This window comes from Streptomyces sp. NPDC058092, assembly GCF_042884935.1.
Taxonomy (GTDB): domain Bacteria; phylum Actinomycetota; class Actinomycetes; order Streptomycetales; family Streptomycetaceae; genus Streptomyces.
In genome coordinates, this window is record NZ_JBHVSY010000008.1 from 1 (window position 1) to 56,347 (window position 56,347).

The window sequence follows — 56,347 nt, forward strand, 5'->3', positions numbered from 1 at the left end:
CACACACCACGTGATCATTCCGGGGCCGTCGTCATGCCCGGAAGGCAGATCACGACCGTCACGCATCACGCATGATCAGCCACCCGACAGGCTCTCAGGCGCGGCGGCGACGGCGTCGTTGTAGACGTCGCCGGTGAACCAGCGGGCGGGTCCCTTGGCGGTGGTGATCGAGCTTCGGGTGATCTGCGCGGTCGCTTCCTTCTCCGTGAGCGTTTGGGCCGGTGAAACGCGGCTGGCCACTGGCTCGCCGAATGGTGAGGGCGGCGCGTGTTCCGGAGTAGCCGCGCCGGGGGTCAGGGCTTGAGGAGGGTCTTGATGGCGCGGCGTTCGTCCATGGCCTTGTAGCCCTCGGCGACCTGGCCGAGGGGCAGGGCGAGGGTGAAGTCCTTGCCCGGCTCGATGCGGCCCGACAGGACGCGGTCGATCAGGTCGGGGAGGAAGCGGCGTACGGGGGCGGGGCCCCCGCGCAGGCCGACGTGGGAGAAGAACTTCCTGTCCGTCGATGCCGACCTCGTGCGGGATGCCCACGAAGCCGATGTTGCCGCCGGGCCGGGCGGAGTGCAGGGCCTGCCGCATGGCCCGGGCTGTGCCTACGCATTCCAGCACGCTGTCGGCGCCGATGCCGTCGGAACCGGCCGGGCTTGACGGAGGTGACCTCGCTGCCGACCTCTTCCGCGAAGCCGACGTACTCGTGCCCCATGGGTGTGCGTGCTCGGTCGGCTCCGCGCCGCGGTAGCAGGGCGATTGCAAAATCTGATGCTCTTGGATGGGTGCCGGTCAGCTGAGTCCGAGGAGGGGCAGTGGCCGCTCGAAAGGGTAGAGGGACATCTCGCGGAGTCCGGCGGCGATGTTGATGCGGTCGGCAGCACGGAGATCAATTACCCTTCGCGCGGAGATCAATTACCGGTCCCGTAAAGATTCATAATGGCATCGCCGCAGCGCGGGAATGATCTATTTTTTGCGAGCAAGGGGCGGAATTCGCCATTCCAGTGAGGGCAATCAATCGCCGCGCCGACGACGGTTCCATGATGCATTGTCATGCCTCTGATCTGCTGTTTTAGCTCTACTTGGACAGAGTTCAAAAGGGATCATGGACTCCTCCGTGGTGCGAACGGAATTCCTCCCCCTTGACGGGGTGCGAGCGCTCTGCGATCGTCCTCGGCATTCCAGCGTTTGGATCTCGGGGGGAACATGTCGAGCAATGCGCGTGCGCGTTTCGCTGCGGAATCCGCTGCTCGGCCTGCGCCTTCCCCGATCGAACTTCCCACGCACTGGTACCACTTCCTGCCCGACCTTCCGGCCCCGCTGCCGCCCGTCAAGGACGAGGGCACGCCGTCGGCCGCCGACATCGCCCGGCAGGTGCGGCCGAAGGCCCTGCTCGACCAGGACCGGCCGGCCGAGCGGTGGGTGCCGATCCCCGAGCCGGTCGCCGACCGGCTGCGCCGGATCGGCCGCCCCACACCGCTGCACCGGGCGCGGGCGCTGGAGACCGAACTCGGCACGCGGGCCCGCATCTACCTCAAGCGTGAGGACGTCCTGCCGACCGGCAGCTTCAAACTCAACTCGGCCATCGCACAGGCGCACTACGCGGCCGAAGAGGGCCGGACGACCCTGGTCACCGAGACCGGCGCGGGCCAGTGGGGGATGAGTGTGGCGCTGGCCGCCTCCCTGCTCGGCCTCGACAGCGAGGTCTTCATGGTCCGCTGCTCGCTGGACCAGAAGCCCTACCGGCGCCACTACATGGAGCTGTTGGGCGCCACCGTCCGCGCGTCGCCGTCCCCGGACACGTCATTCGGCCGGGAGCTGCTCGCCCGCTCCCCCGATCACCCGGGGAGCCTGGGGACGGCCATCAGCGACGCCATCCGGTACGCGCTCGATCTCGGGCCCGGGGCCGCCTACCTGTCCGGCAGCGGGGTGCCCCACGTGTACCTGCACCAGACCCTGCTCGGCCTCGAGGTCCAGGCGCAGCTCGCGGCGCTGGATGAGCCGATCGGCGTCCCCGGGCGCGGCGACCACCTCATCGCGTGCTCGGGCGGCGGCAGCAATCTGTGCGGCCTCATCGGCCCCTTCCTCCGCTCGCTCGGCGACGGGAGCCGTGACCTGCGCCTGCTCGCCGCGGAGTCCACGGCCGCGCCGCGGCTGACGGCCGGGCGCTACCAGTACGGCCGCTCCGATCTCGCGGGACTCACCCCCGAGGTCCTCGGGTACTCCATGGGGCCCGACTACGTCCCGCCGCCGGTGCACACCGCCGGGCTGCGGAACCACCACAGTTCCAGCGTGGTCAGCCTGCTGCGTCACGAAGGCCTGCTCGACGCGGTGGCGATCGAGGAGAAGCGCGCGCTGGAGGCGGGACGCCTGCTCCTGCGGACCGAGGGACTGCTCCTCGCGCCCGAGTCCACACATGCGCTCGCGGCGGCCGTCGACGTGGCGGCGCGGGCCGAGGAGACCGCTGCGGACCCGGTGATCGTGGTGCTCGCCAGCGGTTCGGGACTGCTCGACCTGCAGAGCTACGACGAGGTGCTGTCGGGGAGCGTCCGATGAGCGCGGCCGCACGGCCGGCCGGCCGTCCCCGGGGCGCGATGCTCGGCGGCTTCCGGCCGGTGCCGGGCGTGCACTGCGAGACGACCATGCTCAACAACATGCTGCGGCACGCGGGCATCGACGTCTCGGAGGCTCTGGTCTTCGGCCTGGGGCAGGGGATCGACGCCCAGTTCTTCCCGCCCCCGCCGCACGTGCCGGCGCCCCCGATGCTGACGGGACGCGTCGGCCCGGGCCGTATCGCCGAGAACGCGTGCGCTGCCATGGGCCTGAGCCTGGCCACCGTGCAGGAGGCCGACGACGCCGGCGCCCACGCGCAGGCGGTCTCGGCGTTGTCGGCGGGTCAGGTCGTAGGGGTGACGGTCGACATCTTCCACCTGGACTACTTCGCCTCCCGCACCCACTTCTCGGCGCACTGCCTCGCCCTGCACGGGCTCGACGCGTCGACGGCGTACGTGGTCGACACCACACAGCAGGGTGGCGCCCAAAGGCTGCCGCTGGAGTCCTTCACCCGGGCGCGGGCCTCCGACGAGGGCTTCATGCCGTCCCCACGGCTGCACTGGCACCTCGACGGCGGCCGCGACCCGCTGACGGGCGGCGCGGCGGACCTCGTCCCACAGGTGTGGCCCGCCGTCCACGGCGCCGCCGCCCGCTGTCTGGACCGCGGGCGGGGCGACGACCGGGGGATACCCGCCCTGCGCCGGGCGGCCGAGGAGTTACCCGGCTGGCAGCAACTGCCCCGCAGCGAGGTGACGATCCCCGAGACCGCGAGGTTCTGGCGGTTCGCGGGGACCGGTGGCACCAACTTCCGGGGCCTGTACGCGGAGTTCCTCGCCGAGGCCCACGCCCTGACCGGCGACGCGGATCTGCTGCCGAGCCTGACCCGGTTCGAGGAGATCGTCACGGCGTGGACGGAACTCATCGACCACCTGACCGCCTACCCCGAGGCGCTGGACCGCGCCGCGCACCTGAAAGAGGCCGCCGCCCGGCTGCACGCCGTCGCGGACGCCGAGGAAGCCGTCTTCGGGCGGCTCCTGGAACTGTCCCGCGACCGGGTCGGGGCGGTGTGAGCGCGATGGGTCCCGGACGTACGACCACGGTGAAGACGGTGTGCCGGATGTGCCACGGAGGCTGCGGCGCGCTCGTGGAGCTGACCGACGGAGTGCCCACCGGGATCTCCGGCGACCCGGAGAACCCGACGAGTCACGGCTACTTCTGCATCAAGGGCAAGGCGTCCCTGGACCTTGTCAGCAGCCCGGACCGGCTCCGGAACCCGCTGGTCAGGACCGGGCCGCGCGGGAGCGGCTCGTTCCGCCCGGTCGGTTGGGAGGAGGCGCTCGACCAGGTGGCCCGCAACCTCCGGAACAGCATGGAGCGCTTCGGTCCCGAGTCGGTGGTCTTCGGCCAGGGCACCGACCGCAACTACCAGGAGTGGGTCTTTCGGCTCGCGAACGCCCTCGGCACGCCCAACGTGGTGGGACCGGCCCATGTGTGCTTCTACCCGCGCGTCATGGCGTCGATCCTCACCTACGGGGGCTTCACGTTCTGCGACTACGCCGGGGACCCGGAGGTGGCCCTGCTCTGGGGCAGCAACAAGCTCAACACGCACTCCGACGGCGTCATCGGCGTCGGTCTCATGCGCGCCCTGGAACGCGGCACCCGCCTGGTGGTCGTCGACCCCAGGCGAACCCGTACCGCCCGGCGTGCCGATCTCCACCTGCAGCTCAGGCCGGGCACCGACACCGCGCTCGCGCTCGGTCTCGTCCATCTGCTGATCGCCAACGGCTGGTACGACGCCGGGTTCGTCGCCCGGCACACCTCCGGCTTCGACGTGCTGGAGCGTCATGTCCGCGCGTACGACCCCAGGACGGTGGCCGGGATCACCGGGCTCGAACCGGACCTCATCGAGACCGCGGCCAGGATGTACGCGCAGGCGTCCCGCGCCTGCATCGAGGCCGGTACGGGCCTCTCGCAGTGCGACAACGCCTTCGACACCCACCGGACGATCGCCGTCCTGACCGCCCTGACCGGGAATCTCGACGCTCCCGGCGGGGACGTCATCTGGGACCCCATGCCCATCGAGGGCCGTCGGGGGTTCCCCCGGACCGACCTGCTGTCCGAGGAGCAGGCGGCCAAGCGCATCGGCGGCACCGCGCACAAGGTGCTCTCCATGACCGGCTGGGTGGCCCCGGCGGACCTCCAGGAGGCGATCCTGAGCGAGCGTCCCTACCGGGTCAGCTCCATGGTGGTCTTCGGCTCCAACCCGCTGGTCTCGCACGAGAATGCGACGGCCACCAGGGCGGCTCTCGCCAAGCTCGACTTCCTGGCCGTCGCCGACATGTTCATGACTCCCTCGGCGAAGCTGGCCGACGTCGTGCTCCCGGCCTCCTCCTGGCTGGAGCGCGACCAGATCGTGGAGTTCAACTCCTACCTCGCGGCCCGGCAGCGGGTGACGACCGTGGAGGGCGCCCGGTCCGACGAGGAGATGATCATCGGGCTGGCGCACCGCCTCGGCGTCGGGCACCACTTCTACCCGAGCCTCGAAGACGCGCTGGACGCCAAGTTGAGCGGCATCGGCCTGACATGGCGGCAGTTCAAGGAGGTCGGCCACCTCCCCAACACCAAGCAGTACCGCAAGTACGCGGACGCCGGCTTCCGCACCCGCTCCGGCCGGGTGGAACTCGCCCACCGAGGGCTCGAAGCCATGGGGTACGACGCGCTGCCGACCTTCCGGCCGCCACCCGCCACCACGGACGAGCTGCCGTTCGTCATGACCAGCGCGCACAACCTCCAGTTCTTCAACACCGAGTTCCGGCAGCTCCCCACCACGGCCCACCGCTACCGGGAACCGCGCGTGACGCTCCACCCCCGGGCCGCCGAGCGCCTGGAGGTGGCCGACGGGGACCAGGTGGAGATCTACCGGGACCCGGACCGTCCCGGCGTCGTGATGAGGGCCCAGGTGTCCGACGCGGTGGCCCCCGACGTGATCGTCGCGGACGCCGGCTGGTGGTACCCGGACGAGGACGACATCGACGCGGCCACCCGGTCGTCGATCAACCGGATCACGGACAGCGACCGCCGCGACCCGTACATGGGCAGCTCGATGCTGCGGGGTGTGCCCGTCGGGCTGTGCCGGGTCGCGGACCCACAGACGGAAGGGGGTGCCCATGGCAGGCATCCGGGGCACTGACCGAATCCACGAGACCGAGGACGGGCTGCAGGGACCCGCACTGGCACTCAAGTACGACGAGATGCAGCGTCACATCCGGGACCGCGGCTGGCTGCAGGAGAAGGTCGACAGCGTCCTGGACGCCGGCATCGACTCCGGGCGCGTGCTGGAGGCCGGCTGCGGCCCCGGCTACCTCGGCCTCGAATGGGTCATCCAGGCCACCGGCGACCGCACCCTGGTCGGCATCGACATCTCCCCGGCGATGCTCGACCGGGCGCGGACCAACGCCCGCGCCTACGGGGTGTCGTCCCGCACCGACTACACCGTCGCCGACGTCATGGACCTGCCGTTCCCCGACGCGTCCTTCGATCACGCCTTCAGCTCGGCGTCCCTGCACGAATGGTCCGACCCGGTAAGGGCGCTGCGCGAGATATACCGCCTCGTGCGCCCCGGCGGCGCGTTCTGCGTCTCCGATCTCCGCCGGGACATCGACCGGACCACGCTCCAGTTCATGAAGGCCAACATCGCCGTCGACATGCGTCCCGGGTTCCGCACGTCGGTCCGGTCCGCGTACACGGTCCCCGAGGCCGCCGATCTGCTCCGGCAAGCCGGAATCCGAGCCGACAGCGTGACGGCGGTGCAGATGGGGCTGGTGATCGCGGGACGGAAGGAGAAGGAGTCATGACCACAGCCACCGGCAGCCACCCCTCCGCCCACCGCGGTGAGGCGGGCACGTTCCCGACCGACCACGAGTTCCCGGCCGTATGGCGTGAACTGCTCGCCGAGTCCGCGGCCTGGACCCAGGTCGACTGCGCGTCGTACCTGCGCGCCTGGTGTGGTCGGTCGCCGGCGGATGTCGCCGCGCGGTTCGCGGGGGTGAACCACATCGGCGTCTATCTCGGCGACTACTCCTCCGACGAGGAGGTGTTCCGCTGGCACTCCTACCTGGAGGACCTACAGCGCACCGGGGAGCTGACCGCGGTCGAGATGGGCCCGTCCTACATCTCCCCCCGGCAGTACGGGACGCCCGGCTGGTGGCTGTCGGTGGCCCTGCCCGACGGCCGGGTGATCGAGACCTTCACCTGCCGGCACTTCGGCGCCTGGCCGAGCAGGCCCCTCCCCGAACGCCGGCGCCTGATGTCGCACGTCGCCCTGGAGGTGTCCACCGCCGAGGACGTCCAAGCGGTCCTCAGCGGACTGGAACGGGACATCGAGCACGTCGAGGCCATCGCCTACACCGAGGCCGACGACGTGGGACACACCTACGGGCACCTGCGCAACAACGCCACCCAGTCGGTGCTGGAAGTCGTCTACGACGCCGCGAAGAAGGAAGGCGTCGCGGCCACGGGGGAGGTCTGATGGTGAACTGGCTGTCCGGCGAGCACTGCGAATCGAGCGCCCTGGTCAACATGTTGCGCACCCGTGGCATCGACGTCAGCGAACCGCTGGTCTTCGGCCTGGGCCGCGGTCTGTCGTTCCTCTACTGGCACTCCAAGCAGATGCCGGCCCCGTTCCTCGGGGGCCGCGTCAAGCCCGACCACCTGATCCGGAACGCCACGCGCGCCCTCGCCGTCGAACTGCGCGAGAGCGAGACCACCTCGCAGGCCAAGGCCGAGCGGGAACTCCTCGCCGCCCTGGAGACCGGCGAGGTGGTCGGCCTCAAGCTGGACCGCTTCCACCTGGACTACGCCGAGGACAGCTACCACTTCGCGGCCCACTACCTGGCGTGCATCGGGTACGCGTCCGATACGTACAGCGTCGTCGAGACCAGCGGACTGGGGGTCCGCACCACCAGCCGGGAGAGCCTCGCCCGGGCCCGGGCGGCGAAGGGGCCGATGAGCTCGCGCAGCCTGGCGTTCCGCCTCGGCGGCTCCGACTTCGACCCGGCGGACCTGCCTGCCGCCTGCCGCGAGGCGGTCGCGGCGACCGCGCACGACTTCCTCAATCCGCCGATCACCAACATGGGGCACAAGGGCTTCCAGAAGGCCGCCCAGGCCGTACGCGGCTGGTGCGACACCCTCGACGACCCGGCGGCCGCGTTCACCTTCCTGTCCCACAGCATCGAGGACGGCGGCACCGGCGGCGGCTTCTTCCGCACCCTGTGGGCCGATTTCCTCGACGAGGCGGCCGAGCTGGCCGTCGAACCGGCCTACGCGGCCGCCGCCGACACCTACCGCGGACTGTCGGCCCGCTGGACCCGTATCGCGCACCTGCTGCGCGACGAGTCCGACCCGGCGGTGCTCCGCAAGGCCGCCGACGAGGTCGCCGCCACCCTGACCGACCTGGGACAGGCCGAACGCGACGCGATGACGAAGCTGGCGGACACGCCATGACGACGCCGACGGACCACCGGGCGACCCGGACGGAGCAGCTGCACGACGTGATCGCGGCCCGCCGCCAGGTAGCGCGCCGGGTCGCGGACGTGGCGTCCCTGGACCGCGAGGGGCTCAGCAGGTGGGCGGCGCTCGCCCTCGCGCGGACCGTGGCCCACGCGCACCGCAACTCGCCCTTCTACTCCGGCCGCATCGCCGGGTCAATCGTGGAGGCCGTGGCCGCTGACCCCGAGGCGTTCCGGTCGGTGCCCTTCACGACCCGGCAGGACCTCGCCGCGGCCTACCCGCTCGGTCTGCTGGCGGTCCCCCTGCGTGAGGTGACCCGGTTCGACGAGAGCTCGGGGACGGGCGACGGCAGCTCGATCGCCGCCTTCTTCTCCGCCGACGACTGGGTCGAGAACAACCTCATCGTGGCCCACCTCCTCTCCGCGGTGCTCGACGGCACCGACGTGGTCGCCGTCGCCGTCCCGTACGAGCTGGCGGGGGTCGGCCAGGACCTGGACCGTGCCCTGGAACTGCTCGGATGCACGATCGTGCCGCTCGGCGCGGCGTCGCCCGACTGCCCTCCGGAGCGCATGGTGCAGGCCCTGCGGCGCTCCGGGGCCACGACGCTGATCTGCTCGGGCACCCGCGCGCTGCTGCTCGGTGAGGTGGCGCGGCGCTGCGGACTCGACCCGGCCCGTGACCTCGCGGTCGACAAGATCCTTACCGCCGGCGAAGGGGCCTCGCCCGCCAAGAAGGCGCTGCTCGCCGGTCAGTGGGGCGCCTCCGTCTACTCGATGTTCGGCATGACCGAGACCAACACGCTCGCCATGTTCTGCGCCCGGCAGGACCTCCACCTGGTCGAGACGCGGACGTTCTTCGAGATTGTTGATCCCGCCACCGGACAGAGGCTCCCCGACGGCGAGACCGGCGAACTCGCCGTGACCACGCTCGCCAGCCGGGCGATGCCGCTGCTGCGCTACCGCACCGGCGACACCTGCCGGATCGAGGCCGAGCCGTGCCCGTGCGGCTCGCCGCTGCGCCGGCTGCGCCACCGCGGCAGGCTGGGGGACCGCATCGCGGTCGGCCGGGGCTGGGCCTCCCAGCTGGAGATCGAGGACGTCGTGCTCGGCGCACTGACCCGGGCCCCGTACTTCTTCGCGTTCGACGTCGACGGGCCCGTCCTCGACATCGCCCTGCCGCCCGACAGCGCGGCCGACAAGCGGACCCGGGACGCGATCACCGCGGAGGCCGCCCGGCGGTTCGGGGCCGACACCCGGTTCAGCGTCCTGGACGTCCCGGCCTTCGAGCACGCGCTGCGCACCTCCGCCAAGCCGACCATGCGGAACTTCCTGCGCGCCCCGGGGGAGCGGACGTCATGACAGAGGCCCCGCTCCCCAGCCGGCTGCCGCTGGAAGGCCGGTTCCACATCGACGACACCTGTATCGACTGCCAGCTCTGCCGCGACCTCGCCCCCGACAACTTCGAGAGCGACCCCGACAACGAGACCCACTACGTCCACAAGCAGCCCGACGCCGAGGACGAACTCGACCGCGTGCTCGACGCCTACGAGTCGTGCCCCAGCAACTCCATCCGCTACCTGCAAATCTCCACCGAGGAGTGACCGCGATGACCACGCAGGAGTCCCACGCGTGTCCGGTGCCCACCCTCGGGGTGAGCCCCGGGACACCGGCCGGCTGCCCCGGAGCCGACCTGCCCAGGAACGAGCTGGGGGCCATCGCGCCAAGCTACGACCACCTCCACCGGATCGACCTGATCACGGCGGCGAAGGAGAAGTGCCCCACCGAACCCGGCTCGTACGAGTCCACCGTCCGCGCGGTGTTCCAGGCGGCCGAGGTGTGTCTGCTCAACCTGGCCCGGCTGACCGGCCGGGCCCGGGAGGCGGTCGAGGCCCGTGACTTCGCCACCGCCTCCCGCTTCGTCCAGTGGAGCATGGGCTTCCACCGGCTGCTGCGGAGCCTCGGCGCGGTGTGCCAGGAGGCGCAGAGCCTCTGCGGGAGCACCACGCGCCCCGGGGTGCGCGCGGTGGACGTGGCCGAGACGGCCGGGTGCGAGGCCTACGTCGACGAGCTGCGCGCCTTCGACGACGAGGTCCGGTGCTCGCTTCTCGTCAGCGACCCGCTCACCGTGCGGGCCACCATCGCGACCGCCGGCATCGACGACGAGCTGTACCGGCTCCTGCACGGCATCCGGATCTGCAGCCACGACGCCACCAAGTGGGAGAGCGACCTCTCCGGGGTGCCGCTGCCCCTCGAAGGGGACCTGAACGAGATCCTGTCCACGGGGCTGCTCGCCGACGCCGTCGCCGCGACCGAACTCACCCCCAGCACGCTGCACGGTGAGTTCGTCGCCCTCCACCAGATCCCGGAGATCCTGACCGCGGAGTCGAACGACCACCTGGAGCTGGCGGTCCGCGACGTGCGGTCGCGCGCGCTCAGCCGCGCCGCGGCGCACCTGGCGGTCTGCGGCGCCGTCCTCGGCCCCGTGGTCGAGGCGCAGCGGATCATGGCGGAGCTGCTCGCCACCGGCGAGTACCACGGCTTCCGGGAGAACCTGGGCCCGGCCAGCGGCACCCACTCGCTGGCCATCAAGCAGCACATGTTCAAGGACCTCTTCAAGCACTTCTGGAACGACATCTCGAAGTGGCTGACCACGGACGGCGAGGGCTCCCTCGAAGGCACCACCCGGGCCATCGACGCCGACCGGCACACGGACTCCGACTCCTGGCTGCGTCATCAGGTGCTGCACCAGGCGTTCCGGCTCCACCACACGTACCAGGAGTGGCGGCACGAGCATCTGCACATGCCGCGCAACTGCCTGGGGAGCGGCGGGACCAAATCGATGATCGGCATCTCCGACGGACCCCAGGCGGTCTACAAGATGCGGGACGCCGCCAACGCCCAGCACTCGCTGAACGCGGTGCACAAGGCGCGGGGCGTCAAGTTGACCAGCCTCGTCGACCGCTCTCCGCTCACCGCCCTGCTCACCGATCCCGCCTCCGTGGACTCGGAGCTGATGCGCATCGTCGGTGAGGCGACCCGGGAGTACTTCCCCGAGGTCCAGGAGCAGGGCTACCAGCAGTTCACCACGGGTGCACCCGAACGGACGCCGTAGGAAGGCCGGGAATGCCGACATCAGAATCCGAGACCGCCGCGACGACCGCGACCCCGGCGGGTGACACCCGTCGCCCGCCGGGCCCGGGGGCGCACGACGGCCGGCCGGGCCTGGGGGCCCACGACGGCGCCTCCTTCGTCGCCAGCCTGGCCGACGACCGCGAGGTGTGGGTGGAGGGCAAGCGGGTCGACGTGACCACGCACCCCGACTTCCGGCCGATGCTGCGCACCCTCGCGGACCTGTACGACCGTCAGCGGTCACCCGAGCTGGTGCAGGAGATGACGTTCCGGTCCGACGCCGGCGGACACCCGGTCAGCCTGTCCTACCTGGCTCCGGAGTCGCCCGAGGACCTGGACCGCAAGTGGCTCAACTCCCGGCACTGGGTGGAGGGTTCGCACGGCCAGATCTCGCGCGTCCCGGACTTCATGGCCAACGTGGTGGTCGGGCTCCACGACTTCCGTCACGCGCTGGCGGAGGTCGACCCCGTGTTCGCGGAGAACGCCGAGAAGTACTACCTGCACTGCCGCGAGAACGACCTCGTCCTGACCCACGGCCTCGGCGACCCCCAGGTCGACCGGTCGGTCACGCCCACCCAGCGGCCCGAACTCGGCCTCCAGGTCGTGCACCGGGACGACAGCGGCATCGTGGTCCGCGGGGCCAAGCAGATCGCCACCCTCGCGCCGTACGCGCACGACGTCCTCATCTATCTGTCGCCCGCCAACTACCTGCGTGAGAACCCGGCGTACGTGTGCTGGTTCGGCGCCCGTCTCGACACCCCCGGGCTAAAGATCCTCTGCCGCCGCTCGTACCACGGGCAGCCCCACACCCTGGGCTCCCGGTTCGACGAGCAGGACGCCATGCTCGTCTTCGACGACGCCTTCATCCCCCGCGACCGCGTCTTCCTGCTCGACGACGCGAACACCGCGGTCAAGGGCTTCCACGCGCTGAACCGCTGGTCCCTGTACACCGGGCAGATCCGGCTCCACCACCGGCTCCGGGTGATGCTCGGCGTCGCGTCCCTGCTCGCCAGGTCCATCGGTATCGACAAATTCCGCGAGGTCGGCGCCATGCTCGGTGAGCTGGCCTCCTACGTGTCGGTGGTCGACCTCGCGCTCAAGTCGATCACCCGGGACGCCACCCGGACCAAGAGCGGCCTGCTGGCCCCGGGGACGACCGCCGCCCTGGACTCCATCGCCGGCCTGTTCTCGGAGCGGGCGTCGGCCATCGTCCGGCAGATCGGCGCCTCCGGGCTGATCATGCAGCCCGCCGAGGGGGATCTGGGCGCACCGGACCTGCGCAAGGCGCTTGACCTGTACATGGGTGGCCGTGACACGTCGGTCGAGGACAAGTCCCGGCTCTTCCGGCTGGCCGGCGATCTGGTCATCGACCGGTTCGGCATGCGGCAGGAGCTCTACGAGGCATGGAACCGCGGCGACCCCGCCCGGGTCCGCTCGGCGCTCTACACCACGTTCGTCGATCTTCCAGGCTGCGAAGCCGCGGCACGCGTCCTGGCCGACCTGTTGGAGCACCCGTGAACCACGACAGCATCGTCCTCGAGGGCGTCACGACCCACAACCTCAGGTCGGTCGACGTGACGCTGCCCAAGGGGAAGTTCATCGTCGCGGCCGGGGTCTCCGGGTCCGGCAAGTCCTCGCTGATCATCGACACGCTGTTCGAGCACTCCAAGTCGATCTACCTCGGGGCGCTCTCCAGCAGGTCCCTCGACCTGGGCGACGGCGACTACCAGTTCGACCGTATCGCCGGGACCCAGCCGCCCGTCGCGCTGCGCCAGCGCGAGGGCGGCTACAGCAACCCGCGCTCGACCGTGGGGACGTTGACCGGGATCGACGGGCTCTACCGCATCCTGTTCGGTGCCGCGTCCCACCCGGTGTGTCCGGCCTGCTTCGGCCCGACCGGCGCCGACCTGCTCTGTCCCGACTGCGGCATCTACACCGAACCGCACTCCGCCCAGCACTTCAGCCCGAACCGGCGCGAAGGCAAGTGCCTGCGCTGCGACGGGGTCGGCGAGATGGTCGGCTTCTCGCTCGACCGGATCATCCCCGACCCCTCCAGGACGCTGAAGGAGATCTGGGACGGCGCCGACTCCGGCACCTTCGCCGTGCCCAACTGCCGCAAGGTGTTCGAGGCCATGGCCGAGGACACCGGCATCCCGCTCGACCACCCCTTCGCGCGGCTCACCGACGGGCAGCGCGAGCGGGTTCTCCACGGCAGCGACACCGTCTACTCCATCAAGCTGAGCAAGGTCACCAACGACTTCAGGTTCGAGGGCATCCTCGGCTTCCTCGAACGGGCCTACCGCAACGCCAGCAGCCCCGCCCGGCGCAACGCCTTCTCGAACTACCTGCTCAGGGACGCCTGCCCGGCCTGCGACGGCGGCCGGCTGCGGACCGAGTCGCTGAAGGCCACCGTCGACGGACGCACCTTCCCGCAGTTTCAGCAGGACGAACTCTCCGCCTCGACCGAGCGGCTGCGGGACGCCCTGGCCGAGGGGCGGCTGCCGGGCCAGGTCCGGGAACTGGCCAAGGAGATCGTCAAGCAGTGCGCCAACATCGCGCAGGTCGGCCTCGGACACCTCCAGCTGCGGCGTCCCGTCGTCACCCTCTCGGGCGGCGAGCTGCAGCGGCTGCTGCTCGCCCAGCACCTGGCGAGCGACCTCACCGGTGTCATGTACGTCCTGGACGAACCCACGGCCGGCCTGCACGACGCGGAGACCGACAACATCCTCGCCTCGCTGCGGCGCCTGCGTGACCTGGGCAACACCGTCATCGCCATCGAGCACGACGAGGCCGTGATCGCCGCCGCCGACTGGGTGGTCGAGCTCGGACCGGGCGCCGGTTCCCGCGGCGGCGAAGTGGTCTTCGAGGGCCCCGTCGCGGAGCTGCTGAAGCAGCCCGACTCCCCGACGGCCAAGGCCCTGCACTCCCGGCCCGCCGCCCGGGAGACGGCCGACCTGGGTGACGCCGAGTGGCTCGATGTCCGGTCCCTCACACGCAACAACATCGAGGACCAGTCGGTACGGCTGCCGCTGCGGGGACTCACCTGCGTCACCGGGGTCTCCGGGGCAGGCAAGAGTTCCCTGGTCGCCGGCCTCCACGACAAGGTCAAGGCCGGTCTGAAGGACGCGGGCGCGGCCGGCGACATCGACGGCATCAAGCACCTCGACGACGTGACCTACGTCGAGAAGCGTCCCATCGGCCGCTCCAGCCGCAGCACGCTGGCGACCTACATCGGGATCGGCGACCACATCCGCGATGCCTTCGCGGGCAGCGAGGAGGCCGCCGAACGCAACCTCGGCCGGGCCGAGTTCAGCACCAACGTCGTCGGCGGCCGCTGCGAGGCGTGCAAGGGCCTCGGGCTGGCGGAGGTCGACATGACCCTCTTCCGCAGCGAACACGTCGTATGCGCGGAGTGCGACGGACGACGCTTCCAGGCCCATGTGCTGGAGGTGCGGCTCGACGACCGCAACATCCACGACGTCCTGTCGATGACGGTCGAGGACGCCCTGCCCTGGTTCGACCGCCTCGGCCACGCCAAGGTGGTCAAGGCGCTGACCGTCCTCGACGAGTTCGGTCTCGGCTATCTGCCGCTCGGCTCCTCCACCACCACCCTCTCCGGGGGCGAGGCCCAGCGCCTCAACCTGGCCAGTGAGCTGAACAAACAGCGGCGCAGGGGCACGCTGTTCATCTTCGACGAGCCCACCCGGGGACTGCACCCGGCGGACACCCGTCACCTCCTGGCCCTCTTCGAACGCCTCATCGCCTCCGGCAACACCATCGTCGCCATCGAGCACAACCTGCGCGTCGTCGCCGTGGCCGACTGGGTCATCGACGTCGGCCCGGGCGCGGGCCGCGCCGGCGGAAAGGTCATCCACTGCGGGACACCGGCGGAGCTGCGCGCGTCCGAGGAGTCGACTACCGCGCTCCATCTGCGCCGGGCGCTGGAGGGGCCCACCGCGGCCGCGACCCCGGCCGGGCGGCCGGCCAGGTCCGGTCCGCCGGCGAGCCCGCCGGCGGGGGCGAACGACGTGCTGCCGAGCGCGGTGGCCATCGTGACCGGCTGCGACGGTGACGCGGCGGCACCGCGCGGTCTCACCGTCGCCTCGCTCACGGCGGTCTCCGAGGAACCCGGCCTCATCGGGTTCCTGGTACAGGCGACGAGTTCCAGCTGGGCGAGCATCGCCTCGCGGCCGCACTTCTGCGTCAACATCCTCAGCGACGAGCAGCCGGACATCGCGCGGGTCTTCGCGCGGACCCGGCCCGATCTGCGCTTCGACGACGTGGCGTGGGTGGCGACGGCGAACGGATGCCCCCGTATCGAGGGCGCCTTCGGGCTCATCGAATGCCGGACGGCGGCCAGCTACCGGATGGGCGACCACCTCCTCGTCCTCGGGAAGGTCCTGCGGACCGAGACCGACGACGACCGCCGGCCGCTGCGACACGACGGACTCGGCCGGGACTCCGGCTACGGTTGGATTCTGGCCGACGAACCGGCCGAGGCGGGTGCTGCCACATGACACCCGTCACCGATCGGTTCGAGGCGTACTTCGACCAGTGGCTGCACACGCTGGAGGCCGACGCGCACCGCGGCCCGCCCGGCGGCACCGGCGCCCCGGCCGGCCCCGACGGGCTCCCGCGGCCCTCGGCGCCGGTGCGGTACGGCGAATGGGAGGGTCCCGACGGCGGCACCCACGCGGTCCGGATGAGCCGGCCGGAGTGGATGCTGAACCAGTTCGACACCGCCCTCGCCCTCGGCGACCTCCTCACCCCCGACGACGTGGTGGTCGTCGCCGCCCCCTACGAACTGTCCCTGGAGGGCGCGTCCGTCGAGCGGGCCGTCGAGTGGCTGGGCGCCTCGCTCATCAGCGTCGGGACCAGCAACACGATCTGCCCGGTCCCGCGCCTGCTCGACCTGATCCACCGGTACCGGGTGACGACGCTGGTGTGCCCGCCCCAGCTGGCCGCCGAACTCGCCGCACTCGACGAGGCGGCCGGACGGCGCCCCGCCGCGGCCGGCCTCACCACCCTCGTCGCGACCCGCCCGGCCGCGCCCGAGCGGCTGCGGCGCATCGCCGCAGCCTGGGGCGCGTCGGCGACCGTCCTGTTCGGCACCCCCTCCCGGCCCGCCACGGCCACGCCCTGCCGGCTCGGCCGGCTCCACCTGGTGGCGGACCGCTTCGAGGCGCGTCTCCGGTCGACGGCTCCGGGCCGTATCGACCCCGGCGGGACCCGCGGCGAACTCGTGCTCGACGTCCGCCACCCCGACGCGCCCGCGCCGGTGCCGCAGCCGACCGGAGAGCTCGTCGAGCTGCCTCCACCGGGCTCGCCCTGCACCTGCGGCTCCGAGCGGCAGCTCGTCGTCCCGCTCGGACGGGTGGCCGACGCCGTCGCCACTGCGCAGGGACCGATCACCCAAGTGGACGTCGAGCACTGCCTGTTCGCGTCCCCGCACCCCCAGGGACAGGTCACGAGCCGACTCGAAGGCGACCACCTGACGGTCGCCTGTGCCGTAGGGAGCGCCGGCGGGCGACATCTGCCGGCACTTCGGGAGCTGGTCCGGAGCCGGCTCGGCCCCGCGGTCGAGCTGACGCCGTTCGAGGAAGACCTGGCCGAAGGCGACACCCGTACGAGGAGAAGCTGATGAAGGTAGCGGTCGTACAGACGCGCTGGGCCGACGACCCGGCCGACGGACTGAAGAACGCCCACCTGGCCATCGAGGAAGCCACCGATTCCGGGGACGCCGACGTGATCTGCTTCCCGGAGTTCTTCCTCGGCCCGCCCTGGTACATGCCGGGCCAGAGCCACCTGCGGGGGCGCACCGACACGCGCATCCCCGGGCCGGTCGTCGAGACGTTCCAGAAGCTGGCGCAGAGCAAGAGCACCAACATCGTGCTCGGGTCGGTCGTCGAGGAGCTGGACGACGGCAAGTACAGCAACACCTCGCTGTTCCTCGACCGGAACGGCGAGATTGCCGGGCGGGCCGCCAAGGCGCACGTGTTCGGCAACGAGATGGTGGTGTGCCGCCCGGCCGAGTCGCTCGGCATCATCGAGACGGACTTCGGCCGGGTCGGACTCGCCGTCTGCTCCGATTTCTGGGTGCCCGAGGCCATCCGCGTCATGGCGTTGGCCGGGGTGCACACGGTGTTCGTACCGGGCGGGACCCTGCGCCAGAACCAGGCGCTCATGGTCAACGCCCTGCGCACCACCGCGTACCTCAACGGCGTCAACGTGGTGTACGCCAGCTCCGTCGGGCTGGTCGAGGGCCTCAGGGGCGACCGGGTGGTCCAGATCCACTTCGCGGGCACCAGCCTGGTGGTGTCGCCCGAGGGGGTGACGGCACAGGCCGGCAGTGGCCGGCCGCAGATCCTCCACGCCGACCTGGCCCCGCCGGAGCCGCACGGCGACGGCGAACGCTGGCTCGCCATGCGGCGCCCCGACGCCTACACCCCGCTGCTCGGGGCGTACGTGGGCATGCGCCGCGACCTCGCGGCCGAGCTGCGCGCCAACCTCGCCGAGAGCGACGCCGGCGGGCAGCCCGCCGACGTTCCCGCGACGACACCGGCGGGGGCGTGAGGATGAGCCAGATCTTCGTCGCCCAGTACCGCCGTCGCGCCGACGCGCAGAGCACGTTGGACGCGGTGATGACGCACCTCGACGCCGAGGTCACCGCACGTGCCGGGTTCGTCGTGCTCCCCGAGAACGCCCTCGCCGCCCCGGACGCGGGTCCGCTGCCCGCCGCGCTGCGGGACCAGGCGCTGACCCGGCTGGCCGAACTGGCCCGGCGGCACGGCGCGCACGTCCTCACCGGCTCGTGGGCCGAGGAGAGCGCGTCCGGCACGGGGCTCGACCAGGTCGCCCACCTCCTGGACCCCGCAGGCGAGGTCCAGGTCGTCGTCCGGCGCCCCGTCGACGACCGGGGCCGTACCGCCACCGGCGACGACTTCCCCGTCGTGGACACCGAGCACGGGCGGGTCGGGGTGCTGCTCGGCCCGGACTTCTGGCTGGTCGAGCCGCCCCGCATCCAGTGCCTCGCGGGGGCCGAGCTCCTGCTCGTGGCCGGTTCCACCAGCGGCGCGACCACCGACAGCCAGCATGCCGCCGTCTGGGGCATCGCCACGCTCAACACCGTCGGCGTCGCCGTGGCCAACGGGCTCGACCGACCCTCGGCGGGCGGCTCGGGCATCGCGGTTCCCGACGGCTTCCTGGCCTGGGCCGGCACCCGGGAGTCCGTGGTCAGCGCCGCCTGGGAACCTGACCACATCCGTCATCTGCGCCAGCCGGACCTGCGCTTCCAGGAGACCCTGTGGTTCGGCCTGTGGGCCCGGCGGCCGGAACTGTACGAGAGCCTCGTCGGCGGGCAGCGGCCGTCCGGCGCCGCCGACGGAACGGGGAGCTGACATGCGCCCCACCGGACTCCCCGAAACCGCGGTGCGCGAAGACATCGCCGCGGCTCTGGCCGAGGACATCCCCTGGCCCCGGGTGCTCAACTCCATCTGCACCGCCCCGCACCCGATCGCCGTCGAGGCGGCTCACGCCGCGGCGCACACCAACCTTGGCGACGTACGGATCTTCCGCGGCACCAAGCGGATCGAGCGCAAGGTGGTGGCCCTGCTCCTGGAGCTGCTCGGCCGTCCGCAGGGGGCGGGCAGCCTGGTCTCCGGCGGCACGGAGGCCAACCTCCTCGCCGTGCTCGCCGCCCGCCAGGACGCCCGGGCTGCCGGCCGGCTGACCGAGCACCCGGAAGTCGTCGTCGGAAGCACCGTCCACTTCTCCTTCGACAAGATCTTCTCCGCCCTGGGGATCACCCCCGTCCGGGTCCCCGTCGACGACGGTCTGCGCCTCGCGCCCGAGGCCGTGGAGAAGGCGGTGAGCGAGCACACCATCGCGGTGGTCGCCACCGCCGGGAGCAGCGAACTGGGCGTGGTGGACCGGGTGGACGCCATCGCCGCCGTCCTGGAGCCGCACGGGGTGTGGCTGCACGTGGACGCGGCCACGGGCGGCTTCATCATCCCGTTCGCCCGTGAACTGGGGTTACCGCTGCCGCAGTTCGACTTCAGCCTCGACGGCGTCCGGTCGATCACCATCGACCCCCACAAGTACGGCCTGGCCAACGTCCCCGCCGGGGCGATCCTGTTCCGCGCCCAGGAGGCCTACCAGGCCGACTCGTTCTTCCTGGACACCCCCGCGCACACCACCCTCCTGGGCACCCGCCCCGGCAGCGCGGCGGTGGCCACCTACGCCGTCCTGGAGCATCTCGGCCGGGAGGGGTTCGTCGAGATCACCCGCACCAACTACGAGAACACCCGCTACCTGACCGGCCGGCTCGCCGAGGCCGGGTACGGCCTGCTCATCGAGCCCGAGCTGAACATCGTGGTCGCCCGCGTGCCCCACGCCGCCGAGGTGTCACGTCTCCTCGACACCAGGGACTGGATCGTGTCCACCTCCAGGCGTTTCGACGATGCCGTCCGCATCGTCGTGACCAGGCACGTCACCCGGGACGTGATCGACGAGTTCATCCCCGCCCTGGTCAGGGCCGACCACGAGGTCCGGGCGGAGGTGGCCGCGCGTTGAGCCTGTTCCGGGGACAAGGACTCACCCTCGCCGCCGTCCAGTTGCAGATCGACGCCGGCCGGCGCGAGGAGAACCAGGCCCGTGCGGCGGAGCTGCTCGCCGACGTCGCCGGCCAGGGGGCCGATCTGGCCTGCCTGCCGGCGACGTTCGCCACCGGGCTGAACTTTCCGTCGATCCGCAAGGACGCGACCCCCCTCGACGGTCCCGTCACGGCCTTCCTCGCCGAGCAGGCGCGGACGCACGGGATGCACATCGCGGCCGGCGTCCTGCTGTCGGAGGGCCGGGAGATCTACGACGCCGCCGTCCTCATCGACCCGGCGGGGGACCTGCTCGGCCTCTACCGCAGGGCCTCGCTGTGGGAGGGGGAGCGGGAGTACCTGTCGGCCGGGGAGCCGCTCGACGCCGTCGCGACCCCGCTCGGCCGGATCGGCCTGCAGGTCAGCTACGACCTGCGCTTCCCCGAGGCGAGCAGGCGGTTCCTCGGGCAGGACGTCGACGTCATCGTGTGCGTCGCGAACCTGTTCACCGAGTTCTCCCACCACGTCAGATCCCTGGCGCGCGCCCGCGCCGCCGACAACCAGACCGCCCTGGTGCTGAGCAGCGGCTCCGGGGAGAACCGGTTCGTCGGCATGTCGTACCTGGGCCGGAGCTGCATCGTCGACGGACTGGTCCAGGGCGCCGACGTGGACGACGCCGACGTGCTCGCCGAGGTCCCGGCCCGCAGCCGCGAGGGAGTCGCGATCGCCACCGTGTACCCCCGCAGGCGGAGGAAGACCAGCGACGGGCTCCCGTTCCGTGCGGACACCGCGACGACCTGGCGCACCTCCTACATCTGGGAGGGACGATGACGGCGCCGACGTACAAGCGCGGTGACGCGCACGCGCCCCCGCAACGGCACCGGTTCCAGCTGTCGGAGTGGCTGGCCGACGTGTTCCGGCTGGTGGCCATGGACCTGCGCCAGTTCTTCGACAACAAGCTGTACTCCGTCTCCACCTTCCTCACCTCGGTGTCGATGGTGCTGGCCTTCGGCGCGGCCACGGACCAGATGGCCAGTCCCACCGCGGACGCGGCCAACTTCTTCGACTTCGTGTTCCCCGGCATCCTCGCCGCGGGCATCATGTTCAGCTGCACCTACACCGTCGGCTACACGATCATCGTGGACCGGAACCGGCGCACGATCGAGGACCTGATTCTCTCGCCGCTGTCGTACTCGGGATTCCTCGTGGCGCGGTTCGTCGGGGTGATCCTGAAGTGCCTGTTCCAGTTCGCCGCGGTTCTGGTGCTCGGCATCGTGGTGTTCGACGCCGCCGTCGAGTCCGTGCCGCTCGCGACCCTCGCCTTCGTCACCGGGTGCCTGGCGTTCGCCGGGCTCGGCGTCGTCGTGGCCACCTTCTCGACCGAGATCTCGTTCCCCGCGGTGGTCAACATCATCGTCATCCCGCTCATGTACTTCGCCGGCGTCTTCTTCCCCCTCCAGAACCTGGGGTGGGTCGGCGACGTCATGGAACGGCTCCCGCTGTCGGTCGACGTGGAGCTGTTCAGGGCGGCCACGGGCCAAGGGCCTTCGGCGTCGGGGGAGGCCCTCGCCCTGGCCGTCGGCTACGCCGTCGTGGCGGTGGTCGTGTCGGCGTACGCGTTCAGGCGGAGGATCGGCCGTGGCTGACGCACCCGAGAACAGGACGCCGGTGCTCCAGGTCTCCGGCCTGAACTACCGTGTCAGCCCGGAGTTCGCCCTGCGGGGCATCTCCTTCGAGGTCGAGGCCGGTGAGGGCGTCGCGATCATCGGCTCGAACGGCGCCGGGAAGACCACCGTCATCCGGCTCGTCGCCGGGCTGCTCAAGCCCCGGGCCGGAACGGTGACCGTATGCGGCATCGACGCCCGGCGCTGGGGCCGGGTCAGCCGCCACATCGGCTACGTCCAGCAGTCGAAGGAGCTCCCCGACGGGGTGACGGTCGAGGCCTACGTCCGCTACCAGCTCCGCCTGCACCGGGCCGATCCGGGCCGGCTGCCCGAACTCCTGGCCCTGGCCGGCCTGGAGAGCAGCGCAGGCCAGTACGTACGGACCCTGTCGGGAGGCAGCCAGCGCAAGCTCCACATCATCACCGCGGTCGCGCACCGCCCCGACCTGCTGATCCTCGACGAACCCACCGCGGGCCTCGACCCCGGCGCGCAGCAGACGCTGCTGCGGCTGGTGGCCGACCTGAAGAAGGACGGGGTCGGCGTGCTCTTCGCGAGCCACCACCGGCACGAACTCGACGCCCTGGCCGACTCGGTGGTCGTCCTGCACGGAGGACGGCAGGCCGAGGGCGCCTCGCTGGCCGACATCGCCCGTACGGCCGGCAACCCGCGGCTCGTGCTCGAAACGCATCCGGACGCCGATCCCGGGCCGCTCCAGGCGTGGTCCGAGACGCTGGCCGCGCGCCACGGCGGGGTCCGGGCGGTCCACCCCACACGCTCCGGCGCGGACGTCGAACTGGTCGAGGGCGAGCACCCCCGGGCGCTCGGGGAGATCGTCGCCCTCGCCCACGCCGACGGCATCGGACTCCGCGCCGCCTCCTACCACCAGGCGACGCTCGCGGACATCGTCCGCACCATCGCCCGGCACACCGGATTGGAGAAATGCCCATGAGTATCACCACGACCAGCATGCCGTTCTGGAAGGAATACCCGGAACGGGACAACGAGTGGGTCCGGCAGTACCCCACCAAGCACGTCGCGGTCACCGAGGACGAGGTGTTCACTCCCCAGCAGATGGGCGTGTACATGCACATACCGTTCTGCAACCGGCTGTGCTTCAGCTGCCCGTACATCAAGTTCCAGACCGAGCGCGACCTGACCCTGGCCTACCTCGACGCGCTGAAGGCGGAGATCACCAACTACGGCAACCGGCCGTACATCCAGGACCACGTGATCACGCTCGGGTACATCGGCGGCGGCACGCCCACCTCGCTGACCGCGCAGCAGCTCGACGACCTGCTCGGGCACATGCACGACAGCTTCGACGTCGCCCCCGACGCGGACTTCTCCATCGAGACCACCCCGATCGACATCACCGAACGCAAGGCGAAGGTGCTGCTCGAACGCGGTGTCCGCCGCATCAGCCTCGGTGTGCAGACGTTCGTCGAGGAGGAGCTGAAGAACATCGGGCGGCCCAGCGACCCGGAGATGCTCAAGGCCAGCATCCGCCTGCTCCAGTCGGCCGGCTTCGAGAACATCAACATCGACCTCATGCACGGCATCAACGGGCAGACGATGGAGGGCTGGGAGCACAGCCTCGACGTGGCCATCGAACTCGGCGTCACGTGCGTGTCGTTCTACACGTACATGGAGTTCGCCCAGGTCTCCACCAAGCGCCGCAAGCTGCCGCCCGTCCCGGACCGCGAACTGGTCGACGAGATGTTCTTCTTCGCCGCCGAGAAGCTCACCCGGAACGGCTTCCTGGGCTACTACGGCGACTGCTTCGCCAAACCCGGCTGCCAGCCCAAGTACGGCGAGACGTCCTGGAGCGACGACGTCCCCATCATCCCGCTCGGGCCCACCGCCACCGGTCACCTGCGCGATCACTGGTACTTCAACGAACCCGACCTCGGGAAGTACGTCCAGACCGTCCGGGAGGGACGCCTGCCCATCTCGATGGGGCGGCACATCCCCAAGGACGAGGCCATCCGCAGGTCGATGGTGCTCGGCATCAAGTCGGGCCGGCTCAACCGCGAACGCTTCATGCGGCTGCACGGCGTGAACTTCCTGGAGATGTTCGCCGACGAGATCGCCGGCCTCGTCGAGAAGGGACTCGTCACGGTCGACGGCGACGGCATCGAGGTGACCGGCCCCAAGGGCTGGTACTACCTGGACAACATCTCCAAGACCTTCTACTCGCCCGAGTTCCGCCGCTACCCGCAGCACCTGGGGGCCGACATCACCGGCTTCATCTCCCCGCAGCGCGCGCTCCCGCTCGAAATCGTCAACGCCGGTCCCCAGGGAGGCTGCCATGACCACTGAGACGCCACTGCTCGACCTCGCCGAGCGGGTCCCGCTGGACCGGCCGCACAGCGACATCGAGGCCACCCGGGCCTACGACCTCGGCATGCGCCGCTCCGCCCTGATGGCGTACAAGCGCCCCACCGAGCGCATCCTGGCCGCGTACCGCGAGGGCATGACCGACTTCGTCGACCTCGGGTTCAACACCGGGCTCCTTTCCCTGCACGTCTCCGGCCGACTGCCCGACGTCGCCGTGTCGGGGGTCGAGGAGTTCGGCAACCTCGTGGACGTCGCGGAGGACAACCTGACGCTCTGCGTCTGGGCGAACATGGCCGGCGACGTCGAGTTCGAGCAGTCCAAGCTCAGCCGGCTGCCGTTCCCCGACGACTCCGCGGACATCGTCTACTCGTTCTCGTCGCTGCACCGCTGGCGCCGGCCCGTGGAGACCCTCAAGGAGGCCGCGCGCATCTGCAAGCCCGACGGGACGGTCCTCATCGAGGACGTGAACCGGCTGGCCGAGGAGGGCCACATCACGTTCATCCTCCAGTTCGTCAAGGAGGGCGGTGAGCAGTTCATGCGCTCGCTCAAGGCCGCGTACTCGCCGGAGCAGGCCCGGGACCTGCTGCGCGAGGCCGGGCTCGACGACTGGCACGTCGTCGAGGAGGACCTGGGCCTGGTGATCTCCAACCGCCCCGTCACCCCGGTGAGTATGTGATGGGCCGCCGCACCAGGATCGCGGTGGTTCAGATGGAGTCCAAGCTCGGGCGGGAACCGGCCAACCTGCGGCGCGCCGAACGCCTCGTCAGGCAGGCCGCCGCGGAGGGGGCGCACCTCGTCTGCCTTCCGGAGGCGTTCCTCACCTCGGGCAACATCCTGGAGGTCGCCAACGTCGCGGTGACCATCCCCGGCGACGCCACCGACCGGTTGTGCCGCCTCGCCGCCGAGGAGGGGGTCCACATCGTCGCGGGCCTCCTGGAGCGCGGCGACGACGGCGCGTACTACAGCACCTCGGTCCTGGTCGACAGCTCCGGCGCACTCCGCGGCACCTACCGCCGTGTCCACCGCCACGAGCTGGAGAGCCGCTACCTGGCCGGCGGCACCGCGTACCCCACGTTCGATCTCGACATCGGACGGATCGGTCTCATGCAGGGGTACGACGTGAACTTCCCCGAGGTCTCCCGGGAGTACCTGCGCCGCGGAGTGGACGTCCTCGTCTGCTCCGCGTTGGTGCCGGACATGTTCACGTACGTCGTCGACATGCGGCTGCCGGTGCGGGCCGTCGACGGGGAGTGCGTGCTCGCGTTCGCCTCCGGCATCGGCAACAACCTCTACGCCGGCTTCGGCTACATGGGGCGCAGCCAGATCCTGGCCGACCCGCTCTTCCTGGAGTCGGAGCGCTTCGACTTCGAGGACGGGGACGAGCGCATGCTGGTGCTCGCCGAGGGCGAGGGGACGGGGGTCGTGGAGATCGACCTCGACCGGATGCGCCGCTACCGGGAGAAGGCGACGCTCCGCCACGACCTCAAGCCCGGCACGTACTGGCAGCCCGATCCCGACGCCGCTACCACCGCACCTGGACCAGCCACGGTGTCCAGCCAGACGTAGGAGCATCCGATGCGCGTCCTCCTGATCTCCACGAACAAGATCCGGGTACCCCGGCCCGCCCTGCCGATCGGGATGGCCTACATCGGCGCCGCCGTCAAGAAGGCGGGCCACGAGGTCGACGTCCTGGACCTGCTGTGGGAGTCCCGCGAGCTCAAGGCCGTTCGCGAGAAACTGACCTCCACCACCTACGACGTGGTGGGGATCGCCGTCCGCAACCTCGACAACCTCACCTTCGTCGACCCGGTCTTCTTCGGCCCCCTCACCGAGAAGATCGTGCAGTGCGTCCGCAAGTACACCAGCGCCACCGTCGTGCTCGGCGGCTCCGGCTTCTCCGTCGAACCCCTGGCGTTCTTCGAGTACGCCCAGCCGGACTACGGCATCGCCGGCGAGGGCGAGGTCGGCATGGCGCAGCTGCTGCAGTACCTGGAGGTCGGCGGATCGCTCGACGACATCTCCGGGCTCTGCTATGTCGACGACGAGGGGAACTTCGTCCACAACCCGCCCAACACCGGATTCGACCTGGGCGCGCTGGAGCCCGACCGGTCCCTGTACGACCCCCGGTACTTCGAGGAAGGGGTGTCGGCCGCGTCCGACCTCACCCGGGACACCCAGCCCGCCATCGAGACCCTGCAGACCAAGCGGGGCTGCAAGCTCTACTGCTCCTACTGCATCATCCGGAAGACCGAGGGCAAGGGGAACCGCTTCAAGGACCCGGCGGCGGTGGTCGACGAGATCAAACGGGCGATGTTCGAGAATCCCGAGGTCAAGGAGTTCGAGATCGTCGACGCCACCTTCAACTTCCCGCTCGACTACGCGGCGGACGTGTGCAACGAGATGGTGAAGGCCAAGCTCGACGTCCCCTGGTACTGCCAGCTGACGCCCAACGCGGTCACCCCGGAGTTCGTCGAACTGCTCGCCGCTGCCGGCTGCATCCGGGTCGACCTCGGCACCGACGCGTTCACCGACGAGGCGCTCGCCGACCTGCTCAAGGGCTTCGACCTCGCCCGGGTCATCGAGGTCGACCGGCTGTTCACGGCCAGCAGCATCGAGCACACCCACTGCGTCTTCCTGGGCGGCCCGGGCGAGACGTCCGCGGCGCTGCGGGAGTCCATCGCCTTCACCGAGCGGTACCTCAACCCCGCCCAGATCTACGCCAACCTCGGCATCCGCATCCTCAGCGGCACCAAGCTGCTGAAGCAGGCGGTGAAGGCCGGGATCATGGAGGAGGGCCAGGGCACCTTCGTCCCCGCCTACTACGTCGAGCCCGAGATCCTGCGCGACCCGGACACCCTCGACTACGTCCGCAACGCCTATCTGAGCCACCGGAACTGGTACCTGTGGTGGGGGCTGCGTGGCCAGAGCCTGCCCGACCGCGCCCAGTACTCGGCCGACTCGGTCGCCGAGATGCGGCGCGAGTACGCGTACGTGATGGCCGACAAGCCCCGGCTGCGGCCCGCGCGGCCGAAGGCGAAGCCGGTGACCCTCACACTCGGGACGTCCGTATGAACCACGAGGCCGCGGCCACCGAGCTGCGGGAACTGCTCGCCCACCACGCGGACCCCGCGTTCGCCGACTCCATGCAACGCTACTTCCCCACCCCGGTCCCGGCGCTCGGGGTGGGCAATCGCGCCGTCGCCGACCTGGCGTACCGCTGGGTGGGCGAGCGTCCGGACCTCTCGCCCGCGGACCGGCTGGCGATCGCCCACACGCTCGTCGAGCAGTCGAAGCACCACGAGGAGACGCTCGCGGGGTTCGCGCTCCTGCACCGGATCGCCAAACGACAGCTGGGCGGGGAACTCCTCGACCGGGCCCGCACCTGGCTCGACCTCCATGTGACCAACTGGGCCCAGTGCGACGACCTGTGCCTCAAGCTGCTCTACCCCTACTTCCTCGGCGGCCTCGACCAGATCCCCCGCACCCGGGAGTGGCTCGACGGCGGCCCGTGGGCCAGGCGGGCGGCCAACGTGGCGGTGGTCAAGTTCGTGCGCCGGCGCGTGGGCAAGGAGGTGTACGAACTCCCGACCGCGCATGTGTTCGACAACTGCACGGCGCTGATGTCCGACGAGGAGTTCTACGTCCAGAAGGGCGTCGGCTGGCTGCTCAAGGTCACCGCACGGGAGCATCCGGACGCCGTCAAGGAGTACCTGACGACGTGGCACCCACGAATGAGGCGCGACACGTTCCGATACGCGCTCGAAGGGATGGGCGCCGACGACCGGCGCGCTCTCATGGCTCTCGGCGGAGGTGCGCGCGCATGAGCGACAGCAACGGCTACGTGCACCGGGCCGGCATCCACAGCGAGAGCGCGTGCCAGTGCAACGTCCTGGCGGCACTCGGGCACGACATCGACGAACACGTCGTCTTCGGCCTGGACGGCGGCTTCGGCTTCTCGTACTTCCCCACCCGGGGCAACACGCCCGACATCATCGTCGGGAAGCAAGTGGTCATGCCGCTGCGGGCGGCCCGGCTCCTCGGCGTCGAGGTCCACGCGCACACCCCGAGGTCCGCCTCGGGCCTGGCCGCGATCCTCGACACCGTGCCGGCCGCCACGACGCGGGTCGACATCGGCCTCCTGCCGTACTGGGGCCTGGAGGGCCGGGCCTCGTTCGGCGGGTACTTCGTCAACGTCGTCCGTGCCACCGGACAGGGCGAGTTCGAGGTCTCCGACCCGGCGTACGACAGCACGGTGCTGGTCCGCGCCGACGACCTCAACGCGGCCCGTGCCAGCCGGAACTCGCCGCCGCTGAACCCCAACTGGCGTATCTACACCTTCGGTTCGCCGCGCAACTCGCCCCGGCTCGACCTGGTGGCGCCGGTCGCGGTGCGCACCCTGAGCCGGGAGGTGCTGAAACCGGGCAGCCGGAGCCTGGGCATCCCCGCGATGAAGGTCCTGGCGACGACCGCCCCCTCCTGGCCGGCGAGCAAGCGCGGCGAGGTGGAGGACGTCGACCTCCAGGGCCACGTCATCACCACGAGCGCGCTGGCGCGCCAACTCCTGCACCTGGGACGGCAGATCGAGTCCTTCGGCACCGGAGGCGGGATGTTCCGCCCCATGATCGCGCGCTTCCTCACCACCGTCTCGGAGCACTGCGACAACCCCCGCTACTCCGAAGCTGCCGACCTCTTCGATCAGAGCGCGGAGCACTGGACCGGGCTCGGGAAGGCGCTGCTGGCGCGGAGCGCCTGCGCCGACGACGCCGAGCTGGTGGGGCTCGTCGACGCGGTCGTCACCTCGGTGCGCGCGTCCATGGATCTCGAGAAGCGGGCCCTGGCCGGCCTGACGGCCGTCTAGGAGGAGGGCATGGACGTGGATGAAGCGGTCCTGCGGCAGGGGCCCACGGAGTGGAACCAGTACGTACGGCGCCGGAAGGCCGAGGGCCGCCGCGCGGATCTCCGTGACGCGAGCCTGTCGGGCGCCGACCTGAGCGGGACCGACCTCTCGTACGCCGATCTGCGTGGGGCGGTGCTCACCGGGTCGTACCTGATGTCCGCCGATCTGCGCGGCGCGGATCTCGACGGCGCCGACCTGAGCGAGGCGTACCTGATCCAGGCGGATCTGGTGAACTCCCGTCTCGTCGGCGCCACTTTGGAGGGCGCCGACCTCAGCGGGGCGGACCTCACGGGAGCGTGTCTCGATCCGTCGTTCGCGCGGTCGCAGGTCATCTCCGACTACCTCACCATCTGGCCGGACTAGGACCTGCCCCGTATGCGCCCGTCCGCTGCCTCGACCCCTCCGACCCGGCCCGTCACCCCGGCCCGTCAACAGGCAAGGAGTTCCCCATGATCGTCCTGGGCTACAACGGATTCGGCAAAGCCGCGGAGCTCTTCGCGCGGCTCTACCGGGCCACCGGCATCGACCGCCACCTGCTGTTCGGCCACGACTCCGCGGCAGCCCTGATCGTCGACGGTACGCTGGTGGCGGCGGTGGAGGAGGAACGGCTCAACCGGGAGAAGAAGACCTCGAAGTTCCCGTCCAACGCTCTGAGCTGGTGTCTGGAATCGGGCGGCATCACGCTCGTCGACGTCGACGTGGTCGCCTTCTCGTGGCAGTTCTCCGACGACGTCATGGACAAGATGATCGCCGAGATCACCGAGGACGCGTCGGCGAGCCCGGCGGAGAAGTTCTCCCGGCTCGGCCGCCTCGCCGAGACCTACGCGGCCCTGTTCAGCCAGGAGGCGATCCTGGCCGACTTCCTCGAACACACCGGCCATCATCTCGACCCGCAAAAGCTGATGCCGGTACCGCACCATCTCGCGCACCTCATGACCGGCTACCACCTGGCCGGTGGTCACGACGCCGCGTTCCTGGTCAGCGACGGCCGCGCCGAGTGGCTGTCGGCGATCACGGGCGAGGTGCGCGACGGCGAGATACGGATCTTCGACGACGTGAGCGTTGACTCGCGGCACTCCCTGGCCATGCTCTTCTCGGTGGTGACCCGCTACCTCGGCTTCGTACCGAACAACGACGAGTACAAGGTCATGGCGCTGGCCGGCTACGCGCCGCCCCCGGCGACGAACCCCTTTCTCGACCACGTGGTCACCACGCTGCCCGACGGCACCTACGAGATCCCCTTCCCCGCGAGCGCCGTCCCCGCCTACTACGCACTGTTCGACCGCATCTTCGACGGCGGTCCCGGCCGACGCGAGGACTTCGACTTCCGCGTGCGCGTCGCCGGCGCCGCCCAGCAGATGATCGAGATGCTTACGGCCGCGCAACTGGGCACGCTGGAGCGCCGGAGCGAGCTGCCCCGGCTGATCTTCGAGGGCGGCCTCGCCCTGAACTGCGTGAACAACACCAAGCTCCTGAACGGCTCCCGCTTCACCGACATGGACGTCAGCTTCGGCGCCTCCGACGTCGGGGTGGCGCTGGGCGCCGCCCTGTACGCCGCCCGGCAGGCGGGTGACGAACCCCGCACGGGCAAGTCCCCCTATCTCGGGCCCGAGTTCGACCGCGAGGACATCCTGGCCGCCCTCGACAAGTTCTCGCAGCAGGTCGAGTGGCGCGAGGTCGAACCCGGTCAGGTGCCCGCCGAGACCGCCGCGCTGCTTCAGGACGAAAACGTCATCGGCTGGTTCCAGGGGCGGATGGAGTACGGGCCGCGTGCGCTCGGCAACCGCAGCATCCTCGCCAACCCGCGCTTCCCCGGCATGAAGGAGCTGATCAACGAACGGATCAAGCAGCGCGAGCAGTTCCGGCCCTTCGCACCCGTCGTCCTGGAGGAACTCGCCGCCCAGGTCTTCGAGACCGGCAAGAAGAACTCCTCGCCCTACATGACGTTCGTCTTCCCCGTGCGCCCCGTGTACCAGGACCTCATCCAGGGCGCCTGCCACGTGGACGCCACGGCCCGCATCCAGACGGTCACCGACGAGAGCAACCCGCCGCTCGCGGAACTGCTGCGCCGGTTCAACGAACTGACCGGGGTGCCGTGCCTCATCAACACGTCCTTCAACGTCGCCGGCGAGCCGATCGTCTGCTCGCCCGTGGACGCGCTGGCCTGCTTCCTGAACACGGAGATGGACCACTTGGTTCTCGGAAACTTCCTCGTGCGGCGCGCCGCGGATTCGTGACGGCCCGTGCGGTCTGCCCGTACGCCCTGCCCGTACGGCTTTTCGAACGCGCCCCCATCGGGGGCGGACCTGTGCGCACGCCCGTCGTACGGGAGGGGCGCGTGACATCCTGAGGATTCCCCCAAGGTGGGTGGCCGAGCCACCTTCGTCGGTGCGATCGACGGCTCGGCCCCATGCTCACCGCCGTCCGGCCCCTCCCGGGAGCGAGTCCTCTCCATGCAGAACTACGACGTGAAGAAGGACCTGCGGAACCTCTTCACCGCGAAGAAGAGTTTCGAGGTCATCGACGTGCCCGCCATGAACTTCCTCATGGCGGACGGCGAGGGCAGTCCGAACACATCGCAGCTCTACCGGGACATCGTCCAGGCGCTGTACGCCACCGCCTACGCCGTCCGCGCCCGCGCCATCGACGAACTCGGCAGAAAGCACACCGTCGGCCCGCTCGAAGGCCTCTGGTGGTCCGACGACCTGCGCGCCTTCACCTCACGCGACGAGGACTCCTGGCAGTGGCGCCTCATGATCGTCCAACCCGCCTGGATCACCCGCGACCTCTTCGAGGCCGGACTCAAGCAAGCCATCGACAAGAAGGACCCCACCGCCGCCGACCGCGTCCGCTTCGACGAATTCCACGAAGGCCCATCCGTCCAGGTCCTCCACATCGGCCCCTACAACGAAGAGGCCCCCACCATCGCCCGCATGCACGACGAGTACATGCCCCACCACAGCCTCAGACCCCGCGGCACCCACCACGAGATCTACCTCTCCGACGCCCGCCGCACAGCCCCCTCCCGCCTCCGCACCATCCTCCGCCAACCGGTCGAACCCACCGGCGCGTGAGCAGGCGCCGGCTGGGCCGCCCGGCCCGGCCAGGTGTATGGATGTCCGGTATCCGCAGTCCGGCGACGGCCTTGTCGCAGAAGGCGCCGGGTGCGTCCCCCGAGACGTCCTTCTCAGGGCCTCACGCCCAGATGTGGACGGAGTACTGGACCTTGGAGTCCTGGGTGACGACCTTGAGGGCCGTCCCCTGCCTGTGACGACGTCGTGCAGCGTCACGACGTCGGGGTGGGTGACGCCGGCGACGGACCGCGCCTCTCGGAGCATCCGCTCAAAAACCGTTGCCGCTGAGTCTCGGAGCGCCCGCGTCCACCGTCGTAGCCCCCTTGGTTACCTGGCTGCGGACACGAGCAACATAGTTGTGCGTGACACGAAAATGTCGGGGCGCGTCGAAGGCCGGGCCGTCGATCAGGCGGCCAGGCGCGTGAGCGTGTCCTGGAAGGAGACGGTGCTCCTGGGGGGCCGGTTGTGGGGGAGCTTGGCCAGGATCGCGGCCATTCCGCAGGTGTTGGTCACGCCGGAGAACACGAGGCCGGCGCCGACCGCGCCGGACAGCCAGTGCGCCGGCTGCCAGGCGAAACCTGCGAGGAAACCGACGACGACCAGCGACCCGGCGGCCAGCCGGACCTGGCGGTCCATCGGCCAGGTGGAGCGCGCTCCGGCGGGCCGCTCGACGGGGTGGCCCGCGGCCGCCCAGCCGCTGGTCCCGCCCTCCAGGGTCGCGGCCTCGATCGCCAGGCCGGACAGCTGGGTGCAGGCCTTGGCCGAGCGGTTGCCGGAGGCGCATACCACCAGCAGCGGTGCGAGGGCCGAAGCGTCCTTCAGCGCGCCGACGGCCTCGTGCAGCCGGTCCAGGGGGATGTTGTGGGCGCCGGGGAGGTGGCCGCCGGCGTACTCGCCGGGAGTGCGGACGTCGATCACGGTGAATTCCGCGTAACGGGCGGACGCCTGGGAGGAGGTCAGGGAGGCGGGGGTGGTCACGGAACAATGCCTTTCGGAAATGGGTTGCCCTCCACGTACGATACCCATAGGGGTATATGGAGGAGGATATATGGAACTCGACATGACGGCCGATGAGCTGAAGTCGGCGCTGAACCGGCTTCGGCGTGCGCAGGGCCAGCTCGCCGGCGTGATCAAGATGATCGAGGAGGGGCGGGACTGCGAGGACGTCGTCACGCAGCTGGCCGCCGTCTCCCGCGCCCTGGACCGGGCCGGGTTCTCGATCATCGCGACAGGGCTGCAGCAGTGCATGACCAGCGACGATCCGCAGGTGCGGGACTCGGTGCAGATGCGGGCCCGGCTGGAGAAACTCTTCCTGTCACTGGCCTGATTCCTGTCACTGGCCTGAACAGTCGTCCCGTGCGGTGTCACAGCACGGCACCCACGGCCATCGTCACGGCGACGGTCAGCAGCAGAATGCCGAAGACGCGCTGGAGTGTGCCCGGCGCGACCTTGGCGGTCAGGCGTTTGCCGTCCCAGGCGCCCAGAACTGCCGTCGCGATGAACGGCATGATCAGGGCCCAGTCCAGGGTGACATCGGTGGCCGCTCTGGCCGCAAGGGCCACGAGCGCGTCGGCGATGATGACCAGCAGACTCGTGCCGACGGCCGCGCTCATCGGTACGGCCAGTACGGCCACCAGCGCCGGGACGGCGAGGAAGCCGCCGCCGACTCCCAGGAACCCGGTGACCGCGCCCAGTCCGGCGCCGGCCCCTGCCGCACGTCCCGCCGAGACCGTCCCACTGCCTGCGGGGGTCCTGCGGCGCAGCATGCGCAGGGCGGCCAGTGCGGCCAGCACGGCGAAGGCCAGGGTGAGTACGGCGGCGGGGATGTGCGCGGACAGCAGTCCCGCCGCGGCGGCGGGCAGGATTCCCGCCGCCGCGAACAGCAGTCCCGCACGCCAGTTCACGGCTCCCGCCCTCGCGTGGGCCACGAGGGCGGTCAGCGACGTGACGATGACGATGATCAGGCTGGCTGTGGTCGCCTCTGCCGGGCTGAAGCCGAGCAGGTAGATGAGCGCGGGGACCGTCAGGATGCTGCCACCGGCCCCCAGTGATCCGAGGGCCAGGCCCACCAGCGCACCGGCGGCCAGGGCCAGCAGGAACGCGGTCATACGGCGGTGCCCGCGAGGCCGCGTGCGTTGTGCACAGTGAGCCCCGCCGCGCTCCATGCCTTCATGCCGCCCCTCACATCGACACAGGACACCGGGCGCTCGGCGAGCAGCCGCGGGGCCCGACGGGAGCAGTGTCCGGACCGGCGCACGATGCGGCGGTGCTGATCGGCCCCGGGTGCGTCCGCCGCCCCAGCGCTCAGCCGCGGCAGGGGCGCGTGCACGGCCCCGGGGGCGTGGCCGGTGCGGTACTCGTCGGCCACGCGGACATCGATCAGCACCGCAGTGCGGTCCTGGGCCAGGGTGTCGGCAAAGAACACGGCATTCTCCCTCGAAGAGTTTACCCCCTGGGGTATCTGCCGTCTACCGTAACAGAGATACCAGGGGGGGTATTTCTGGGAGGGTGTGCGACGCCCGTCACCCAGCGGTGCTGCGGGTCCCGGCCTCGGCCTGTTCACGCCACGAACCCGCAGCCCCTGGGGCCGTACTCGTTGTGATGCCGGGTTCAGACGGCCAGCGGCACGGGCGCCGGGGCACCGATGCGGCCGGTGCGTGCCAGCCCGTACACGGCACCGGCACAACCCAGCCCGGTCACCGTCAGCGCCGCCCAGGTCAGCCACAGCGCGTGCTGGGCGGCGGCGAAGTCCCACAGCGCGCCGGTGGCCAGGTTCCCCAGCGTGACACCGAGGCCGGAAACGGTGTTGTAGAGGCCGTAGTGCGTGGCCACCAGCCGGTTGCCGGAGAGTGCCACGACGGTGTCCATCTCCAGCGGGTAGACCACCGCACTGCCCGCCGCCAGCAGGACGACGGCCGCCGCCAGGGCCGCCAGCTCGACCGGGGTCTGCCACATCCCTGTACCGGCGGCCTGGGCGAGGGCGAGCGGGGTGAACGCCAGGCCCATCGCGGCCAGCCCGCGCACCATCGCCTGCGAACGGCTCCACCGCGCCTTCGCCCAGGCGGTCAGCCTGAGCTGCCCGGCGACCGCCACCGCGGCGGAGAGCACGAACAGGCCGCTCGTGACCTTCGTGCCGTCGGCCCCGAGCGCGGCGTCGGCTGCCATGGGCAGGGCCAGGTAGACCTGGAAGGTCAGCACGTAGGAGCCGATCATCGCGAGCGAGAACAGCAGGAACGGCCGGTTGGCCGCCACCTGGCGGCACTGCGCGAGCATCCCGCCCGCATCCCCACCGTCCTTGGCGGCGGTGGCGCGGCGGACAGGCAGCGCGCGGGCCTGGAGCACGGTGAGCGCGGCGAAAATGGCGGCAGCCACGGTGCACACCAGGCGGAAGTCGGCTGCCAGCAGGACGAGTCCGACCAGCGGGCCCAGCAGCATCCCGGCCTGGTAGTAGACGTTGAACGCGGCGAAGGCATCCACCCGCCGCTCGCCCGCCTCGGCGGCGAGGTAGGCGCGCACGGCCGGGTTGAACAGGGCCCCGGCGAACCCGGTGGCCGCCGACGCGGCCACCAGGGCGGGCAGGCTGTCGACCCACCCGAGCAGGGCGAACCCGCCGGTGCGCAGCAGACAGCCGACCATGATCGGGGCCTTGTAGCCGAAGCGGTCGGCGATGGTGCCGCCGATCAGGAACATGCCCTGCTGGGAGAAGTTCCGCACCCCCAGCACGAGGCCTACCGCCCAGGCCGCCAGCCCCAGTTGCCCTGCGAGGTGAGCGGCGAGATAGGGCATGAGCATGTAGAACGCGAGGTTGATGGCGAACTGGTTAACCATCAGCAGCCGCACCGCCGGAGAAAAGCTCCGGACCGTCGCCAGCAGCGCCTTCACCGGGCCACCCCCGCCAGCCCGCGCTCCTCAGCTGCCGTGCGGGCGGCCCCGGCCAGGGGATCGAGGACCGTCGTACAGCGGCTCCAACGTGCAACGACCCGCTCACCGGGATGCGCCAGCTCGTCCGGCGCTTCGGCAGGCTCCTGGCCGAGCAGTTGGTGGGTACGGCACCAGGCGTCGTCGAAGACCGTGCCCACATACCTCTGCGGGCCGTCGGGGAACACCGCGGCGATCCGCGTCTCCGCCGCCGATGTGGCGGCAAGCCGGCGGGCGACCAGCGCGACCGCGCCCACGCTCCACCCGCCCGTCGCGTACCGGGCCTTCGCCAGGGCGCGGGCCGACCAGACCGCCTCACCGGGGGCGACCCAGTGCACCTCGTCGAACAGGGCGTAGTCGACGTTGCGCGGGTAGATGCTGGAACCCAGCCCTCGCATCAGCCTCGGTGCGGCGGGCTGACCGAAGATCGTGGAGCCGCAGGTGTCGACCCCCACGATCCGCAAGGCGGGGAAGAAGCCGCGCAGCACCCGGCCGATGCCGGCCGAGTGCCCGCCGGTGCCCACGCTCACCACCAGCGTGTCGATGCGGCCGAGCTGGGCGACCAGCTCGTGGGCCAACGGGGCGTAGGCGGCCACGTTGTCGGGGTTGTGGTACTGATCCGGGCACCAGCCGTCCGGCCGTGTCGCCAGCAGCTGGTCGACCTTCTCGCGGCGGGCCTGCTGCCAGCCGCCCACCGGATGCGGCTCGGTCACCACATGCAGTTCGGCGCCGTAGGCGGTGAGCAGGCCACACATCAGTGGCTCCATGCCGGGGTCGGTGACCACCGTCACCGGATGCCCGAACGTCACCCCGGCCAGCGCCAGGCCCAGGCCCAGGGTGCCGGAAGTCGATTCCACGATCGGCGCTCCCGGCAGCAGTTCGCCGCGTTCGCGTGCGCGGGCCACCATGTACAGCGCGGTCCGGTCCTTGATCCCGCCAGGGTTGTGTCCTTCGAGTTTCGCCCAGAACCCGTGGCCGGCGGTGGTGAACGGCTCACCGACCCACAACAGCGGGGTATCGCCGACGAGTCCGGCCGGCGTTTGCGCGGCTGGTCCGGACGCGAGCAACCGGGCAGGCGAACAGGCGGAAGCAGTGCAGGTGTGCGGAGAATTCATAGCGTGTGGCCTCCCGCGACCCCGCCCTTCGGCGGGCCGCGTGATCGTGACGGTTCAGGACGCGCGAACGCCACCACGGCACGACGGGGCCATCCGGCCACTCCCGTCACGCCGCGCGGCGTGTCCCGATCACGTCCGCCACACCCCCAGCACCGCCCGCACCCGTTGCTGCTCGCCGTGATCCTCGGGCGCCCCCGCCTCCGGCGCTCTCCGCCGGGCAACCGCCAGTGGCTCCGGCGCCACCGTGTTCGCGAGCGCGGTCACCTCCGGCGCCGGTGTCACGCGCACGTCCCGGGACAGCACACCGGGGTCGTCGCCTTCCGTGCAGTCGGCGAACCGCAGCCCCCGCTCCCCGACGGCCGGCGCGGACACCGGACCCGATGCCGGCACAGCAGGCACGACCGCGGCCGCGACCGCAAGCGAGTCGGACACCGCCGCGCGCCCGAACTCGGGCCCATGGGCGCAGACCAGCACGTGCACGAGAGCGGCCAGCACCGCAGCGAGGACCGCTGTGGCCGCCGACCGGGAGTGACGCCGCAACACGAACACATCACACAGGGTACCTGCTTGATTACCTAAAGTGTTTCCCTGGTTCGGCTGCCCGGCAACTGCTGTTCGTGCTCGTCACGGCGCTGCACCGGCCTGCTGTCCATGGGGCATGACCGGCATGTCCGCTCTCACTTGCCCACTTCGTCCAGGCGAGAGGGAGGATGGAACCGAAGGCTCTCTGCGGGCGCCGGGCCCGCACCCCGCCGGAGACCAGGGGGAGTGATCCTCGATGATGTACTGGTACGACCACGGCATGGGCGCGTGGGGCTGGTTCGCGATGACGGTCGGCATGATCCTCTTCTGGGTACTGATCATCATCGTCGTCGTCCTGCTCTTCCGCGCATTCGGCCGGAGCCGTCCTGTCGGCGGCCAACCCCCTGCCACGCCCGGCTGGCCCAGGCCCGGCCCGTCGTCCGCGGAGCAGATCCTTGCCGAGCGGTACGCACGTGGTGAGATCGACGACGACGAGTACCGGCGTCGCCTGGCCACCCTCCGCGGCTCCCCACCCGGCTCGGCCGAACCATGACCAGGCTCGGCGCGCCCACAGGCTTCTGTCATGGCCACACTCCGCCGCGTTGTTGACGCCGCACCCGGAGCCGCTCTTCTCCACTCCTCGATACGTCTGCGGGTGTGACGCCTGGGGCGGTGGAGCCGCTGGTCGGAGTGTGAACACGAACGCGACGCAAGCCGCCGCCCCTTCGCCCGCCTACCTCGCGGTGCTGCGCTCACCGGCCGGTCTGGGACTGGCTACTTCTCTTCTGCTCGTCGCCGTGATCGTCACGGACGTGCTGTCGCTCGCCTCGGGGGGACATCTGTACGGTCTGCTGCGCGGCGCGGCGGACCCCGAGGCGGCCCTGCTCACGGTTCCCGGGATCGAGGACGGACAGCTCGCCTACGACCTCTTCGGCCTGCTCCAGAGCATGGTCTACCTCACCACCGGAATCGTATACGTGTGCTGGCTCTACCGCCTGCGCGACAACGCCGAAGTCTTCGCCCCCGGCACCCATCGACGGGGCCGCAGCTGGACCGGCTGGGGCTGGCTCGTCCCGGTCGTCAACCTGTGGTTCCCGCGTCGGATCAGCCTCGACATCTGGAACGCGAGCCGTCCCGAGGGGCCGTATGCACCCGATCGGCCGGGCCGTGGTCCGATCAACCTCTGGTGGGGCTTCTGGCTCGCTCAGGGCTTCGTCGCCCTGGCCGGCGGAGCGGTCTACGACATGGCCGAATCAATCGGCACGACGAACGTGGGACTCGGCCTGCTCACGCTCGCCGACCTCCTCGACATCGCCTGCGCCGTCCTCGCCATCCGGCTGGTCCGCACCCTGACGCACATGCAACACGTCAAGGCCATGCATGGGCCGGTCGCCCGGTCCGGAGAGCCCGTCGGCTGAGGGCGATCCGGAGACGGGCCGACGTGTACGTGCCGTGCCGGTCGGTTCATCACGCACAGTGATCTGGCGGCGAGCAGGGGAGCAGGGGGATCGACGGGTTCACACCGACCTGTCGACGCACGGGTCGCGCGCCATTCGGGCGCGCCGGCCCGGGTTGCGACGCGTTCCTCGTGGCCGTCGCATTCCGTGAGGCGATCGCCTCACCGTTCCCGGACGGACGTGTCCGGTTCTCCGGGAAAGCCGCAGGTGAGACGCGTCGCCGGGGTACGTTCGAGTCCCACCCGCCCCCTGTTGCCGTTCCCGGCAGAAACGCTATGACCTGCGTGTATGCAGGTGGCCGCGGCCTGGCGGGCCGTATGCCCGATCCCCCGCGCCGTCAGGTGACGTACGGGCGGACTCGATTGCGGGCGGCGGGGGCGTGCTTCCGGGGGGCCTCCGGAGAGTCACTTATGGCAACGCTCCGAAGATTTGCGGTATTTCATGAGTTTTGTCGCCATTACGGCTTGTACGAGTTGTTGGCCGTAGGGGGCGGACGTAGTGTCGGTAGTGCCGCAGCAAGAGCAAGGAGCGGCACAGCGACATCCTCCAAAGGAGGCGAAGATGAAGGTTCGCAACATCTTCGACCACAGGGGCAGGGACCGCGGCGATTTCGGACGTGGACGGGGTCGTGGACGCGACCGCGACCGCGGACGTGGAGGCGACTGGGACCGTGGCGACTTCGGCCGCTTCGACCGTCGCGGCGGCCGCGGGGGTTACGGGGGTTACTGACCCGAAGGTCCCTGACTCCATCCCCAAAGCGAGGCAGGCTCGCGCTCCGGCGCGGGTCGGCCTCGTGGTCTTGGGGTCCGCGCCTATGGAGATGGTCCATAGTCCGAGCACCTCTGTGACGTGATGTCCATGCGCCTGCGCAGCTCACCAGGGCGCCCAGCGCCCTCCGAAGAGACTTCTCAGGACTCGGTGACGGATGTTCCGATCCGCACCGACCCCATCAGCATCATGGTGGCGTTCCGGCGCTTCTGGCCACTGACCGCGGGAGACAGGCGCTGGCTCGTCCTCATCTTCCTGTTCTCCGTCCTCGCCGCCATCGCCGAGACCATCACCGTCCTGCTCTTCGCCAAACTCACCGACACGGCCCTGCAGACCGGCTCCGTCAGCGCCTTCTGGAAACCGGCAGGCCAGTGGCTCGCCGTGGCCGTCATCGGCGCGGTGGTGGGATATCTGGGCAACTCGATCGCGGCCTGGACCGCCGAACGCTTCGTGATGCGGCTGCGGGCGCGGGTCTTCAGCCATCTCCAGACCCTCCCGCCGCACTTCTACCAACGCAATCGCCGCGGTGACCTGGTGGAGCGGCTGACCGGTGACGTGGAAGCCATCGAAGCGCTCGTGGTCTCGGGCATCGTCAGGGCGGCCTCGGCCGTGTTCAGCACGCTCTTCTACGCCGCCGCGGCCCTGTGGCTGCGCTGGGACCTGGCCCTCGCCACCTTGCTCATGGTGCCGCTCTTCTGGTTCACGACCAGCCGGTTCACCCGGCCCCTGCGCGCGGTGTCCCGGCGCGGCCGCGCGGCCGACGGCGCCATCACGGCAGTGGTCGAGGAGACGCTGGTCAACGTCGTCATGACGCAGGCGTACAACAGGCAGCCCGACGAGGAGGCGCGGCTCTTCGGCAAGGCGCGCCTCCGGCTGAAGATGGCGGTGAAGGCCGTCCGCCTCACCGAGTTCTACGAGCAACTCGTCGAAGTCCTCGAAACGTTGTGCGTCCTGACGATCATCGGCCTGGGGGTGTGGGAGATCTCCGCGCAACGGATGACCCTCGGGCAGCTCCTGGCCTTCGCCGCCTTCATCGGCTACCTCTACCCGCCGATCCGCTCCCTGGGCAAGCTCGGTCTGACGGCCACCGCCGCGACCGCGGGAGCCGAGCGACTGCTGGAGATCCTCGACGCCCGCCCCGCCGTCACCGACCCGGCCGCCTCCGTGCCCGCCCCGCCCCGGAGCCGTGCGCTCGGCGAGGTGGAGGCGCGTCAGGTCCTCTTCCACTACCCGGGCAGCAGCGAGCCCGTTCTCCGGGACCTCTCGTTCACCGCGAGCCCCGGGGAACTGCTGGTCATCACGGGCCCCAGCGGCGCGGGCAAGTCGACGCTGGCGGCTCTGCTGCTGAGGTTCTACGACCCGGATGCCGGCAGCATCCATCTGGACGGCGTGTCCGTGGATCAGCTGCCGCTGACCCACTTGCGCCGGAACATCACGCTGCTGCCGCAGGAGACGCTCGTCCTGCACGACACCATCGAGGAGAACATCGGGTGCGGGCGCACCGATGTGACTCACCGTGATGTCGTGGAGGCCGCACGGGCAGCCGACGCCCATGCCTTCATCCGGACTTTGCCGGAGGGATATGACACCGTCATATCCACAGGCACGTCCCGGCTCTCCGGAGGACAGCTGCAGCGGATCGCGATCGCCCGCGCCATGCTGCGCGACGCACCCGTGCTCCTGCTCGACGAGCCCACCACCGGACTGGACAGACTCGCCGCACAGCGCATCCTCGCACCGTTGCGGCGCCTCGCCGAGGGGCGCACCACCATCGTGATCACACACGATCTGGCCCTTGCCTCGGACGCCGACCGCATCCTCGTCCTGGACGAGGGACGGCTGGTGGAGTCGGGCACGCACACCCAACTCCTGGACCGGAACGGTCTGTACGCCACCCTGTTCGAGCGCCGTACCCAACCCCGTAACGGCACCGTGTACCCGTCCGCCCGCCCGTCGGGAATCCACTGGCGGTAGGCGGGGCGGTCACGGCGCCCAACTGCGGGGCCGGCCGCGCTTCCTGACGCGGAGGCCCGGAGGCGTACGGGCCGTACCCGATGGCCGCAACCGGACCGTCGGACGCACGCCGGTCGCTACCATCCGCTGTGACCGAAACAGCCGGAACAGCCGGAACAGCCGGAACAGCCGAAGAACCCGCACCCCGCCCCCGAATATTCGCCGACCTGACACCGCTGCGGACCTCCCCCCACTACCGGCGGCTCTGGTTCGGGAACACGGTCTCCTGGATCGGGCAGGGGATGACGGCGCTCGCCGTCTCGCTCCAGGTCTACGACATCACCGGATCCGCCTTCTCGGTCGGGCTCATCGGGTTCTGTTCGTTCCTGCCCCTGGTCGTCTTCGGGCTGTACGGCGGCGCCGTCGCGGACACCGTCGACCGGCGCAAGCTGGGGCTCGCCAGCTCCGCGGGGTCGTTCGCCCTCTCCGTCGCGCTGGTCGCCGCCACCGTCGCCGGGGTGGAACAGGTGGGGCTGCTCTACGCGATCGTCGCCCTGCAGGCGGCCTGCTTCGCGGTCAACGCACCGGCCCGCAGCTCGATGATCGCCCGGCTGCTGCCGGCCGAGCAGCTGCCCGCCGCCAACGCCCTCAACTCCATGACCAGCACCACCGGCACGCTGGTCGGCCCGATGCTCGGCGGGCTGATCGTCGGCTGGTGGGGATACCGGGCCGCGTACACCGTCGACGCCGTCACCTTCACCGCCTCGCTGTACGCGATGTGGCGGCTGCCCTCGATGCTGCCGGAGCGGGCGGGAGACGCGGGCGACAAGCGGGCATCCGTCGCGGACGGGCTGCGTTTCCTGGGAACCAGGCCCAATCTGCGGATGACCTTCTTCACCGACCTGTGCGCCATGGTGCTGGCCCATCCCCGGGCGCTGTTCCCCGTCGTCGCCGTGGTCTGGTTCGGCGGTGACGCGAAGACCACCGGACTGCTGGTCGCCGCCCCGGCGCTGGGGGCCCTGCTGGGCGGGGTGTTCTCCGGATGGCTGGGACGTATCCGCCGCCACGGCCTCGCCGTGCTCCTCGCCGTCGCCTGCTGGGGCACCGCCATCGCGCTCTTCGGTCTGACCCGTCAGCTCTGGCTCGGACTGATCTTCCTGGCGCTCGCCGGTGCCGCGGACACCACCTCGATGGTCTTCCGGAACACCATGCTCCAGGCGGCCGTGCCGGACGAGATGCGAGGGCGGCTGCAGGGCGTGTTCATCGTCGTCGTGGCGGGCGGACCGAGGCTCGGCGACTTCCTCGCCGGATCGGTCGCGGACCTCACCTCGCCCGGCCTGGCGGTGACCGGCGGCGGGATCGCCTGCGTCGTCGCCGTGTCGCTGCTGGGGCTGCGGTGGCGCGGATTCGTGCGGTACGACGCGAAGAACCCGCAGCCGTGACGGCTCGGCGCCGGACCCCGCTCCCTGATCCGGCCTGATCCGGCCTGATCCGGCCTGATCCGGCCCGATCTGTCCTGATCCAGACGAAAGGCCCTGCCCGTAACCCGTCAGGCAGGCAGCGACCGCTTCATGATCTTGCCCAGGTCGTTACGGGGCAGCGCCTCCAGGTAGCGGACCGTACGCGGGCGCTTGTGCGGGGACAGCTGGGCGGCCACATGGTCCGCGAGCTCGTCCTTCGCCGGGGGCGCGGCGGGGTCGGCCGGCACCACCCAGGCGACGATGCGCTCACCCAGATCCGGGTCCGGTTCACCGGTGACGGCGGCCTCGCGGACGCCGGGGTGGTCGAGGAGCGCGTTCTCGATCTCACCGGCGCCGATCTTGTACCCGCCGCTCTTGATCAGGTCGGTGGCCTTGCGGCCGACGATCCGTACGTAGCCGTCGGTGTCGCGGGTGGCCATGTCCCCCGTACGGAACCAGCCGTCCTCGGTGAGCGCCGCGGCCGTGGCGTCGGGGCGGTTCAGATAGCCGGTGAAGAGGTTCGGGCCGCGCACCTGGATCTCGCCGATGGTGTCGGGGCCGGTGAGGACGGTGCCGTCCTCCTCGACCAGACGGAGTTCGACGCCGCGCAGGGGTGCGCCGACCGTGCCGGGGCGCGGTTCGCCGTCGGCCCGGACGCCGGTGTTCATCAGGGTCTCCGTCATGCCGTACCGCTCGATGACCCGGCGGCCGGTCGCCGCCGCGATCCGCTCGTGCTCGTGAACCGGCAGCGCGGCCGACCCGGACACCAGCAACCGGGCCCCGGCCAGTGCCTTCGCCAGCCCGGCCGCGTCCGGGCCGGAGCCGTCGAGGGCCTCGGCCAGCCGGTGGTACATCGTCGGTACGCCGAAAAGCATCGTGCCGCCGGACGACAGCTCCCGCGCCACCCCGTCGGTGGAGAACCGGCCCAGGTGCCGCACCGATCCGCCCCGGCGCAGCGGCCCGAGCACGCCCAGGATCAGACCGTGCACATGGAACAGCGGCAGGGCGTGGACGAGCACGTCGTCGCCGGTCCACTGCCAGGCGTCCTCCAGCGCGTCCAGCGACGCGGCGATCGCCCGCCGCGGCAGGACCGCGCCCTTGGGCGGGCCCGTGGTGCCGGAGGTGTAGACGATCAGCGCGGGGGACTCGGGGGAGGGCTCGGGGAGCGTGGGGCACGCCGCCCCGTCCGGGGCCGTTTCGACATCGATACGGTCCAGCGCCTCCAGCACCGGCGGGAGGACGTCGCCCGCCCCGGCCAGCACCACGCCCGGTTCGCTGTCGGCCACGATGTGCCCGAGTTCACGCGTCCCCGTCTTCGGGTTGAGCGGCACCGCCGGCACCCCGGCCCGCAGCGCGGCCACGACGGCGACCACGGTCTCGGGCGTGGGCGTGGCCCAGACGGCGACCCGTCGGGCGCCGGTGAGACGTGCGGCGAGCGCGGCGGAGGCGACGGCCAGCCGGTCGTACGTCAGGGAGTGTTCGCCGAACCGGATGGCTTCCCGGACGGAACCGTCATCCGGCACACACAGAAGAGGAGTCACCCACCGCACCCTAGGGCCGAACGGGCGTGAAGGCCGAGCCCTACTCCCGCTGAAGGTTCCGCCGCATACGCCCGTACGCGTACACGCATCCCGCCGGCGCAAGGTCCGACAGCAGCATGAAGCCGATCGAGTACGACCTCTGCGCGCTGTAGATCGCCCCCATCACCAGCGGCGGTACGAAGCCCCCAGGCCGCCCATCGCGCCGACGATCCCGGTCACGCCGCCCACCTTCGCCTGCGGCGTCACCTGGGAGACCAGGGCGAAGACACTGCCGCTCGCGGTGCCCAGGCCCGCCGCCACGCAGAGCAGTGCGGCCAGGACTGCGGCCCCGGTGCGCCTTGCGAGGTCACGAACCGGACAAAGCTGAGACAATCGCAGTATGGACCGTCTGGACAGGGAGATTCTCGGCATCCTCCAGGAGGATGCCCGGATCTCGTACCGCGATCTGGGCGTACGGGTCGGGCTCAGCGCCAACGCCGCGGCCGACCGGGTGCGCCGGCTGCGGCGCGACGGTGTCATCCGCGGCTTCACCGTGATCATCGACCCGGCCGCCGACACCCGCACGGGCCTCGTCGTCTTCATCGACGTGACGCTGCGTATCGACACGACGAACGAGGTGTTCGAGCGGGCGGTGCTCGCGCTGCCCGGCATCACCGAGGTGGTGCATGTGACCGGCGGCCACGACTACCTCGTACGGGCCACCGTCGCCGACACCGCGGCCCTGGACGGACTGCTGCGCAGGCTCAAGCGTGAGGCCGGTGTCGCCCACTCCAACACCCGCGTCGCGCTCAGAGCGGCGCCTGCCAGATGACGGTCGACGAACGCGAGCCGTCCTCCTCGCGGCCGTCGTCGGCGACCGACAGCCGGACCGCGGCCCGCCCGTCGGGCTCCACGGCCGCCGCGTCCACCTCCACCTCGATCGCCGTCACCCCGGCCCGCCGGTGCGCGGCGGCGAGCGCGCCCCGCAGCGCCGCGAGCAGCCGGCCGTCCACGGGCTCCCGGACCAGTGTGTCGACCGCCCCGTTGAAGTGCACCGACGGCTGGAAGCCGAGGACGGCGGCGGCGCCCCCGGTCTCCCGCAGCACCCGGCCGCGGAAGGTGGCGGGGGCCTCGGCGGGCGGCTGCTGGAGGGCGAAGATCGTCGTCCGTACCTCCTGAATGGTGGAGTCCAGCTCGTCGACGGCCTTGCCGAGCAGCTCGTCCGTCTCCGGGGCGGCGGTCCTGCGGCGCGTCGACTCCAGCATCATCTCGGTCGCGAACAGCCGTTGGACGACGAGGTCGTGCAGATCGCGGGCGATCCTGTCCCGGTCCTCGTACACCGCGAGCTGTTCCCGGTCGTGCTGGGCGTCCGCCAGGACCAGGGCGAGCGCGGCCTGCGAGGCGAACTGCGAGGCCAGCTGCCGGTCGACGGCCGTGTACGGGCGGGCGCCGCGCCGCCGGGGCAGGGCGAGGGTGCCGATCAGCCGTCCGCCGCTCTGCAGCGGCAGCATCATGCTGGGCCCGAACCGCGACCGCACATGCGTCGTCATTCGCGGATCGGTCGCCGAATCCTCGATGAACACGGGTTTCCCGCCCAGCAGTTGGACCAGCACGGCGGAGCCGGGCTCGATGGTCGTACCGACGATCCCGGCCGGGTCGTCGAGCGTGGACGCGGTGACGATCTCCATGCCGCCCTTCTCGTTCGGCTGGAGTATCACCCCGGCGGTGGCGTCGGCGAGTGCCCTGGCCCCCTCGGCGACGGTCAGCAGCGCGTCGGCCGCGTTCCCGCCGGACAGCAGGGCGGTGGTGACGGCGGCCGCCCCCTCGATCCAGCGCTCCCGTTGCCGGGCCGCCTCGTACAGCCGGGCATTGCCGATCGCGATCCCGGCCTGCGAGGCCAGCACCCTGAGCAGCGCCATGTCCGTATCGGTGAAGCGGCCGGTGCGCTTCTCGGTGAGGTAGAGGTTGCCGAACACCTGGTTCTGCACCCGGATCGGTGCCCCCAGGAAGGAGCGCATCCGCGGATGGCCGGGCGGTACCCCGCAGGAGCGCGGGTCGGTGGTCAGATCGTCGGAGCGCAGCGGCTGCGGTTCGGCGATGAGGACGCCGAGCATCCCCGAATGCCCGCGCGGCAATCGGCCGATGCGCTGCCGCTCGGCGTCGCCGAGGCCCGAGGTGAACAGCTCGCTGATCGTGCCGGGCCCGGGGTCGAGTACGCCGAGCGCGCCGTACCGGGCGTCCGTCAGCGCGGTGGCGGTGTCCACGATCTGCTGGAGAGTGGCCCGCAGTTCGAGATCGGTGCCGACGCTCAGCACCGCTTCCAGGAGCATCGGCAGCCGGGGCGCCCGCGCACGGCCGGCCGCGGCGGCCGTCTCCTCGTCCGGGGGCCCCGCGCGCGGGTGCGCCGCCGCCCTGTTCTCGGTCTCTTCGGTCATACGCGCACCCCCGCGGTGCTCAGCAGGCGAGCGGGTCGAGGACCATCGGCTCGATCTTCCCGTCCAGCATCGCACCGAGCCCCAGTACGGAGCACACGTCGGGCCGGTCCGCGATGTGCACGGGCATGCCCGTCGCCTCCCGCAGCATCTGATCGAGGCCCGGCAGCAGCGCGCTGCCGCCGACCATCATGATCCCGCAGTCGGCCAGGTCGGCCACCAGGTCGGGCGGGCAGTCGCGCAGGATCTGGCCGAGACCGTCGAGCACGGCGGTCAGCGGGGCATGGATCGCCTTCCGTACGGCGGCGGTGTCGACCTCCACCGAGCGGGCCAGACCGGTCAGCACGTCCCGGCCGTGGATCTCGGTCGTGGGGGGCCCGTGCGAGCTCAGACCGCTGCCGCTGAGGGCCAGTTGCAGCGGTCGTACGGACTGGCTCGGCAGCATCAACTCGTGGTGCTGGCGCAGATACTGGATCACTGTGTGGTCGATGGCGTCGCCGCCGACCGGGACACGTACGGCGGTCACGATCGAGCCGAGCGAGAGCACCGCGATCTGAGTGGTCGCCGCCCCGCACACCATGATCATGGTCGCGGTCGGCTGCTCGACGGGGAGCCCGCAGCCGACGGCCGCCGCGATCAGGGTGTCGACCAGCTCGACCCGCCGCGCGCCCAGCCCCACCAGGGTCTCGATGGTGGCCCGCTGGGCGAGCGGATCGCTGTCGTGCGGGGTGCAGGCGGCGGCCCGCAGCCGGGGCTTGCGGCGCAGTTGGCGGCGGAGCTTCTCGCCGAGCAGCTGGCGGAGCATCCGCTGGGCCATCTCGATGTCGATGACGGTTCCGCCGGTGACCGGGCGGACCACCCGGATGTAGTCGGGGGTGCGGCCCGTCATCTTTTCGGCGAGTTCGCCGACGGCGATGAGCGAGCCGGTACGGGTGTTCATGGCGGCGGCGCTCGGCTCGTCGACGACGAGCCCGAGCCCCTTGACGTACACGCGGGTCCGGGCGGCCCCGAGGTCGACGGCGACATGGCAACGGCGCAACTGCTCAAGGCTGACGGTCACGGCAGGTTCTCCCGAGAGCACTGAGGGGGTTCCGGCGGCAGCCGGCTCTCTTCGCATCGTGCGCCGTTCGGAGTCATCGCGCCCGTCGGGATGAGCCGTAGGAGGTACGGGGCTGACGGAGTGACAGAACGCGCGGTACGCGGAGGTCAGCCGGGCAGCAGTCGCTGGAACAGCCCCCAGGTGAATTCGGCGACATACGGTTCACCCGTGTCGGGCGCGTTGATCGCGAGCGCCCACCGGGTCGGCGCGCTGCCCTCCATCGGGCGGGCCGGCGCGAAGGCCCGGGCGACCTCGTCCACCGTGCCCGACCAGGGGCGCAGATCCTCGACCGTACGCAGCTCGGGGCCCGGCGCTCCCGGCGCCCGGACCAGCCATTCGTTCCATACGGCCCCGCCCGGCGCGACCATCACCTCGAACCGCAGATCCGGCCAGAGCGGCACCGGCCACAGCAGCGCGTCGCACTCCAGATCGCCGATCGTGCGGCGTACGGACGACTCGGGCTCGCCGAGTACCGAACGGTAGCGCCGCAGCGCGCCCCGCCCGCGCGGCGCCCGCGCCATGGCCTGCCAACGCCGGTTGGCCTCCCGCATCTCGGCGAGCGAGGCGCTGAGCTCCTGCCGGGCCTCGTCGACGAGGGTGGGCTGATGGTCGGCCATCCGGCGCAGCAGGACGAGCTGGAACTCACGGGGGCCGAAAGGCGGGGGCGCGGTCATGGATTCAACGGTTCCACACAAGATCCTCACCTGGGCGGCTTTCTATGTTGTCCTACAGGCATCTAATCTGCGGGCGCCATGGATTACTGCCACCCGTGTCAACGGCATCTCAACGGCGCCCTGGCCTGTGCCGGATGCGGAACCCCCGCGGAGGCGCTGAGCCACTACGCCACGCCTGCGTTCTCCGGTCACGAACCGGATGGGGAGCGCGAACCGTCCGCACCGCCCGGGCCCGGGGGACGCCGCCGGGGGCGCGGTGCTGCCCGGCCCACGCGCGGCACCCCCGGTTCCCGCAGGCCGGACCGGAGGGCCGGGGTGCAGCGGCGTGGCAAGCGCGCACACCGCCGTCGGGGCCGGACGGCCCTGCTCGTCGTGCTCGGCGTGGTGCTCGCGGCGGGGCTGCTGAGCCTGGCCGAGCTGGCCATCGAGCCGAACGGTGACGACCGCGCCTCGGACTACGTACGCGAAGCGGTCCCGGTCCCGGTCACGATCGAGCCGGCCCCGGCCCACTCGGCGAGCGACGCGGCCGAACGGCCCGGTCCGGTGGACGGTTCCTCCGTGGTCCCGGCCACCGATGCGCACCCCGCCGGTGCCACGGGTGCGGGCGGGGCGACGGGCGGCGCCCGCCCCGAGGGCCCCGGCGCGGGCAGCCCCCGCCCCGAGGATTCCGGTGCCGCGTCGCTACCGGAATCCGCCGCGCCCGCCGCCTCCACGGACCCGTCGCCCGGCCCTGTCGCCACCGAGGGGACGTCCGGCGATCCGTCGGGCCCGGCCAGGCCCGGCGGCGGCCCGACGCGGTCGGCACCTCCGGTGTCGCCCACCCCGACGCCGACCCGGTCCGAGACGTGCTGGTTCCTCTGGTTCTGCTCCTGAGCGGTTCTGTTCCCGGGCGGTTCTGTTCCTGAGCTGGTTCTGTTCCCGGGCGAGTTCTGCTCCTGAGCGGTTCGTCCGCTCGCGTGGCCCCGGGCCGCCGGGCCGCGTCCTGCCCTCAGTCGCGGCGCGGGCCCGACTCTCCCAGCATCCGCCGCAGCAGGTCCCGCAGCGTCGCCCGGTCCTCGTCCGACAGCTCGGCCAGCGGCTCCCGGGCGAACGTGAGCGAATCGCGCAGCTCCTGCGCCGTCCGCGCGCCCTTCTCCGTCGGGGCGGCCAGCTTCACCCGCCGGTCGGCCGGATCCGGCCTGCGCTCCACCAGGCCGCGCGTCTCCAGCCGGTCGACGATGCCGGTGACATTCGACGGCTCGCACTTCAGCTTCTGGGCGATCCTGCGCATGGGCATCGGCTCCAGGGCGAGCAGCCCGAGGACGCGCGCCTGGGCGCCGGTGAGGGAGTGGGCCGCCGCGGCCTCGTCGTACTCCTCGTAGTAACGCGCCACGACTGTGCCGATGAGCTCGACGACTTCGAGGGTCAGAGGGTCTGTACGGGTGGTGGCCATGACACCCACGATAACCGGTTACTTGACAATATGAAATATCCAGGAGCATGGTTGTTTCACGTCATGAAGTATTTCCGCTTCCCCCGTCGGCCCGGGCCGGCCGGGTGGAGCCTCCCCCACCCCGTAAGACATTGAGGAGACCCCGAGCCCATGTCTGCAGCACTTCCCGCGTCCAGCCGTGAATGGCACCTCGTGGCCCGCCCGCACGGCTGGCCGAAGGCCGAGGATTTCGCACTGCGTGAGGCCCCGGTCACCGCTCCCGGCGAGGGCCGCGTCCTCGTCCGTAATCTGCACTTCTCGGTAGATCCGTACATGAGGGGAAGGATGAACGACGTGAAGTCGTACACCCCGCCCTTCAAGCTCGATCACCCCATGGACGGCGGAGCGGTCGGCGAGGTCATCGCGTCGAACGCGGCGGGCATCGCGGTCGGCGACCACGTCCTGCACGGCCTCGGCTGGCGTGAGTACGCCGAGGTCCCGGCCGAGCGCGTGGTGAAGGTCGACCCGTCGCTCGCCCCGCTCTCCGCCTACCTCGGCGTGCTCGGCATGACCGGTCTCACCGCCTACGCGGGCCTCTTCGAGGTCGCCTCCTTCAAGGAGGGCGACGCCGTCTTCGTCTCCGGCGCGGCCGGTGCGGTCGGCAGCCAGGTCGGCCAGATGGCGAAGCTCAAGGGTGCCTCACGAGTCATCGGCTCGGCCGGATCCGACGAGAAGGTCAAGCTCCTCGTCGAGGAGTACGGCTTCGACGCGGCGTTCAACTACAAGAACGGCCCGGTCGCCGAGCAGCTGCGCGAGGCCGCTCCCGACGGCATCGACGTCTACTTCGACAACGTCGGCGGCGAACACCTCGAAGCCGCGATCTCCTCGCTCAACGTGCACGGCCGCGTCACCGTCTGCGGAATGATCGCCCAGTACAACGCGACCGAGCCGACCCCCGGCCCGCGCAACCTCGCCCTCGTCATCGGCAAGCGGCTGCGCATCCAGGGCATGCTCGTCGGCGATCACGCCGCGCTCCAGCCGCAGTTCGTCCAGGAGGTCGCCGGCTGGCTGGCCTCGGGCGAGCTGAAGTACCGCGAGACCTTCGTCGAAGGCATCGAGAACGGCTTCGACGCCTTTCTCGGTCTGCTGCGCGGCGAGAACACCGGGAAGATGATCGTCTCCCTCGCCTGAAAGCCGCTCAGGGGCACCCATTAGTCTCATCCCCAGGCCGTCGCGATCGTGGGCGCGAGTCGCGGCGCACAGCAGAAGGAAATTTCTCAGCATGGCTATTCAGGACATCACCGTTGCCTACACCGCTGTCGCCACCGCCGAGAACGGCCGTGACGGCCGCGTCTCGTCCGACGACGGCAACCTCGACGTCGTCGTCAACCCGCCCAAGGCCATGGGCGGAAGCGGCGCGGGCACCAACCCGGAGCAGCTCTTCGCGGCCGGCTACAGCGCCTGCTTCCAGGGCGCCCTCGGCGTCGTGGCCCGTCAGGAGAAGGCCGACATCTCCGGCTCCACGGTGACCGCCGCGGTCTCCATCGGCAAGACCGCCGAGGGCGGCTTCGGTCTGGAGGTCGCGATCACGGCCACCATCCCGAACGTCGACACCGCCACCGCGCAGTCGCTCATCGAGAAGGCCCACCAGGTGTGCCCGTACTCGAACGCCACGCGCGGCAACATCAAGGTCGAGCTGTCGGTCGCCTGACCGCGCGCAACCGGCCGAGGGCCGCATCCCTGCCGGGGTGCGGCCCTCGGCCGTGCACCGGGCACACCTCGACGGGAGAGGTCGCCGCCCCCACAAGTACCCTGACGCCATGCGCGATCTAGGGGTGGGCTTCGGCTACTTGATCAAGGGACAGCGATGGGTCGGCCGGCACGGACGCTGGTTCGGCTTCGGGCTGCTGCCCGGACTCGTCACCCTCGTCCTGTACGCGGCAGCGCTCGTCGGCCTCGGCTACGGCGCCGACACTCTGGTGACCTGGGCGACCCCCTTCGCCGACGACTGGTCGTCGCCCTGGGCCGGCCTGCTCCGCACCACCCTGACCGTGCTGGTCTTCGTCCTCGGGCTCTTCCTCGCCGTGATCACGTTCACCGCCGTGACGCTGCTGGTCGGCCAGCCCTTCTACGAGTCGCTCTCCGAGCAGGTCGACCGTACGGAGGGCGGCGAGGTCCCCGAGTCCGGGCTGCCGCTCTGGCGGGAACTGTGGATATCCGCCCGTGACAGCGTCCGTATCCTCGCGCGGGTGGGGCTGTACTCGGTGCTGCTCTTCGCCCTCGGATTCATTCCGGTCGTCGGCCAGACCGTCGTCCCCGTGATCGGCTTCTGCGTCACCGGCTACTTCCTCGCCGAGGAGCTCACCGCCGTCGCGCTCCAGCGCCGCGGCGTGATCCTGAAGGACCGGCTCGCCCTGCTGCGCGGCCGCCGCCTGCTGACCCTCGGCTTCGGCGTGCCGCTGGGGCTCGCCTTCCTCGTCCCGTTCGTCGCCGTGTTCCTGATGCCGGGCGCCGTCGCCGGGGCCACCCTGCTGGCCCGCGACCTGGTGGCGCCCGACGAGGACGAGGACGACGACGCGGCCCCCGCCCCGTACACCCTCCACAAGGGCTGAACCGCTGCTCGTCCGACGGGGCGTCACCCCGGGCCCGGCCCGCTGAGCGACGCCCGCCGGACACCGGTCAGCTGGTGTGCACCTCCAGCGCGGACCTGACCGCCGACTCCAGGGCCCCCTCGATCCAGGCCGGCTTGATCGAGGTGTGGCAGCCGGCGAAGTGCAGCGGCCCCTCCACCGAGCGCACATCGGCGAACAACTCGGTGTGCTGGCCCGGCAGCAGCACCGACGCCTCGCCGTACGCGTACGGGTCGCGCATCCACGACTGGGTGGCGCCGACGCCCGTGTAGAAGACCTCGACGCGCTGCCCGTACACGTCCTGTACCCCGCCCAGGGCGTGCGGATAGCGCTCGTCGTCGTCCAGCGAGTCCCACTTCAGCGCGTCGTCGGCCCAGCTGTACGAGGCGAGGACCACACCGCCCGCGCTGCCCTCGACCGGGTGGGACGGCTGGAACATGAAGCGGTTGGGGTTGTCGGTGACCGATCCGCCGCCGATGACATGCGCCGCCTCGGGCTGGTTGCGCGCGGTGGCCCGGTACGCCGCGTAGTGCACCCGCTGGTTGGGCGGCAGGTGACCGGGCGGTACGGAGGGGTGGGCGCCGAGCAGCGAGCCGTCGGCCGGGGCCTTGCCCAGCCGGTAGGCGTCGTACAGGCCGGGCCTGATGCGGTCCAGCTCGGTCTTCCAGTCCTTCTCCTCGAACTCCCACCAGCGGCGGCTGAATTCGAGCAGCACCTTGGTCGCCGCGTCGTAGTGGATCTCGGTGATCGCGCGCCGCTTGCCGTACGAGAGCATGGGGGCGACGGGGATGTGGCGCAGCCCGGAGAACGGCACGGTGATGATCGCCCGGTCGCCGGTGAACGTCTCGCGCACCAGCGGCCTGCCGTTGCGGCCCTCGGAGATCGTCTCGACCCGGACGCTGTTCGCGCCGTAACCGATCCTGGTGGCCCGGCGGTCCAGCCGCACGATGTCCCGGACCCGCCCGTACATCGCGTCGGCCAGGGTGGCCGTACCGTCCGGCAGTTCGAAGAACGCGGTGTCCGGGCTGATCAGGGAGGCCCCGATGAAGCTGTGCACAAAGGCGAGGTGGAGCCGCGAGGTGAGGTTCTCGACCGTGCCGATGAGGTCGATGGTGCGCTCGTCGAGCTTGGCCGCCTCGGTCAGGAAGCGGAACATCGACCAGTGTCCGTACCGCTGGATGACCCGCGCCCAGCCCTCGACGAGCTCGCGGCCCTCCTTGCCCTCGAACTCCTTGCGCACGGGCGCGAAGGCCTCCCGCACGATCGTCGCGGCGGTCTTGTTCTCGAACTCGGCGGGGACGCCGAACGAGCGGTTGATCGCCTGCGGCCTCGCCGCGTAGTCGGCCTTGCGCATCCGGACGCCGTTGACATGGATCCAGGTGTGGTTGACCGGCCGGCCCTCGGCGTCGACGTCGACCAGGTAGAAGCGGCGGCGCTTCAGATCGAAGCTGTCGATGAGCCCGGTGACGAGCGGGTGGCTGTCGGGGATCCGCATGGCGCCGGCCTCGGCGTACTGCTTCGGGTCGGCGAACGGCGCCTTCGCGTGCTCGTGGCCGCCCGTGCGGAAGGTCTTGATCCGGCCGCCGACGCGGTTGCCGTTGGCCTCGATCACGGTGACGGTGTGCCCGGCGTTGCGGAGCAGATGGGCGGCGGTGAGCCCGGCCGGGCCCGCGCCGACGACCAGCACCTTCTTGGGGGCCTTGCGGCTGCGCGGCAGGCCCTTGGAGAGCAGGATGTCGCGGTACGTGGGGACCAGCGGCTGGTCCTGTTCGTCGCGTACGAGGATGGCGCGGGCGATGGTCAGGCAGGCGTTCCAGTCCGAGCCGGGGGCGGCCGTGGGCGCGAGCGCGGTGCCGGACGCGGCGGTGGCGTCGAGGGCGTGGGGCGCGGCGGCGTTCGCGGAGCCGACGGCGGTCGTGGCGAGCGCGGCGGCACCGGCGGCGGCGCCCGTGATCATGGTGCGCCGGGAGGGCAGGCCGGAGGTGGCTCCGGTGGGCTTGGAAGTCATGCGGCCCACCTTGGGGCGCGCGGGAGGGTGCCCTTCGCCCGGACGCGCGTAGACCGCCCGGAAATCACCCGCAGGTGGGGCCCGTCGATCTTGTTGTACTGACGTCGCAGCAGGTCATGTCATGACCGGGGGTTCTCCGGAGCTTCCGGTTCCGCCGACCGCAACAGCGCCAGGAAATCCTGGAACGCCGCGGGCATGTCCACCGAATCCGGGTCGAGGAGCCACTGGTACTGGAGCCCGTCCATGATCGCGACCAGCAGCGGCGCCGCGCGCTCCGGAGTCAGGCCTCCCGGCAGCCGCTCGCCGTACTCCGCGCGCAGCGTCGCCGCCATGCTCGCGCGGACCTGGACGTAGCGGCGGGTGAAGAACTCCCGCGCCGGATGACCCTCCGTCACGCTCTCGCCGAGCAGCGCCGAGAACGTCTGGACGATGCCGGGCCGCATCGCGTTGTACTCGACGAGCGAGCCCAGCAGATCGGTCCGCCAGGTGCCGTCGCTCCGGGGGCCGCTGCCGGTGTCCCACCGGTCGCGATCCTCCAGTACGGCGACGAGCAGCGCCTCCTTGGTCGGGAAGTAGTGCAGGAGCCCCTGCTGACTGAGGCCGACCCGCTCGGCGACGGCGCTCAGCGAGGCGCCGCGATAGCCGCGCGCGGCGATCACTTCGAGTGTGGCGCGGAGAATCTCCGCCCGCCGCTCCGTGCTTCTGGCCCGCACCATCGCCCCGGCCCCTTTCGACGCTCCATCGGTCCCGCACCGAGGACCGTACGCCATCTGAAATCACGAGATGATAACGAAACCTACTCCTCTACTGGTTTTGGGGTCAGTATGGAGACATTCCATGCAGGACACCGACGAGGAGGTACGGCCGTGGCAGGCGCGTCCACACCCACCAACCCCGATGCGGCCCGCGAGGCCGCGGTCGACGCGGCGCTCGCCGCACTCGGCCTCGACGACAAGGCGCGGCTGCTGGCCGGCCAGGACATGTGGTCGCTGCCCGCACTCCCCGCCGTCGGGCTGCGCTCCCTGGTGATGTCCGACGGGCCGATCGGCGTCCGCGGGGTCGCCTGGAGCGCCGACGACCCCTCCGTCGCCCTGCCCTCGCCCACCGCGCTCGCCGCGACCTGGGACCCGGTCCTGGCCCGCCGGGCCGGCCGGCTGCTGGCCCAGGAGGCCCGCCGCAAGGGGGTGCACGTCCTCCTCGCCCCGACCGTGAACCTCCACCGGTCCCCGCTCGGCGGGCGCCACTTCGAGGCGTACAGCGAGGACCCGTACCTCACCGGCGAGATCGGCACCGGCTATGTGCGGGGCGTGCAGGACGGCGGCGTCGGCACGACCGTCAAGCACTTCGTCGCCAACGACGCCGAGACCGACCGCTTCACCGTCGACAACATCGTCGCCCCGCGCACCCTGCGCGAGATCTACCTCGCCCCGTTCGAACGGATCGTCAAGAACGCCCACCCGTGGGGCATCATGGCCGCCTACAACCGGGTCAACGGCTCCACCATGACCGAGCACCGCTATCTGCAGAACGCGGTGCTGCGCGGCGAATGGGGCTTCGACGGCTACGTCGTCTCCGACTGGCTGGCCGCCCGTTCCACCGTCGCCGCCGTGGAGGGCGGGCTCGACGTCGCCATGCCGGGCCCCAGG

At 70.9% G+C, this 56,347-nt stretch carries 52 protein-coding genes and 2 pseudogenes (1 of these 54 cut by a window edge); 38 read left to right on the plus strand and 16 right to left on the minus strand.

Translation table 11 applies throughout. From position 1 onward, the window contains the following. Positions 1-75: 75 nt before the first annotated feature. Positions 76-240 (minus strand): hypothetical protein, encoded by a 165-nt coding sequence (locus tag ACFVV1_RS15020; RefSeq protein ID WP_389989631.1) that lies wholly within the window; start codon positions 238-240, stop codon positions 76-78. A gap of 53 nt (positions 241-293) precedes the next feature. Then, positions 294-624: pseudogene (locus tag ACFVV1_RS15025) on the minus strand (IMP dehydrogenase); the annotation flags it as partial. A 567-nt stretch (positions 625-1,191) separates the two neighbouring features. On the opposite strand from ACFVV1_RS15025, the gene ACFVV1_RS15030 reads away from it, so the two are divergent. The 27 genes from ACFVV1_RS15030 to ACFVV1_RS15160 all read left to right on the plus strand — a co-directional run bounded on the left by ACFVV1_RS15030 (position 1,192) and on the right by ACFVV1_RS15160 (position 31,734). Continuing rightward, positions 1,192-2,541 (plus strand): TrpB-like pyridoxal phosphate-dependent enzyme, encoded by a 1,350-nt coding sequence (locus ACFVV1_RS15030; RefSeq protein WP_389989633.1) that lies wholly within the window; start codon positions 1,192-1,194, stop codon positions 2,539-2,541. Further along, positions 2,538-3,608: a BtrH N-terminal domain-containing protein gene (locus ACFVV1_RS15035; protein WP_389989635.1), complete on the plus strand. Its 1,071-nt coding sequence runs from the start codon at positions 2,538-2,540 to the stop codon at positions 3,606-3,608. Before ACFVV1_RS15030 ends, ACFVV1_RS15035 begins: the two co-directional genes overlap by 4 nt. A gap of 5 nt (positions 3,609-3,613) precedes the next feature. Next, on the plus strand, positions 3,614-5,728 hold the full coding sequence (locus ACFVV1_RS15040) for a molybdopterin-dependent oxidoreductase (protein ID WP_389989637.1): 2,115 nt from the start codon (positions 3,614-3,616) through the stop codon (positions 5,726-5,728). Next, complete coding sequence (locus ACFVV1_RS15045) at positions 5,706-6,392, plus strand: class I SAM-dependent methyltransferase (RefSeq protein ID WP_389989639.1); 687 nt, start codon at positions 5,706-5,708, stop codon at positions 6,390-6,392. Before ACFVV1_RS15040 ends, ACFVV1_RS15045 begins: the two co-directional genes overlap by 23 nt. Then, a complete protein-coding gene (locus ACFVV1_RS15050) occupies positions 6,389-7,066 on the plus strand; it encodes a hypothetical protein (RefSeq protein ID WP_389989641.1) in 678 nt (225 codons plus the stop codon). The genes ACFVV1_RS15045 and ACFVV1_RS15050 overlap by 4 nt, the downstream gene beginning before the upstream one ends. After that, positions 7,066-8,040: a BtrH N-terminal domain-containing protein gene (locus ACFVV1_RS15055; protein ID WP_389989643.1), complete on the plus strand. Its 975-nt coding sequence runs from the start codon at positions 7,066-7,068 to the stop codon at positions 8,038-8,040. The genes ACFVV1_RS15050 and ACFVV1_RS15055 overlap by 1 nt, the downstream gene beginning before the upstream one ends. Continuing rightward, a complete protein-coding gene (locus ACFVV1_RS15060) occupies positions 8,037-9,404 on the plus strand; it encodes a phenylacetate--CoA ligase family protein (protein ID WP_389989645.1) in 1,368 nt (455 codons plus the stop codon). The genes ACFVV1_RS15055 and ACFVV1_RS15060 overlap by 4 nt, the downstream gene beginning before the upstream one ends. Further along, positions 9,401-9,646: a ferredoxin gene (locus ACFVV1_RS15065; protein ID WP_389989647.1), complete on the plus strand. Its 246-nt coding sequence runs from the start codon at positions 9,401-9,403 to the stop codon at positions 9,644-9,646. The genes ACFVV1_RS15060 and ACFVV1_RS15065 overlap by 4 nt, the downstream gene beginning before the upstream one ends. Before the next feature lie 5 nt (positions 9,647-9,651). Further along, on the plus strand, positions 9,652-11,157 hold the full coding sequence (locus ACFVV1_RS15070) for a hypothetical protein (protein WP_389989649.1): 1,506 nt from the start codon (positions 9,652-9,654) through the stop codon (positions 11,155-11,157). Positions 11,158-11,168: 11 nt separating this feature from the next. Further along, a complete protein-coding gene (locus ACFVV1_RS15075; protein WP_389989651.1) occupies positions 11,169-12,692 on the plus strand; it encodes a 4-hydroxyphenylacetate 3-hydroxylase N-terminal domain-containing protein in 1,524 nt (507 codons plus the stop codon). After that, a complete protein-coding gene (locus ACFVV1_RS15080; protein ID WP_389989653.1) occupies positions 12,689-15,691 on the plus strand; it encodes a flavin reductase in 3,003 nt (1,000 codons plus the stop codon). Before ACFVV1_RS15075 ends, ACFVV1_RS15080 begins: the two co-directional genes overlap by 4 nt. Further along, complete coding sequence (locus ACFVV1_RS15085; RefSeq protein WP_389989655.1) at positions 15,688-16,815, plus strand: hypothetical protein; 1,128 nt, start codon at positions 15,688-15,690, stop codon at positions 16,813-16,815. Before ACFVV1_RS15080 ends, ACFVV1_RS15085 begins: the two co-directional genes overlap by 4 nt. Further along, positions 16,815-17,747: a carbon-nitrogen hydrolase family protein gene (locus ACFVV1_RS15090; RefSeq protein ID WP_389989657.1), complete on the plus strand. Its 933-nt coding sequence runs from the start codon at positions 16,815-16,817 to the stop codon at positions 17,745-17,747. Before ACFVV1_RS15085 ends, ACFVV1_RS15090 begins: the two co-directional genes overlap by 1 nt. A 2-nt stretch (positions 17,748-17,749) precedes the next feature. After that, on the plus strand, positions 17,750-18,571 hold the full coding sequence (locus tag ACFVV1_RS15095; RefSeq protein ID WP_389989659.1) for a carbon-nitrogen hydrolase family protein: 822 nt from the start codon (positions 17,750-17,752) through the stop codon (positions 18,569-18,571). Position 18,572: 1 nt separating this feature from the next. Next, positions 18,573-19,745 carry a tyrosine decarboxylase MfnA gene (gene mfnA, locus ACFVV1_RS15100; protein WP_389989660.1) on the plus strand — a complete coding sequence of 391 codons (1,173 nt, stop codon included), beginning with the start codon at positions 18,573-18,575 and terminating at the stop codon, positions 19,743-19,745. Continuing rightward, positions 19,742-20,593 (plus strand): carbon-nitrogen hydrolase family protein, encoded by an 852-nt coding sequence (locus ACFVV1_RS15105; RefSeq protein WP_389989661.1) that lies wholly within the window; start codon positions 19,742-19,744, stop codon positions 20,591-20,593. The genes mfnA and ACFVV1_RS15105 overlap by 4 nt, the downstream gene beginning before the upstream one ends. Next, complete coding sequence (locus ACFVV1_RS15110; protein ID WP_389989662.1) at positions 20,590-21,408, plus strand: ABC transporter permease; 819 nt, start codon at positions 20,590-20,592, stop codon at positions 21,406-21,408. The genes ACFVV1_RS15105 and ACFVV1_RS15110 overlap by 4 nt, the downstream gene beginning before the upstream one ends. Further along, positions 21,401-22,375 (plus strand): ABC transporter ATP-binding protein, encoded by a 975-nt coding sequence (locus tag ACFVV1_RS15115; protein ID WP_389989663.1) that lies wholly within the window; start codon positions 21,401-21,403, stop codon positions 22,373-22,375. Before ACFVV1_RS15110 ends, ACFVV1_RS15115 begins: the two co-directional genes overlap by 8 nt. Continuing rightward, complete coding sequence (locus ACFVV1_RS15120) at positions 22,372-23,745, plus strand: coproporphyrinogen-III oxidase family protein (RefSeq protein WP_389989664.1); 1,374 nt, start codon at positions 22,372-22,374, stop codon at positions 23,743-23,745. The genes ACFVV1_RS15115 and ACFVV1_RS15120 overlap by 4 nt, the downstream gene beginning before the upstream one ends. Continuing rightward, complete coding sequence (locus ACFVV1_RS15125; protein WP_389989665.1) at positions 23,735-24,439, plus strand: class I SAM-dependent methyltransferase; 705 nt, start codon at positions 23,735-23,737, stop codon at positions 24,437-24,439. Before ACFVV1_RS15120 ends, ACFVV1_RS15125 begins: the two co-directional genes overlap by 11 nt. Next, entirely contained in the window at positions 24,439-25,329 is an 891-nt protein-coding gene (locus ACFVV1_RS15130; protein ID WP_389989666.1) for a carbon-nitrogen hydrolase family protein, read from the plus strand. Before ACFVV1_RS15125 ends, ACFVV1_RS15130 begins: the two co-directional genes overlap by 1 nt. 9 nt (positions 25,330-25,338) lie before the next feature. Further along, positions 25,339-26,835 (plus strand): B12-binding domain-containing radical SAM protein, encoded by a 1,497-nt coding sequence (locus ACFVV1_RS15135; RefSeq protein ID WP_389989667.1) that lies wholly within the window; start codon positions 25,339-25,341, stop codon positions 26,833-26,835. Then, the gene (locus ACFVV1_RS15140; protein WP_389989668.1) at positions 26,832-27,587 is read left to right on the plus strand and encodes a DNA alkylation repair protein; all 756 of its coding nucleotides are present in this window, start codon (positions 26,832-26,834) and stop codon (positions 27,585-27,587) included. The genes ACFVV1_RS15135 and ACFVV1_RS15140 overlap by 4 nt, the downstream gene beginning before the upstream one ends. After that, a complete protein-coding gene (locus tag ACFVV1_RS15145) occupies positions 27,584-28,621 on the plus strand; it encodes a DUF4872 domain-containing protein (RefSeq protein WP_389989669.1) in 1,038 nt (345 codons plus the stop codon). Before ACFVV1_RS15140 ends, ACFVV1_RS15145 begins: the two co-directional genes overlap by 4 nt. Positions 28,622-28,630: 9 nt before the next feature. Beyond that, the gene (locus ACFVV1_RS15150; protein ID WP_389989670.1) at positions 28,631-29,023 is read left to right on the plus strand and encodes a pentapeptide repeat-containing protein; all 393 of its coding nucleotides are present in this window, start codon (positions 28,631-28,633) and stop codon (positions 29,021-29,023) included. 86 nt (positions 29,024-29,109) lie between these two features. Continuing rightward, positions 29,110-30,897 (plus strand): carbamoyltransferase, encoded by a 1,788-nt coding sequence (locus tag ACFVV1_RS15155; protein ID WP_389989671.1) that lies wholly within the window; start codon positions 29,110-29,112, stop codon positions 30,895-30,897. Between the two features lie 126 nt (positions 30,898-31,023). After that, positions 31,024-31,734 carry a GyrI-like domain-containing protein gene (locus ACFVV1_RS15160; RefSeq protein WP_389989672.1) on the plus strand — a complete coding sequence of 237 codons (711 nt, stop codon included), beginning with the start codon at positions 31,024-31,026 and terminating at the stop codon, positions 31,732-31,734. 405 nt (positions 31,735-32,139) lie between these two features. On the opposite strand, the gene ACFVV1_RS15165 is transcribed toward ACFVV1_RS15160, so the two are convergent. Beyond that, the gene (locus ACFVV1_RS15165; protein WP_389989673.1) at positions 32,140-32,712 is read right to left on the minus strand and encodes a rhodanese-like domain-containing protein; all 573 of its coding nucleotides are present in this window, start codon (positions 32,710-32,712) and stop codon (positions 32,140-32,142) included. Between the two features lie 70 nt (positions 32,713-32,782). Here ACFVV1_RS15165 and ACFVV1_RS15170 point away from each other — a divergent pair, with 70 nt between their 5' ends. Then, positions 32,783-33,061 (plus strand): metal-sensitive transcriptional regulator, encoded by a 279-nt coding sequence (locus ACFVV1_RS15170; protein ID WP_389989674.1) that lies wholly within the window; start codon positions 32,783-32,785, stop codon positions 33,059-33,061. 37 nt (positions 33,062-33,098) lie between these two features. Here the strand turns inward: ACFVV1_RS15170 and ACFVV1_RS15175 are convergent, their stop codons facing one another. The 5 genes from ACFVV1_RS15175 to ACFVV1_RS15195 form a co-directional block, all read right to left on the minus strand. Next, positions 33,099-33,842, minus strand: a complete 744-nt coding sequence (locus tag ACFVV1_RS15175) for a sulfite exporter TauE/SafE family protein (RefSeq protein WP_389989675.1) — start codon at positions 33,840-33,842, stop codon at positions 33,099-33,101. Further along, a complete protein-coding gene (locus ACFVV1_RS15180) occupies positions 33,839-34,159 on the minus strand; it encodes a rhodanese-like domain-containing protein (RefSeq protein WP_389989676.1) in 321 nt (106 codons plus the stop codon). Before ACFVV1_RS15180 ends, ACFVV1_RS15175 begins: the two co-directional genes overlap by 4 nt. Positions 34,160-34,344: 185 nt before the next feature. Next, the gene (locus tag ACFVV1_RS15185; protein ID WP_389989909.1) at positions 34,345-35,562 is read right to left on the minus strand and encodes an MFS transporter; all 1,218 of its coding nucleotides are present in this window, start codon (positions 35,560-35,562) and stop codon (positions 34,345-34,347) included. A gap of 50 nt (positions 35,563-35,612) precedes the next feature. Continuing rightward, positions 35,613-36,767, minus strand: a complete 1,155-nt coding sequence (locus ACFVV1_RS15190; protein WP_389989677.1) for a PLP-dependent cysteine synthase family protein — start codon at positions 36,765-36,767, stop codon at positions 35,613-35,615. A 129-nt stretch (positions 36,768-36,896) separates the two neighbouring features. Continuing rightward, complete coding sequence (locus ACFVV1_RS15195; RefSeq protein ID WP_389989678.1) at positions 36,897-37,316, minus strand: hypothetical protein; 420 nt, start codon at positions 37,314-37,316, stop codon at positions 36,897-36,899. A gap of 229 nt (positions 37,317-37,545) precedes the next feature. Between ACFVV1_RS15195 and ACFVV1_RS15200 the strand changes: the two genes are divergently transcribed. The 4 genes from ACFVV1_RS15200 (at position 37,546) to ACFVV1_RS15215 (ending at position 42,909) form a co-directional block, all read left to right on the plus strand. Continuing rightward, positions 37,546-37,842 carry an SHOCT domain-containing protein gene (locus tag ACFVV1_RS15200; RefSeq protein WP_389989679.1) on the plus strand — a complete coding sequence of 99 codons (297 nt, stop codon included), beginning with the start codon at positions 37,546-37,548 and terminating at the stop codon, positions 37,840-37,842. Positions 37,843-37,981: 139 nt separating this feature from the next. Next, the gene (locus ACFVV1_RS15205; RefSeq protein ID WP_389989680.1) at positions 37,982-38,707 is read left to right on the plus strand and encodes a DUF4328 domain-containing protein; all 726 of its coding nucleotides are present in this window, start codon (positions 37,982-37,984) and stop codon (positions 38,705-38,707) included. Positions 38,708-39,604: 897 nt separating this feature from the next. Then, positions 39,605-41,488, plus strand: a complete 1,884-nt coding sequence (locus ACFVV1_RS15210; RefSeq protein WP_389989681.1) for an ABC transporter ATP-binding protein — start codon at positions 39,605-39,607, stop codon at positions 41,486-41,488. Positions 41,489-41,568: 80 nt separating this feature from the next. Further along, the gene (locus tag ACFVV1_RS15215) at positions 41,569-42,909 is read left to right on the plus strand and encodes an MFS transporter (protein ID WP_389989682.1); all 1,341 of its coding nucleotides are present in this window, start codon (positions 41,569-41,571) and stop codon (positions 42,907-42,909) included. 107 nt (positions 42,910-43,016) lie between these two features. On the opposite strand, the gene ACFVV1_RS15220 is transcribed toward ACFVV1_RS15215, so the two are convergent. Further along, on the minus strand, positions 43,017-44,477 hold the full coding sequence (locus ACFVV1_RS15220) for an acyl-CoA synthetase (protein ID WP_389989683.1): 1,461 nt from the start codon (positions 44,475-44,477) through the stop codon (positions 43,017-43,019). Positions 44,478-44,508: 31 nt separating this feature from the next. Beyond that, positions 44,509-44,780: pseudogene (locus ACFVV1_RS15225) on the minus strand (MFS transporter); the annotation flags it as partial. A gap of 67 nt (positions 44,781-44,847) precedes the next feature. Between ACFVV1_RS15225 and ACFVV1_RS15230 the strand changes: the two are divergent. Next, positions 44,848-45,279, plus strand: coding sequence for an Lrp/AsnC family transcriptional regulator (locus ACFVV1_RS15230; RefSeq protein WP_124717831.1), 432 nt, complete (start codon positions 44,848-44,850; stop codon positions 45,277-45,279). On the opposite strand, the gene ACFVV1_RS15235 is transcribed toward ACFVV1_RS15230, so the two are convergent. From ACFVV1_RS15235 to ACFVV1_RS15245, 3 genes are all read right to left on the minus strand, one after another. After that, positions 45,257-46,882, minus strand: coding sequence for a GAF domain-containing protein (locus ACFVV1_RS15235; RefSeq protein ID WP_389989684.1), 1,626 nt, complete (start codon positions 46,880-46,882; stop codon positions 45,257-45,259). The two genes, ACFVV1_RS15230 and ACFVV1_RS15235, sit on opposite strands and share 23 nt — an antisense overlap. A gap of 19 nt (positions 46,883-46,901) precedes the next feature. Beyond that, the gene (locus ACFVV1_RS15240) at positions 46,902-47,939 is read right to left on the minus strand and encodes a rod shape-determining protein (protein WP_389989685.1); all 1,038 of its coding nucleotides are present in this window, start codon (positions 47,937-47,939) and stop codon (positions 46,902-46,904) included. Positions 47,940-48,085: 146 nt separating this feature from the next. Next, on the minus strand, positions 48,086-48,652 hold the full coding sequence (locus tag ACFVV1_RS15245; protein ID WP_389989686.1) for a hypothetical protein: 567 nt from the start codon (positions 48,650-48,652) through the stop codon (positions 48,086-48,088). A gap of 315 nt (positions 48,653-48,967) precedes the next feature. Between ACFVV1_RS15245 and ACFVV1_RS15250 the strand changes: the two genes are divergently transcribed. Further along, on the plus strand, positions 48,968-49,525 hold the full coding sequence (locus tag ACFVV1_RS15250) for a hypothetical protein (RefSeq protein WP_389989687.1): 558 nt from the start codon (positions 48,968-48,970) through the stop codon (positions 49,523-49,525). A gap of 115 nt (positions 49,526-49,640) precedes the next feature. On the opposite strand, the gene ACFVV1_RS15255 is transcribed toward ACFVV1_RS15250, so the two are convergent. Continuing rightward, the gene (locus ACFVV1_RS15255; RefSeq protein WP_389989688.1) at positions 49,641-50,084 is read right to left on the minus strand and encodes a MarR family winged helix-turn-helix transcriptional regulator; all 444 of its coding nucleotides are present in this window, start codon (positions 50,082-50,084) and stop codon (positions 49,641-49,643) included. A 150-nt stretch (positions 50,085-50,234) separates the two neighbouring features. Between ACFVV1_RS15255 and ACFVV1_RS15260 the strand changes: the two genes are divergently transcribed. The 3 genes from ACFVV1_RS15260 (at position 50,235) to ACFVV1_RS15270 (ending at position 52,675) form a co-directional block, all read left to right on the plus strand. After that, positions 50,235-51,254 (plus strand): NADP-dependent oxidoreductase, encoded by a 1,020-nt coding sequence (locus ACFVV1_RS15260; protein WP_389989689.1) that lies wholly within the window; start codon positions 50,235-50,237, stop codon positions 51,252-51,254. Positions 51,255-51,345: 91 nt separating this feature from the next. After that, on the plus strand, positions 51,346-51,774 hold the full coding sequence (locus ACFVV1_RS15265) for an organic hydroperoxide resistance protein (protein ID WP_384447265.1): 429 nt from the start codon (positions 51,346-51,348) through the stop codon (positions 51,772-51,774). 109 nt (positions 51,775-51,883) lie between these two features. Then, on the plus strand, positions 51,884-52,675 hold the full coding sequence (locus ACFVV1_RS15270) for an EI24 domain-containing protein (RefSeq protein ID WP_389989690.1): 792 nt from the start codon (positions 51,884-51,886) through the stop codon (positions 52,673-52,675). Positions 52,676-52,742: 67 nt separating this feature from the next. Here ACFVV1_RS15270 and ACFVV1_RS15275 read toward each other — a convergent pair whose 3' ends face one another. Both ACFVV1_RS15275 and ACFVV1_RS15280 read right to left on the minus strand, forming a co-directional pair. Then, a complete protein-coding gene (locus ACFVV1_RS15275; RefSeq protein ID WP_389989691.1) occupies positions 52,743-54,701 on the minus strand; it encodes a flavin monoamine oxidase family protein in 1,959 nt (652 codons plus the stop codon). Between the two features lie 119 nt (positions 54,702-54,820). Next, entirely contained in the window at positions 54,821-55,417 is a 597-nt protein-coding gene (locus ACFVV1_RS15280) for a TetR/AcrR family transcriptional regulator (protein WP_389989692.1), read from the minus strand. A 150-nt stretch (positions 55,418-55,567) separates the two neighbouring features. On the opposite strand from ACFVV1_RS15280, the gene ACFVV1_RS15285 reads away from it, so the two are divergent. After that, a protein-coding gene (locus tag ACFVV1_RS15285) for a beta-glucosidase (RefSeq protein ID WP_389989693.1) crosses the window boundary here: on the plus strand, positions 55,568-56,347 show its 5' portion. Its footprint extends 1,707 nt past the window's final position; 780 of the gene's 2,487 nt are visible here — the first part of the coding sequence; the start codon lies at positions 55,568-55,570; its stop codon lies off the right edge, out of view.

Excerpts from the sequence above, each read along its gene's own strand:
- ACFVV1_RS15245 (WP_389989686.1), bottom strand. The coding sequence starts at position 48,652 with ATGACCGCGCCCCCGCCTTTCGGCCCCCGTGAGTTCCAGCTCGTCCTG.
- ACFVV1_RS15175 (WP_389989675.1), bottom strand. The coding sequence starts at position 33,842 with ATGACCGCGTTCCTGCTGGCCCTGGCCGCCGGTGCGCTGGTGGGCCTG.
- ACFVV1_RS15060 (WP_389989645.1), top strand. The coding sequence starts at position 8,037 with ATGACGACGCCGACGGACCACCGGGCGACCCGGACGGAGCAGCTGCAC.
- ACFVV1_RS15255 (WP_389989688.1), bottom strand. The coding sequence starts at position 50,084 with ATGGCCACCACCCGTACAGACCCTCTGACCCTCGAAGTCGTCGAGCTC.
- ACFVV1_RS15040 (WP_389989637.1), top strand. The coding sequence starts at position 3,614 with ATGGGTCCCGGACGTACGACCACGGTGAAGACGGTGTGCCGGATGTGC.
- ACFVV1_RS15070 (WP_389989649.1), top strand. The coding sequence starts at position 9,652 with ATGACCACGCAGGAGTCCCACGCGTGTCCGGTGCCCACCCTCGGGGTG.
- ACFVV1_RS15045 (WP_389989639.1), top strand. The coding sequence starts at position 5,706 with ATGGCAGGCATCCGGGGCACTGACCGAATCCACGAGACCGAGGACGGG.
- ACFVV1_RS15185 (WP_389989909.1), bottom strand. The coding sequence starts at position 35,562 with ATGGTTAACCAGTTCGCCATCAACCTCGCGTTCTACATGCTCATGCCC.
- ACFVV1_RS15155 (WP_389989671.1), top strand. The coding sequence starts at position 29,110 with ATGATCGTCCTGGGCTACAACGGATTCGGCAAAGCCGCGGAGCTCTTC.
- ACFVV1_RS15280 (WP_389989692.1), bottom strand. The coding sequence starts at position 55,417 with ATGGTGCGGGCCAGAAGCACGGAGCGGCGGGCGGAGATTCTCCGCGCC.
- ACFVV1_RS15275 (WP_389989691.1), bottom strand. The coding sequence starts at position 54,701 with ATGACTTCCAAGCCCACCGGAGCCACCTCCGGCCTGCCCTCCCGGCGC.
- ACFVV1_RS15215 (WP_389989682.1), top strand. The coding sequence starts at position 41,569 with ATGGCCGCAACCGGACCGTCGGACGCACGCCGGTCGCTACCATCCGCT.
- ACFVV1_RS15090 (WP_389989657.1), top strand. The coding sequence starts at position 16,815 with ATGAAGGTAGCGGTCGTACAGACGCGCTGGGCCGACGACCCGGCCGAC.
- ACFVV1_RS15265 (WP_384447265.1), top strand. The coding sequence starts at position 51,346 with ATGGCTATTCAGGACATCACCGTTGCCTACACCGCTGTCGCCACCGCC.
- ACFVV1_RS15035 (WP_389989635.1), top strand. The coding sequence starts at position 2,538 with ATGAGCGCGGCCGCACGGCCGGCCGGCCGTCCCCGGGGCGCGATGCTC.
- ACFVV1_RS15065 (WP_389989647.1), top strand. The coding sequence starts at position 9,401 with ATGACAGAGGCCCCGCTCCCCAGCCGGCTGCCGCTGGAAGGCCGGTTC.
- ACFVV1_RS15095 (WP_389989659.1), top strand. The coding sequence starts at position 17,750 with ATGAGCCAGATCTTCGTCGCCCAGTACCGCCGTCGCGCCGACGCGCAG.
- ACFVV1_RS15145 (WP_389989669.1), top strand. The coding sequence starts at position 27,584 with ATGAGCGACAGCAACGGCTACGTGCACCGGGCCGGCATCCACAGCGAG.
- ACFVV1_RS15125 (WP_389989665.1), top strand. The coding sequence starts at position 23,735 with ATGACCACTGAGACGCCACTGCTCGACCTCGCCGAGCGGGTCCCGCTG.
- ACFVV1_RS15055 (WP_389989643.1), top strand. The coding sequence starts at position 7,066 with ATGGTGAACTGGCTGTCCGGCGAGCACTGCGAATCGAGCGCCCTGGTC.
- ACFVV1_RS15130 (WP_389989666.1), top strand. The coding sequence starts at position 24,439 with ATGGGCCGCCGCACCAGGATCGCGGTGGTTCAGATGGAGTCCAAGCTC.
- ACFVV1_RS15135 (WP_389989667.1), top strand. The coding sequence starts at position 25,339 with ATGCGCGTCCTCCTGATCTCCACGAACAAGATCCGGGTACCCCGGCCC.
- ACFVV1_RS15140 (WP_389989668.1), top strand. The coding sequence starts at position 26,832 with ATGAACCACGAGGCCGCGGCCACCGAGCTGCGGGAACTGCTCGCCCAC.
- ACFVV1_RS15230 (WP_124717831.1), top strand. The coding sequence starts at position 44,848 with ATGGACCGTCTGGACAGGGAGATTCTCGGCATCCTCCAGGAGGATGCC.
- ACFVV1_RS15210 (WP_389989681.1), top strand. The coding sequence starts at position 39,605 with ATGCGCCTGCGCAGCTCACCAGGGCGCCCAGCGCCCTCCGAAGAGACT.
- ACFVV1_RS15110 (WP_389989662.1), top strand. The coding sequence starts at position 20,590 with ATGACGGCGCCGACGTACAAGCGCGGTGACGCGCACGCGCCCCCGCAA.
- ACFVV1_RS15260 (WP_389989689.1), top strand. The coding sequence starts at position 50,235 with ATGTCTGCAGCACTTCCCGCGTCCAGCCGTGAATGGCACCTCGTGGCC.
- ACFVV1_RS15030 (WP_389989633.1), top strand. The coding sequence starts at position 1,192 with ATGTCGAGCAATGCGCGTGCGCGTTTCGCTGCGGAATCCGCTGCTCGG.
- ACFVV1_RS15270 (WP_389989690.1), top strand. The coding sequence starts at position 51,884 with ATGCGCGATCTAGGGGTGGGCTTCGGCTACTTGATCAAGGGACAGCGA.
- ACFVV1_RS15235 (WP_389989684.1), bottom strand. The coding sequence starts at position 46,882 with ATGACCGAAGAGACCGAGAACAGGGCGGCGGCGCACCCGCGCGCGGGG.
- ACFVV1_RS15120 (WP_389989664.1), top strand. The coding sequence starts at position 22,372 with ATGAGTATCACCACGACCAGCATGCCGTTCTGGAAGGAATACCCGGAA.
- ACFVV1_RS15085 (WP_389989655.1), top strand. The coding sequence starts at position 15,688 with ATGACACCCGTCACCGATCGGTTCGAGGCGTACTTCGACCAGTGGCTG.
- ACFVV1_RS15075 (WP_389989651.1), top strand. The coding sequence starts at position 11,169 with ATGCCGACATCAGAATCCGAGACCGCCGCGACGACCGCGACCCCGGCG.
- ACFVV1_RS15050 (WP_389989641.1), top strand. The coding sequence starts at position 6,389 with ATGACCACAGCCACCGGCAGCCACCCCTCCGCCCACCGCGGTGAGGCG.
- ACFVV1_RS15150 (WP_389989670.1), top strand. The coding sequence starts at position 28,631 with ATGGACGTGGATGAAGCGGTCCTGCGGCAGGGGCCCACGGAGTGGAAC.
- ACFVV1_RS15200 (WP_389989679.1), top strand. The coding sequence starts at position 37,546 with ATGATGTACTGGTACGACCACGGCATGGGCGCGTGGGGCTGGTTCGCG.
- mfnA (WP_389989660.1), top strand. The coding sequence starts at position 18,573 with ATGCGCCCCACCGGACTCCCCGAAACCGCGGTGCGCGAAGACATCGCC.
- ACFVV1_RS15170 (WP_389989674.1), top strand. The coding sequence starts at position 32,783 with ATGGAACTCGACATGACGGCCGATGAGCTGAAGTCGGCGCTGAACCGG.
- ACFVV1_RS15190 (WP_389989677.1), bottom strand. The coding sequence starts at position 36,767 with ATGAATTCTCCGCACACCTGCACTGCTTCCGCCTGTTCGCCTGCCCGG.